The organism is Liquorilactobacillus hordei DSM 19519, assembly GCF_019443985.1.
Taxonomy (GTDB): domain Bacteria; phylum Bacillota; class Bacilli; order Lactobacillales; family Lactobacillaceae; genus Liquorilactobacillus; species Liquorilactobacillus hordei.
Map to the genome: position 1 here is coordinate 1 of NZ_CP049302.1, position 55379 is coordinate 55379.

Sequence of the window (55379 nt, forward strand, 5' to 3'; positions counted from 1 at the left end):
TCTCGTTAAACGAGAAGTGTTTACTTAGGCTATCTAAGTGACCTCGATTAGCTACTTTTTCCTGCATATTTTTATAGCTAGCTTTGGACTTACGATAGTTCTTAACTTGTTGATTAAATGCCTTTCTTTCATGCCGTTTGCTATTGATTCCCTCGTGTTGCATTGGTGTGTCAGCTATTCCCTGTTCCACAAATGATTTTTCACTGATCCGATCAGGAATGTTTTTTTGCTCTAAAGCCTGATTTACACTTGCCGCCCAATTGTGCCGCCATTCAGTTATTTTTTCTTTTTTATCCCAATCAACCAACCAAATTTTTCGGTTTCTCACATTCCCTGCAGGGGTCTTAGTTTTATTACCATGACTATCTAAAATGTATTCTGTTTTTGTTTTCTGTCCCCAAGTACCATCGGGGTTAAATGGGCGATTGGTTAACATCACGTGTGCGTGTGGATTATCTGGGTGATCACGATGAATCGCTACATCGGCTACCATGCCTTGATCAACAAAGTTTTCTTGCACGTATTTAGTTAATAATGTTTTTTGTTCATCTACACTTAACTCAATTGGTAAAGCCACGTTAAACTCTTTTGCATACCGTGAGTTTGATTTACGGTCTTTCTTTTCAACTTCATTCCACAACTGCTCTCGATCACTCGCCCATTCAGGTGAATTTTTTGGCGTCAAAATAAAGCTTTCTGGCATGATCGATCGGGCATAAAAATAGTGGCGACCTTCCTTATCATCAAATAGCTTTTCACCACTTCGATAAGCAGCACTGGCAATGGCACTTCGTCCTTTACCGGCACTAATATTACTAAAACTCATATGAAAGATTGCCATATCAGTCACCTTCTCACTTTGGTTCTATGGGTTTAACTTTGTTGTCGCCATCGGCGACTTCTAATACAGGTTTTAATGGGTTTAGCACAACGTCATTTTTGATGACGTGTAAGTGCGCATTGACCTCGTTTAACTCGAACAATGATTCCTTAATATCTATTATTATTTTACTATTTTTTTAGTGGGTATTCAACTAACCAGTTGTCATTAATTATTTTTAGTGATAATATTTAAGTGACTTTACTAAGCGATTTAGGAGGAAACTGTTATGTCATTAACCAAATTTCAAAAACAACAACAACAATTTGAAGAACTTAACCGAAAAATAAAGGCTGAAAAAGTTAAGATTGAACAGAACTTAGGTAAGCAAATTATTAAGCAAGCTAATTTAGACTATGCTAATTTATCTAATGCTGAAATAAAAGCCCTCGCTCAAAAAGTTTCTAACTTTCTAAAAAATAATCAAGCCTAAATTGGTGGTGTTTCAAATGACTAATCAATATGAAAAGTTGGTCAACCAGCAAGCACGTTTAAAGAAAAAAATAGAACAAGAGAATTTCAAACTTCGCCAATCAGAATATTATGAAAATGCTAAAAAAAGAAAAGAACGAACTAGATTATTAATTCAAAAAGGAGCACTCTTAGATAAATACTTTGAAATCGACAATCTTAATACTGATGAAACAGAACAATTTTTGAAAATTTTTTCTGACTATGTGAAAAACAAAAAGCCTGATAAGTTCAAAAAAGACAATCCTACAAACTAGGGCTGTATTTTTTGTTCTCTTTGTTTTTTTGTAAGCCTATTTCTGGATTCTTTTTAGCAAACTCTTTAAGTTGATTTTGAGTTCTATTACTGATTTCTTTTCTAATTAAATCTATTTCTTTTTGTTGCTTAGTATTTGCCTGATTCAGCTTAGTATACTCTTCATTCAATTGGGTATCATTTAATTTCTTTATTCGTTGTTCTTTAGAAACGGCTTCGTGGTCTTTTGAAGTAAATTGAACTCTTTCTTTTGAAATGCTTTTATCCTCTCGGACGTTTGATAAAAATTTAGCATACGTTCTCGTTCATTAGTTAATTTGTTTTTTGCATATTCAACTAGTCCTGGTACATCTTTGTTAACTTCATATTGGATATATTCATCACGATTTTTTCTTTCAATAACCAATATCGGTTCTTTTTTTAGAACCAAGCCATAATCAATCAACATCCTTCCTGTTCTACCATTACCGTCACTAAATGGGTGTATTCTTTCAAATTCAATATGTTTTTCCATTAAAGTAGTCAAAGTATCATCAAGGCTTTTATCAGTTTGAAATGCTTGATTAAGTTGATCACACCAGGCTTGTATTTTGTTAGATACCTCAAAGGGTTCTGCCGTTTTAAACTCCGCACCCTGAATATAGTTCGGCAGACTCTTATACTGTCCGCCGTCTGGTAGTATGTGATCGGTTAATAATCTGTGAAAATTACGCACTATTAACGGCAAAAAGGGTCTTTTGTCTGTTGCTTCTTTAAAAAGATAGTCAAAAGCTTGTCGGTGATTTTCTACCTCAAAAACCTCTTTTAAAGAATGCCCTTTTTCACTTGGAAGTTGGCCATACGCTAAAATTAATCTAGTATCATTTAAGGTTAGTGTATTTCCCTCAATTCCTGTCGAATGATACGCAAAACGAATTAGCACATCTTTTAAGTATTCTTCACTTTATGGACTATACATAATCTTCTACTCCCTTTTATTCTTGCCTTAAAGACCATTCAGCAAATTTTAGATTCGTCACATCCTTTTAATAGAATCAAATAAGAACGTCGCTACGCTATATTTTTTAGATTGTATAGTTACGCTGGCCAGCTTTGAAATTATTGAGTAACGAATCTTGAACCTCTTTGAGAACATTTGAATCTTTGATTGGTAAGACAACTTGTTGCATAGTCTTTTCTCCTTTTCTTGAAATATTAAAGCAGTTATGTTATTATTTTTGTAAGGAAAAAGTAAGGAGATGATATTGTGAGTGCAGGCAATGTAACTAAGGTTAGCTCGAAGATCACAAGTAAAAATCAGATTACAATTCCTAAAACAGTACGTGAACTGTTAAAAGTTCGTTCTACTGACACAATTGAATGGCAGATTGAACCAAATGGTAAAGTAATGATTGTTCGTAGTAAACCGGATCTATGGCAACTTGTTGATGAACAAGAAAAAAAGTTTGGAAATCTCAGTACAACAGAAGTTGATTGGGGTAAAGACGTAGAAAGTGAAGACTTTGATTAATGAAATTAAAACAAGGCGCTATTTTGTGGATTAATTTAGATCCGGCTAAAGGCACTGAAACTAAGAAAAAGCGACCGTGTTTAATTGTGAGCAACGATCACTATAATCGCTATTTTAATACGATCCTTGTTGTACCAATAAGTACATCTGATAAATATCGTACCCTGGAAAAGTATGTTAAATCACCGTTATTTATCGGGGTAGACAAGGAAGAAATTCACGGCACAGCATTATTGCAACATGTTCGTGCCATCGATCCAACAAAACGATCAGATGGCGAAGTTGTGGCCACTTTATCTCAGCAAGAAATTAGTTCAATTAGTACAAAGATCCAACAATTTTTCTGAAAAATAGACGTTATTTGTTAATGAAAGAAAAATAATAACACCCTATATATACATTATAGATATAGGGGTGCTATTTTAACAATGTTTTTAAGGGGTTATTTATTACTTATAGACCCTCTTAAACTGCTTATTGGAAATTTATCTATCGCTCAACGCCCAAGTTACGTTAAATCCAAGATTTTCTAGGTTACGTTTAACGGTTTGCAAATAATGGAATAGTGTCCTTTTTATTATTTGCTTTCATAATTAAGAAAATAATTTCCCTTCCCTTCTCAGTTGAACTAGTCGGTGCTAAATCCTTCTCTGTTAGTAAATTATTTATGGAATCAATAAAATCTGGTTCAATTTACGGTCGACGTAAAATAGACGTTGAATCAGTTTTTGGTGGATTGAAGGCTTGTTTAGGTTTTAGAAGATTTTCAGTTAGGGGGCTTGAAAAGGTAAAAAGGGAGGCTGGAATTGCCTTGATGGCAATGAATATTAGAAAATTGGTGGCGAAGAACACCAATTATAATTATTTTATAACACAAAAGAAGAGATTAGTGAAAATCAAAGAACGATTTTCACTAATCTCTTTTGTTTTGAAGGACTTATGGCACGGCCCCTCTTCATAACGTGTAACCCTAAATAAAAATGCTCCTATGATGATATTTTACCAAACTAGCAAAACTAGTCCGGAATCTCATCATAAGAGCATGTATACTTGTGTATAGTAAGTTTGCTGAACTGCAACAAATACAGGAGGAACAAATGTTTTTAGCAATGAGAGAGATTAAAAAAGAAAAACTACGGTACGGCTTGATTCTAACAGTCGTCGTCTTAATCAGTTATTTGATTTTCATTTTAAGTGCCCTGGCGCTCGGGCTGGCAACAGCTAACACCGCTGCGGTGGACAGCTGGCAGTCTAAGTCCTTTGTAATGACCAAAGACGCTAATGGCAATGCCGGACAGTCATTACTGACAACGAAACAGGTGGATCAGTTAAGCGACGACAAAACCGCAACACTTGGCATTACACCAGTTAATATGAAAATTGGCGGAAAACGTGAATCCGCACAATTCGTTGGGATGAATAACGACGAGTACATCGCTAAAAACCTACAATTAACCAAGGGGCACTTGCCAAAGGCAGCTAACGAAGTCGTCCTCGCTGACTCAGTTGATAAGGATATTAAGGGACTAAAGTCACTCAATAATTTTTTTGGAATTAAAGTATAGGACGCTTGACTAAGTCCAGCCAATAACCCCCAAAAAACAGCCATAGGTGCTAAAGATAATGTATTTAAATGTCCTTTGGTTACCAACAAAATTGTACCGATCATTGCAATAATAATTGAAATACAGTCTATTCTACGGGGAAACTTTAATTGTCTTAATGCAATAAAAATTATAATGAACAGTGGACCAGTGAATTGTAAAATAGTAGCAGTTGCAGCATTCCCATACTTAATTGCCATAAAATATGTGAACTGTGATGGAAGCATTCCCAAAAATGAAAAGGCTAACAGTAACATAACACTATTTTTATTTTGCCAAATATTTAATATAGGCTCCTTTTTAATAAATAATACAAACGCCAATAGTAAAAAACCTGATGTTAATAATCTTATACCTACCAACCACTGTGGAGATAGACTATAATTATTAAATAAAAATTGAGCTACCGTCCCTGCAGCGCCCCAAAAAAATGCACCAATGATTGCTAACCAAATGCCTACTGTTCTATTTTTCACTATTTATTCTCCAATTAATATTATTACGTTTAATTCAATTTCCACTTGATTTTATTTATTTTGTTTTTTTTGGTCGTGATACGTTTTTGACTAACTAATTTCATGGATATTTCTTCGCAATTAATTGGCTTAGTATCAAATAATCAATATCAGTATCTTTATATCCCAACCTATTTAGCTGTTCTTTTTTAACTCTGGGTTGTTTCAAATCTGGGTTAATCTTTTTCTTTGTTTTTTCGCACATCTAAACCTTGAATAGCATTATCATACGTCCACTGTTTAATTTTTGTCATATCATTGGTACGATAATAATCAGCAATTAACTCATTCCATTTATCCCACTTATCCAAAGGAACGTTAATCAAACCAGCACCACCATCAATCATAATTTTATTAGCACTTAAAGTAGCTGTTCTTTTGTTACCATCCCAAAAGATTTGTTGGCGCATATTATGATACATGACTGTCAGAGCCTTATCAGTAGTTGTTATCTGTGAATCAATCAATATTTTTTGTAAAAAAACTTGTTCCTGTTGTTCATCAATTAATGGTGGTTCAAAAAATTCTTCACCACCTAAATTAACCCCACCTTGACCCTGTCGTAAATCACCAGGAACTAAGGCATCTTCCGCCGCCACAATTTTGTTAATCTGCTTTTCCATTGCTAACGTTAAAGGTTCATCTTGGACAGTCACATACTGCCAACCACGCTTTAAATTAACAATAGTTAAAACATCTTCTACTGGCACCCCTGCAACACTCATACCATCCATAATAGTTTGTGTTTGCGGTAAAGTGGTATTAACCCCCTCAAAACGAGCATTCGTATGCACTAACTTTGTAAAATTCGAGCGTGCAAAACGTCGGTTCTCTTCAGAAGTAAAACAATACTTATCGATATACTTTTGTATTTCATTCATCTTCTAACCCCCTTTCTACGTTATAATTTCCATATAAAAAAAATGAAAAATAAACTTACTATCTTTATACAACGTATTGAATTTTTATTCTGTTGAAATTTAAAAGTTTACATAATCCCGATTAGAAAAAGTAACTATATCCCTATTACCAACCTCTATCTAACAATTTAATTCATTCTATTTTTTCACAAACTAAACATAAATTGGTATACCTCTAAACTACTTAATTTAACAACCTTTTGACTTTGTGAATTTCATTATATATTTGTTCAAATTTTTTCAATATATTCAACAATATTCATTGACAACTGGAATGTAGACTGCTTTACTTTTGAGATGGTAGTTCTGAACGAAAGCAAAATTTTTCCCTTGTTTTTGAAAGAGAAAAATTTAATCTACTTTACTTTCTCGAAGTATAGTCGTCACTCATTTAACAATCAATTTCTAGCATTTCTGCTAATCATGTAACTTTCAACTGCGTATCTATCTACTAAAAAACGCCCTAGCAGACGTCATAATCATTATTTTTATTTGTTCGATCATGACAGTTACATGATTCTGTATTTCTACCGTTTTACCACCAACCTTTTAATAGTAGTTTCTAGCCTACAAGCAAGGTCAAGCTTGCCCTTAAAACTGGATTGTTCAATCTTAAGAGCACTCAATTTTTTTTGTGAAGTAGTCGCTGAGTTCACGACTTGTCTACTTGAATTACTTTCAACTGTAAGCAGCTGTCACATATCGAAATATGAAACCTACAATATACTAGCATTACCTACTTAGCTTGTCTCCTAAGTCTTTGAAATCACACACATTTACAATATCGGTAAAATATTGTATAATACAACTACATAATATTGAATTTGGTTGCTGTCTGATACGCCAATATCAGGTGGCTTTTCTTTTTATGAAGGTTATCTCTTTTGAGATAGCCTTTTTTCTATGCTTAAAATATACACCCTTACAGCCTTTTTGTAAAGCTAAAATGCAAAAAATCTCCTTTTTACAAAAAGTGTACTAATCTCTTATTCTCCTAATCTCTTATTCTCCTAATCTCTTTTTCTCTTAAGAGACTATTCTCCTTTTCTCCTAATCTCCTTTTCTCCTTTTTTTATTAAAAAAGCCTATCTAAGAACAATTACAAGCCGAAAAGTCTCCTTTTCTCCTAATCTCCTTTTCTCTTAGTGTATTATTCTCCTAGTCTCTTATTCTCTTTTTCTCCTAAGAGACTATTCTCCTTTTCTCCTTTAGACAAAAATATCAAAAGGAGATTTATTACATTTTATTTTACATTCCCTTATAATTGAGTTATATTTATTTTTGGAGGTGGCATAATGACATATACGATCATAAATGCCCAGCAAAAGGGCGGAGTAGGAAAAACAACTGATACTGTAATGGAAGCTATAGTAGCTGCTACTATATTTAATAAAAAAGTTCTAGTTATAGATACTGATCTACAAGGAAATGCAACTCAATTCTTGTCAAAAACATTTGGAAATCCTGAAATACCGAATACATTAATGGCTTGTTTAGAAAAAGAAGATTTATCTCTAGGCATTGTTAATTTATCACCTAAAATTGATATGATTGGTTGCGATTATGATATGCGTAACTATACAGAGTTTTTAGACAAAAAATTTAAATCATTAGCTGACAAAACATTTTATCTGAAAAAGCTTTTAGACAAAATAAAAGATTCTTACGACTTCATTTTTATTGATGTTCCACCATCAACGGATATTAAAGTTGATAATGCAATGGTTTGTGCTGATTACGTTATCGTTATTCAAGAGACCCAACAATTCTCTTTTGATGGTTCAAAACGCTTAATACTTACATATTTACAAACACTAGTTAATGATTTTGGAGATTTAATCAATGTACAAGTTGCTGGTGTGTTACCAGTCTTATTGCAGGCACGTAGGCCTCTACAGCAAAAAATAGTTGATGAAACTATTGAATATTTTGGACGTGATAATGTATTTAATAATATTATTAATAACCATGCCAGATTAGAATGGTATACAGCTCAAGGGGTTCAATTTGAAGATTATCATGATAAGCGAATATTTTCACTGTATGCTGATATATTTAATGAACTTCTAAAACGTATTGAATCGTTTGAAAGCACTGGAGATGTTGAAGGTTTCCATTATGAACATGAATTCATTAATGGGAATAGACTAACTGAAAAGGGAAAGAAGTTGAAATTAGATGGCTTTACTGAAAAGGGATAATAATGTACAACCGAATATCAAAAACACTGCTGATGTTAGTAGAGACTTGTCAATAAAAAAAGAATATAAAGCTACTGAACGAAAAACAATTAAAGTTGATCCACCAGTTTATGATTTAATCAAAAGTATGTCCATTGTTACAAACACAAAAATGTATGATTTAGTTAAACAAATGTGTGAGGTTTATCTGGACAATAATGTATCGCAACGCCAAAAAGAAACAATATTACTAATGATCAAAGAAAACGAGAAATAACCTTTATATGGTAGATTGTAAAATTAATCCGAACGCTGTTCGGACAAAAAAGATCAGCTTCCTTTAAAATGGTGTTTACCACAAACCCATCTTTTAGGAGCTGATCTTTTGTCTAGTATAACCTATTCTGAACGAATTAAATATGCTGATATCGTCATTACACACAAAACACCCCTAGATCATGAAGTGATTAGCAAAACATCACGATTGAAGTATATCGGAATCATGGGAACCGGTTATGATGTCGTTGATATTGAGAGCGCACACCAGAACAAGGTTGTGGTGACTAACATTCCCACATATGCAAGTGACGCAGTGGCAAAATTTACTTTCTCGTTATTATTAGAAGTGACTAGCCAAGTTGGATTGCATAATCAGCTTGTTCATGAAAACCGATGGGCACAGGCTCCTGATTTTACTTTTTGGGAAAAACCGTTATTAGAATTAAAAGGGAAAACTTTAGGACTAATCGGTTATGGCCATATTGCGCAAAAAGTTGCTAAAATAGGACACGCTTTTTCTATGAAAGTTATTTTCTATAATCATCGTCCTAAAAAGGTTCCTGAATCATGGATTCAGCAGGTTTCATTTGATGAACTATTAAGGCAATCTGATGTGCTTAGTCTGCATGTGATCCAAACACCAGAAACAATTGATTTAATTAATAATGATACGATTGTCAAAATGAAAACTGGGGTTATTATATTGAATACGGCCCGAGGTAAATTGGCTAATGAAGCGGACATCAAGAATGCCTTGAATGAAGGCAAAATTTATGCCTACGCCACTGATGTTGTTAAAGGGGAGCCCATTGCTAGTGATAACCCATTATTACAGGCCAAAAATTGTTATATTACCCCACATATTGCTTGGGCACCATATGAGACAAGAGAACGGTTGTTGCATATGACTGTTGATAATATAAAAGCATATTTATCAGGAGATCTGAAAAACGTTATCAATTAATGGCAAAGGTCTGTGAATTCTTTTGCCTACATTGAAGTAAAACTGTCTAAAATAAAGCAATTAGAAAAAACAGAGCCAGCAAATAAAGTGTTAAGAAAAATACGGAGAGCTAGAAATTTATAGCTTCTCCGTATTTTTAAAGGACACATTGCGAATTTCTTGTAGTGGGATAAACCGATCAGCGTCAATCACAAAAGAAAGCATCCCCACATCCATTGCATCAAATAACCACGCTAGTCCCGTAACCGTTACTAGTTTTCTTGTTGAGTTCATCCAAAGTCCTCCTAATAAATTTTTCAAAATGTCAAGACACCCCCTGGTACATGCTTATTGTTTTACCTTTTTAGAGGTGTCTTGTCAATGTAAATTTTCAGATAAAATAAAGGAACCGAAACAAAATGTGATTTTGAAGTGCCATAAAAAAGTTAGACAAATTTGAATTGAGTTATGCAATGACGGTCTGATTCCTGTATTCAACAGGCGTTAGGCCATTTTTGTTCATGGAAATCCGTTCATTGTTATACCAATCAGTGTATTCTGCTACAACTTTGACTAATTCATCAATGTTGTTAATGCGAATACGATTCAGACATTCTCGTTTCATTAGGTTAAAGAAACTTTCAATTGGCGCGTTGTCATGACAATTACCTTTACGTGACATACTTTGGGTAATGTTCATTCTGTTTAAGGCTTTACGATAAGCTTTTTGCTGATATTGCCAGCCTTGATCAGAATGTAAGATTGCTGCTGATCCGGGCGTAATCCATGATTCTAATTCATCTAATGTATCTTGTATCAAGGCCATATTGGGTGATGTACTAGCTTTGGCGACAAGGATTTCACCACTTGCTTCATCAGTGACACATGATAAATAACCCCATTTACCATCAACTAGCCTAATTTGTGTTATATCGGTATGGAACACGGTTAATGGTGTGGTTTGATTGAAATTTTGTTTAATAATATTAGGTGCAATGCGTCCAACTTGCCCTTTGTATGACGAATACTGGGAAGTGTGCTTCGAATACACACCAACTTTAAGCCCTAAAAGACTCATAAGACTTCTAATTGTTTCGCGGCATAACGTATAACCAGCTTTTAACGCCATCGCATATACTCGTCGATATCCATACGTCTCATGGCTTTCGTGGTAAACATGTTCAATGAACAATTTTATATTTTTATACTTGTCAGGTCTCTTCATCCGTTTTCGTTGATCGTAGTAAGTAGCTCGTGGTAATTTGAATTGTTCTAATAATATTTGTAGTTTGTATTGCGACCTTAGGGAGTCCACGATAACTGTTTTTTCGCGACTTGTTAATGCTTGCATTGATTGTGCCTCATGGCCGCTAATGCTTTTAAAATATCACGTTCCATTTCAGTTTCCTGAAGTTGTGCTTTGAGTTTGAGAATTTCCTCTTTATACTTTTCCTCGGCCGACGGGTTAAGTTTCTTGTTTGTTGATTTAGTCATACTTGCAGGCCTCCATCGAGGCCTTTTACGTAAACCAGCAGCACCCATTTTTTGGAATGTATTCACCCATGAATTTACCCGGCTGAATGTAATACCAAAATGGGCAGCGACTGCCATTTGGCTGACCTCATGTGTTTTTACATAGTTTACCACAAAAAGCTTGAAATCTTGTGAGTAAACTTTTTTGGTATGTTGCGCTTTGAGAGATGACAACCCATGCACGCTTGCTTGCAGAACCCATTTTCGAATAGTTATCATACTTGGGATATTGTATTTACGCATTAAATCAGGGTAAGAAACGTCTCCATTCCAGTACTCTTGAACCAATTTAACTTTGAATTCAAATGTATATTTAGTCATAAAAAAGCGCTCCATAATAATTAGATTTTTGTCTAACTATTATGGGGCACTTCATTTTTGATACGGTTCCTTTGTTTATATCTTTAACATGCAAATTGCAAATTAGTACGTTTTTGCTTTTTTATGGTAAGCAAATCTTTCTCTCCAACTTAACCGTTTTCTTTCTTATCTGGTAAAGCTAACCATTTTGAAGTGTCAGACCGCTTTTAGCATCAAACAGATAAATATTAGAATTACGAATATAAAGATCTAATTTTTTGTGGCTATCATCATTAGGAATTCTTTTAGGCGTTTGAGTCACAATATTAACACCATCTTTAGTTTTTAGATAGACAAGCGTATGGCCGCCCATGTATTCAGCCAGATTTTTACTTGCAGAAAGTACAAAAAATCCCTCTTTTTGTGCAGAATTTTCAGGAGCTGTATCATTATCTCCTGACTTTTTTACCTGCGTTACTTTCTCAGGCCGAAAGCCAAGTACAATCTCTCTTTTATCCGTTGGCAAAACTTCTTTTTTCACGAATTCACTAAGGTCATAATTTACACCACCTGAATTAAAAATTCCCTTGTTCGAAAGAGTACCCTTTAAAATATTCATGCTGGGAGAACCGATAAAACGAGCAACGAAGAGGTTACGCGGGTTATCATAAAGTTCTTCAGGTTTACCATACTGCTGTACCACTCCGTCTCGCATGATCAAGATTTTATCCGCCATTGCCATCGCCTCAGCTTGATCATGCGTTACATAAATCGTTACAGTTCCAAGCTGCTTATGTAGCTCGATAATATCCTGCCTCGTTGAAACACGTAACTTCGCATCTAAATTAGAAAGCGGCTCGTCCATTAAAAAGACTTCAGGTGCGCGCACCATTGCACGCCCTAAAGCAACTCTTTGTCGCTGCCCACCAGAAAGCTGCGCGGGTTTACGAGCCAAATAGTCTGTGAGATTAAGCTTTTGTGCTGCTTCCTTGACCCGTGAATCAATTTCACTTTTAGAAAATTTACTAAGTTTTAAGTTGAACGCCATGTTATTGTAAACAGTCATATGTGGATATAATGCATAATCTTGAAAAACCATTGCAATGCTGCGCTTTTGCGGTGGAATATTATCGAAGCGCTTTCCATCTACATTAATTTTTCCCTTTGTAACTTCTTCCAAACCTGAAAAGCAACGCAATAGTGTAGACTTACCACAACCTGATGGTCCAATAATTGCAACAAATTCCTTGTCATCAATCTCAAGATTGATATCCTTTAGGGTATCATTTTCCGCATTATCATAACGCTTATAAAGGTGTTCGATTTGAATCTTACTCATAAAAAACGCCTCCTCGAGTTTATTCTTTGCTTTTGTTTCTGCAGTGATTCATAATAAAAACATAAAATTTAGGTAAGAAAGAATGGTGCTCTTGACAAACAATTGACAATGAATCGGGGCGGAAGACATGAAAAAAAGATTTTTTAAAATCGCTAAGCTAACTTTTATGTTGAGTTTATCATTAATTGTCTTAACATGTTGTAGTTTTAGCTCGCAAAAGGAAAAAAATTCAAAAATTACACTTAACTTTTTTAATCAAAAGCCTGAAATAACCGCACAATATCAAAAATTAGCGCGGATGTATCATGCTAAACATCCCAACGTCAATATCCAAATTACTACTTCAGGTCAAGGCGGTGGGGCCGCTGCTTTACAAGCGAAGTTTGCCTCTGGGGAAGCTCCAGATATTATTATGCTTGGCGGGCTACCTGAAATAGATCGGTATAAGGATCATTTGATTAATCTGAAAGATCTTAAGGCAAGTAAAAACATAGTACCAAATCTTGTTAGCGGTGGAATTTCAAATAAACGTATGGTTGGAATTCCAGTCGATCTTGAGGCTTATGGCTGGTCGTATAACAAAGCTGTGTTCGCTAAGGCTGGGATTGATACCTCAAAGATCAATAACTATTCTGAATTTTTGAAAGCGGTTGAAAAACTCAATTCAGAAAAAAAGAAGATTGGAATCGATGCCGTTTTCGGCTTTAACGGAGCTGATACCAATTCAATTGCTTCTGTTTCAGCACAATTTACTTCTCTGCCGTACAACAATAATCTTGTCAAAGCTTTCAAAAGCAAAACTTTCCCTTGGAAATACGAGAGGCAAATGAAAAATTATTATGATCTCGTAAAAAAATATAATGTACAACCGATTCTTTCAGTTAAATATGATCCTTCTGTCCAAGACCTTTTTTTCAATGGTAAAGTTGCTATGATACCTCAAGGAAATTGGATTATTCCGACGCTTGATGGTCTGGAAAAGGGATACGTGCAAAAAAATCTTGGCATGTTACCGTTCTTTGTTAAAAATGATGGTACTGACCGTCTTTTGACCGGTTCCTCATGGTATTTAGGAATCACTAAAGATCATCCCAAGCGGCAAAAAGCTGCTAAAGATTTTATTAACTGGATGTATACTTCAAAAGAAGCTGAGAACGTAATCATTAACGAAATGCGTTTCGTTCCTGCAACTAAAAACTTTGATGTTTCGAGGCTGCCTGATGATCTTTCTAAACAAATTTATCGGATCGGCACTTCCAAAAACGCACAATCTCCTGTTCACAAACAGTACCCGAATGGCTTTACTAACCAAGCACTTGGGCCATATATACAGCGCTATTTTGTAAATGGGATCTCTTGGAAAGAATTGAAAAAGGAAACATCGGCTAAATATCGACAGCTCAGGGAAATCCAAAGTGGGGAGTGATAAAAATGCTTATCAAAAAACATCAATATCTGGCTTTTGTTTTACCAGCAGTTTTCTTTATACTATTGATTATTGTCGTACCATTTCTGATAGGAATTTATTATTCCTTTACCGATTCCAATGGTTTACGCTCTTCTTTTATTGGTTGGAAAAACTTTGAAGTCCTTTTTCAAGACTCCACCTTTCTGCAGAGTTTTTGGCTAACAGTTAAATTTTCTTTTGTTTCAGTAATTCTAATTAACTTAGTCGGTTTGGCTTTTGCGTTAATCGTCACCAGTCACAACAACAGACTCACAAAATCACTCAGAACCATCTTCTTCATGCCAAATCTGATCGGCGGAATACTACTTGGTTTTATCTGGCAATTCATTTTTACTTCTGCTTTTCAGGCAATTGCCGCTGCTTTTCATCTTGACTTTTTCAAAGGTTGGTTGAGCAACCCTTCAACAGGCTTTTGGGGGATAGTAATTCTGTTTGTTTGGCAGATGAGCGGTTATATTATGTTAATCTATATTTCTTTCTTGAATGCAATTCCTAAGAATACCATTCAAGCAGCTGTTCTAGACGGTGCAAAAGCAACCCAGATTTTCTTTTTCATCAAGCTGCCACAATTGGCGCCAGCCTTTACAATCAGTCTATTTCTAACACTTGCCAACTCGTTTAAACTCTATGAGCAAAACTTAGCACTTACAAATGGTGGCCCATACCGCTCCACAGAGATGATTTCGATGTATATTTATAATACTGCTTTTGTAAACTTCCAGCAGGGATACGCTCAGGCAGCCGGAATTATCCTTTTCCTTTGTGTAACCATTGTTTCCTTTATTCAATTAGCACTTTCAAGAAAGCGGGAGGGATAGAAGATGAAAAAATCAACTAAAATCTTACTTGGCTTTCTTTTTGGAATCATTGCCCTATTCTGGTTCTACCCCTTTATCATTGTTATTATCAATGCTTTAAAGGGAAAAAGGGGAATTTTTCAAAACCCGTTATGGTTTACACGGGACTTTACGTTTTCAAATTTCAAAACTGCTTACCAGGCGCTTGATTTTACAAGCAGTTTCTTTAACTCTTTAGTTATCACAGTAGCCAGTGTCATTGTAATCACATTGGTTTCGGCAGCTGCTGCCTATGCTCTTTCTCGTGTTAAAGGGCCTTTCAGTTCAATTCTCTACTATCTTTGTGCTGGCACTATGCTGATCCCTTTTCAGTCAATTATGATCCCGCTTCTTTCACTTTTTGGCAAAGTTAATTTCCTTAACAGAACGAGTCTGGTCATTATGAACACCGGGTTATCAGTAAGCCTCTCAATTATTCTTTTTTATGGGGCTTTTCAAGGAGTCTCAAAAACTCTTGACGAAGCTGCTGCTTTAGATGGAGCCTATCCTTTTAAAACCTTTGTTTATATTATCTTTCCAGCGGTCAGCCCAATGACAGGTACAGTTGTTATCTTGAATGCAATGAAAATATGGAATGACTACCTGTTACCATCACTAGTCGTTAATAAAGATGGCATGTACACGATTCCACTTAAGATGTATTCTTTCTTCGGTGAAACAAACAGCCAATGGCAATTAGCCTTAGCCGGACTTGTTTTATCAATGGTTCCGATTATTATTCTGTTCCTCCTATTGCAAAAGCAAGTCATGACAAGTGTGACAGAAGGAGCTATCAAGTAAAGATTGGATTTAATCTAAATAAAAATAGTACAAGAGACCAGGTCAATCTGACCTGGTCTCTTGTACTATTTTTGTAATGTTCATATTATTCAGCAGTTGGATCCTCTGGACTTAATTACTCATAATTAAACTCAGACTATGTGCATAATTTACCATTAATACCTTCCTGTTAACCTTTGCGCTTGTTATTTATAATCAACATCTTACGATCAAATCAGTAAAAATAATTTGTATTTGCGGACTTGTCTCGACTAAAAATTCTGGGCGCCTTTGAAGAACCAACACTTGCTGAGAATCAATTGATTTTAATGCTTCAATAACCCCATTTTTAACGGCTGCAGTAACTTTTAAGCATTCGCCCACATTTTTTGCTGCTTGATGATATCGACTATTAACAATTAGACAATAAATTTTTTCTTTCTAAAAGGCTGCAATTTTTTCGGATGACAATCCAGTAATAATTTCTTCTACTAGTTTGACTGTATCAGCAAAATCTTGGTAAGCTACCATTCCATAATTAGTATGTTCATACCTGACTGGAATTCCGATACAGATTGTTGGAATCTCCTCGTAAGTAAGGATTTCACTGCCATCTATTCCCCCGCCAGTTCTTACCGCTCGCGTATATGAAATTTGAGCCTTCTTCGCAGTTTTTGCAGCAAATTGCTGGAAGCTTGGATTAGCAATAAAAGATGGAGTTAGTATAAATCATGGACAACTTTTGATAGAATATCTTTATCAAGATTGGAGATATCCTATATGGCCAAAAAATATGATATTGATTTTAAAAAGATGATTGTATCTCTTTATCAAAATGGGGAAAAGGTAAAAGATCTTACCAGCGAATATGGTATTTCAGATAAAAATATTTATGCTTGGATTAAGCGTTATGCTGAAGATAAACAAACTGGCATCAGCCAAGATGAATATCTTAAATTGAAAAAGAATTATCAAAAAATTCAAGAGGAGGATGAAATCTTAAAAAAGTCTTAACCATATTCGCAAAAAAATAGATTCAAACTCATTCATTATTACAGCTCATAAGACAGCTCAAGGTCACAATATAAGTGATGTTTGTCATGTTCTTAAAATTCCACGGTCCACTTTTTACAAAAATTCTAATAATCATGTATCAATTCAGAAAAAGCGTCGTAAACGTTTTAGAAAGCTGATTAAAGAAATTTATTTTGCTTCAGGATGTCGTTACGGATCACCTAAAATTGCTAAGAAGCTCCAACATTGTGGTGAAAAAGTTTCTGAAAAATTCATTGGTAATTTAATGCATGAATTAGGATTGTATTCCATTATTCGGAAAAAATATACTTGGCATCCAAAACAACAAAAAATTGAAGAACGAGAAAATATTATTGATCGTGACTTTTCAACAAAGACAATTAATCAAAAGTGGGCAACAGACATAACTTATATACCTTGCGCGATGGTTGGCTGTATCTTTCATCAATTCTTGACTTGCATACGAAAAAAATTATTTCATGGGACCGTGGTTTAAACATGACCAATGAACTAGTTCTAAAAACTATCAACCGTGCGGTTGATAAATATAAACCAAGCAATTTAATTATCCATACAGATTTAGGATCTCAATATACCAGCGATGATTACAATCAACGTTTAACTGAACTACATATCTGCCACTCATACAGCCGTAAGGGTTGTCCGTATGATAATGCGCCAATGGAATCCTTTCGCGCTTCCCTCAAAAAGGAATGTGTTTATCCAGTGCCGGTCTTTGAAGATTATGAAACTGCCGCTGCCGTCCTTTTTGAATATGTGCATGCTTTCTACAATAGGAAGAGAATTCATAGTTCACTGGGCTACCAGACCCCCTTACAAGTTGAAATTGCAACACTTACGAGCCAAATGGCCGCCTGATTTAATGCTTTCCAGGGTTCAAATAAGTTATTAATCACGATTAGTGATTTATTTGAGCTGTGGAAGGTAAACGCGGTTCTGAATGTCTCTTAAAATCTGTCTCAAATATTGACTTCAATCCATAAAAAGAGAAGTGCGCCTAAAGATACGAATTTACTGAGAATATATTAGCGAAATAGTTTTATTGTAAATTTCTTGAAAAGAGCGTGCACGGTTAATAAAGGCTCTAAAATATTGGGTGTTGATGAACTTCCATCAACACCCAATTTTCATGTACAATAAAAGGACAAGTTCCCAAATGCACCACCACATACCAACCAAAGTAAAAGTAAAGGCAAGTGAGAAAACATGTCCCAAGACTATTCTATCGAAAATATACTTCAAATCCAAGACCCAAATATTAAATGTATCAGTATTGACAATTCTGATCCCAAGAAACAAGTCATTCATGCCAAATTAACTTATTCGATAAAGCGCTGTCCACTTTGTGGCCAATCCCAAGTAGTCCGTTTTGGAACTAATTTGATCAACGTCAGGATGCCACCTATCAAAGAACGACCAGTTATCTTAAAACTGCTTAAACAACGTTATCTGTGCAAAAGAGGGCAACATACTTTTAGTGCTGAAACGTCGCTAGTTAAACCACACTGTCAAATCTCAGAAGATACCAAACAGATGATTATTCTACAGCTTACTAAAGATCGTAGTATTACTGATATTGCAGAGGAATTAAATGTTTCACCAGTGGCAGTTAATCGAGTACTTGATTCATTAGCGATTCAGACTAAGACCGCCTTGCTTACCTTACCAACTACGTTGTGTTTTGATGAATTTCGCTCCACTGGTCATCAGATGAGTTTTATTGCCATTGATGGTGATACACATCGGCTAGTTTCTGTTTTACCTAATCGCCTTAATCGAAGTATCCAAAATCACTTTGAAAGTAACTATTCCTTAGCTGAACGTAGGAAAGTTAAACAAGTAGTTATTGATTTCAATGCACAGTATCAATCCGTAATTCACATAATTTTTCCAGAAGCAAAAGTTATCGCCGATAACTTTCATCTAGTTCAAATGGGACTCCAAGCACTGAACCAGACACGCGTACAGTTAATGCATCGATTCACTCAAAATTCACGAGAATATCGAGTTCTCAAACATCACTGGCGTTTATTTTTAAAAACTTATTCTGGCTTAAATCAACGTAAACCACAATGGTTTGCGCATTTAAAGAACTGGTTCACCCAAGAACAATTAGTCTGGCAAGGTCTTGAGTTAGATTCAACCTACCAACACACTTACTTCGTTGCGCATTCCCTAGTTGATGCCTTAAGAAAGCGTGATTATTTAAAGTTCATTAAAACACTAAATCGAGCTGACAAAGTCAGCCCACAGCTTGAAACCACAATAAAGACCTATCGCAAATATCTACCATTAATTAAAAACATGATGGCAAGCAACTATTCAAATGGCCCAATAGAAGGTGTTAATCGCAAAATCAAACAAATTAAACGCACGGCATACGGCTATAGAAACTGGTCACATTTTTACACCCGGATTAGAATTGAATTTACGATTCGAATAAAAAAAAGAAAACCAATTCGAAAATGAATTGATTTTCTTTTAAAAATTTCCCATCAACAGCGGTTGACAAAGAGCCTTAATAAAAAAGCAAAAACTGTGTTGGAGCACTGCAGTTTTTGCTGAACTTTCGACTAGAGCGAAGAAAGTGGGACATCATGAGCCCGTTGATTATTCAGCGGCGATTAACGTATAAATATGTTGAATTCTTTTAATGTAACGCGAAATATCAAATTTTAAGGCCGTCTTTTTAACGGTGCTGTGGTCATAACGTCCGCGCAGATAATAGAGCTGTCTGCAGGCTGTACCAAAGGCCTGTTGGTCATTCATGGGAGTTAAGATCCCGTTATCTTTGTTGATAATATCAGCCGGTCCAGTGGGACAATCGGTTGAAATAATTGGTAAACCGTATGAGGCAGCCTCAATTATGACCATCGGGAACCCTTCGTACTTTGAACAAAGTAAGAGGCAATCAGCTTCAGTGATGAAATCCCATGGGTTAGGGACCCAACCGCGCCAATTAATGTGAGGTGCAATCTGAAGTTGTTTTGCGAGTGCTTTAGCTGCTGGTAGATCTTGACCTTTTCCAAAAATATCGAGCTTCCATGGGATATCTAAGTGAGCCATTGTCTCAAGGAGCATGCGAACATTTTTTTGGTCGTCTAACAATATTCTACCGATGAAGACTGCATGAAAGGGCTTCTGAGCAGCAGGAGTTTGAATAGTTTTTTTATTGACCGTTCGGATTGGATTATAAATTAAGAAGATTTTATGCGCTGGAACTCCCAGTGCCAGCAGTTGTTTTTGGATCCCGGTGCTGATCGCTAAATGGTATTCAGAAAAAGCGAGTTCTCTGCGTGCAAAAATATTTGACTCTGAGATTGACGTGTGTCCCCACGAGACTATTTTATAAGTCAAACTATATTTTTGCTTGAGCTCATACGCTAATTCGCATGCTTTCCCTTCAAGGCTGAGGACAATGTCTGGGTTACTGGCAAGTAAATTGGTTGTGACAAAGTCTCTTTGTATCTGGCGATTTTTTGAATGACAGATTTTGAGTTCATAACCAGAATCACGTGTGATCCATTGCAGCCATTCAGGGTTACCACTTTCGGGAATCAAGACTTGATAATTGTTTTCGAGATCTTCGTTTACAAGATGTGAAATCACCCTTTCAGTTCCCCCATGGCCTTCGAGGTACTGTGTTATTAATGTTATTTTCACGGTAATTCATCCTTTCGTTTTATGAAACCAACTGAAACTTGAAAGTTCATATTTGGGCAGACACTGTATGGTATCAGCCTTATTTTTACAAAAAATAAAACACAAGCTGCTCCTGTGAAGTATACTTGAGTCGACAAAAACTTAGATACAAAGGAGAACTTGTGCTATGAATACTATACAACATGCTCAGGATTATATCATTTTAAAAAATAAAATTTCTGTTTTTAATCAACTCATTGGCTTGTCTAAAATTTCTCGGAAGCTTAACTATCACCGCCGTTCCAAGCTTTCTTTGTTGTCTATTTTGTCGTGGTTCATGGTATCTATTTTTCAACAACGCTCACTGTATCGTGCAGCAGAAACAAAACAGTTTACCACCCATACGGTACGCAATGTCTTGAATGATGCCCGGATCAACTGGCAACGATTGACCTGTCTCTTGGCTGGCGGGATCATCGATTACTTGCGCCGCATCAAAACTTTAGACGGTCGTCGGAAGCTTGCCTTTGTCTTGGATGATACATTGATCAAGCGCTCGTTTTCAAAGAAAACAGAATTATTAGCGAAAACGTACGATCATGATCGCGGCAAATATCTTACCTTACTTTGGCAATCACTGATGGAAATACGCTTTTACCGGTTAACTATGCCTTGATGTCTTCTGAAAATCAACGTAACCGAATTGGTTCCCTAGCTCGTTTCACTGACTTGCGCACTTTAGCTGGTCAGCGCCGAGCTCAAGCTCAGCGTAAGATGAACTTAGTTGGTATAGAACTTTTAAAGCAGGCGATGGATAATCAGATTACAGCTGACTATGTCCTATTTGATACTTGGTTTAGTTCACCCAAAATGTTCAAAACGGTCATTGATTTAGGAATGGTTGGCATTGGTATGATCAAAAATACAGTGAAAGTTCACTATCGTTATCGAAATAAATTGATGTCTGATAAAGCCATTTATCAGTTGCTTAGACGAAGCCAACGGCGTCAACATGACAAGTATCAATACAGTTTTATTGTTGAAGCTCATGCCGGTGATTATACCTTTCCACTGCGTTTAGTATTTGTTACCAAGCGTGGCCATACCAATAAATTTTTAGTTTTAGCGTCAACTAATCCCGGTCTGACACCAGATAAAATTATCCAGATGTATGGCTGTCGCTGGCAAATTGAAGGTTTCTTCAAAGTAGCCAAGCAATACTTACGCCTTGATCGTAGTCAAATTCAAAGTTATGATGGCTTTTGTGCGCATTTTGCACTGGTCATGATGGCCTATGATATCCTGGCTTGGCAACAACGAGAGTCAGTTGATTACCATTCGATGGGTGATTTATTCTTTGAACTTAACCGTGATTTGACTGATATTACGCTAATTGAAGCTCTAACACAATTATTAGTTAATCTGGTTAGTTATGTCAGTGGAAAAATATTCATTGAGAAGAAGATAAATGAATTTTTAAACGAGTTTTTTGACCAATTACCAGGAAGCTTTTCCAAGTTACTGACAGCATGAACTTTTAGCTAATTTTGAAGCAACAAACTGAATAGGTTCAAGACATTAAGTGATTTTTGAACTTTCAAGTTTCAGTAATTATAATTACAAAAAGGTAAAATTTGGAAAACTTACTTTATTTTCCCTTTTTAATGGTCTTAATGACTTGGTATAAACTTATTAAGAGTTGGAATAAAGTTAATAGGTTTAACACTTTGTTTCTCGAAATTTTTTGCTTATTTATACTCATTCTTTAGCACCCTCTATACTTTGGATAAAATTAGAATTCTCGCGTAGATATAAGAAAGAAATTTAATTAAATTAGCCCCCCCGTAACATTGATAGATGTAGCTGTTATATAACTAGCCTCATCTGAAGCCAGAAAAACATATGCTCCGGCTACTTCAGAGGGTTGCCCAGCTCTACCTAGGGGAGTATCCTTACCAAACGTAGGTATATTTTCTGCTAATTGTCCTCCTGCCACTTGCAACGGTGTCCAAATAGGACCTGGAGCAACACTATTGACACGAATGCCTCGCTGAGCTAATTGTTTTGCTAACCCAAACGTTGTATTTTTAATTGCAGCCTTAGTCCCTGCATAATCAATTAAATATGCTGAAGGATCTTCTGCTTGAATAGAGTTAGTTGTTATGATGCTACTGCCGTTTGGCATATATTCCAATGCCTCCCTGACTAACCAAATTAAACTGAAAACATTTGTAGTATAGGTATCTATCATCTGACCTGTAGATATAGTAGTGATATCTTTATTAGCTTGTTGCTTACCGGCTACTAATACTAAAGTATCTATCTTACCTAACGATAGTACAGTTTGCTTCACTAATTCTTTGTTAAATGCTTCGTCTTTCAAATCTCCGGGAACTAGTTCTACTTTACGACCCAAAGATTCAATAATTCGTCTAACATCTTGTGCATCACTTTCCTCTTCTGGAAGATAATTTAATACAAGATCAGCGCCTTCATTCGCATATGCTATAGCTACAGCCCTACCAATGCCTGAATCAGCACCAGTTATTAAGACTTTCTTTCCCCTAAGTCGATTACATCCGGCATAAGTTGTGGATCCGTCATCTGGTTGTGGCGACATTTTACTTTGTAAACCTGGCTCAGGCTGATGCTGTTTAGGAAATTTAAAATCATCATCATGTTGCATTTTAGTCATTATTAACTCTCCTCCATGATCGAATACGTGCATTCACCTGTTACTTGAATGTGGACTATTAATTCAAAAGATTCTATCAACTAGATATATAGGTATAGGTTAGTAATTAAATTTGCAATCTACCATATTTATATCTGTAAAAACAGTTTTTAACTGCTAGGTCATAATGCATAGATAAATCAAAGCAAGCACCTATGTAAAAAAGTGCCTGCTTTGATTAATTATCAAAAAAATTCCAATCTATATTTATAAAGGGTTATCTCCCCAATTTAAATATTGATTAACTGATCTTCAATTGCTCAATTATTTACGTTCTAAGAAGCCTAATACAGATAAATTTGGCTAATTATCCATGTAATTTTCGTTGCAATGTATCACCAATGCCATCTACTTTCTTAGAAGCCAAGACGGTGCCACCGATGAGGACACCACCTACAATGAGCGTAGAAGCGATCATAAACTTAAATACACTTTTCAAGATGTCCATAAAATTCCCCTTACTTTTTACTGGTTCGACCAACAACTAATGAAACAATCAGAACTAAAATAATTGCCCCGATGATCGATGGTATCAAAGCCATGCCAGCTAACGAAGGGCCCCAAGTGCCAAGGAGCCCTTGGCCAATCCACGCACCGATTAAACCAGCTACAATGTTTGCAATCCAGCCCATAGCAGCACCACGGTTAGTGATTGCGCCAGCAATGGCACCAATGATTGCCCCGACGATTAATGACCAAATAAGTCCCATATTTACTCACTCCCTTAGTTAACACGACTAGATTGATTGTCAGACGTTACTTTATCAACGCGGTCACCTAATGTTTCCTTCGATTTCTTTGCGCCCTTACTGACGGCTTCCTTCGTTTTGTCTGTGGCATCGCTCAGGCGATCTTGCAGAGAAGTCGAATCTTTTTCATACTGCTCCTTTGTCTTGATATCAACAACATTCACATTTACCTCAATTACTTCTAATTCGGTCATATTCTTTACTTCCCGAACGATAACATTTTTGATCTTGTCATACAGTTTAGAAATATCAATGCCGTATTCAGCAACAATGTCGAGATCCACTGCAACCTGCTTTTTTCCAACCTCTACATCAATTCCTGATGTGACATCTGAAGTATTAACTAGTTTTTCAGCAACATTTGCGAAAAAGCCGCCATCTACGGTTAATAAGCCATCTACTTCAGAAAGTGCGATACCAATGATCTTTTGAATAACCTTATCATCAAATGTTAAATTGCCTTTAACACCAGACTTTTCGTTAGTTGTTGTTTTCTCACTTGGCGTTCCATTCTGCATAATTTTTCCTCCTTATAATTCAAACAGTTATTTAAAAACATTTGTTAAGATACCAGTTTTTTGAATATAATAACCCGCGGTAATCCCGATAGCCATAAAAATCAAAACAAAAAGCGTCTTGAAAAATCCAAAAGTGATGATAAGGACCGCTAAGAGCAATCCCATAATTCCACCAATTAGTGGCCAAAAATAGGCTTTAATGAGTTCGGTCACGATATCACCTCCTAGACAACTCGAGATTTATGCACATTAGCGTCCAACTCATTAAAATCAACGAGTCTGATTTTAATTTTTTTCTGTTCAGAAATTCCAAGACAAATACGCAAATCTTTTTTTAATTGATTAAGAAAATTTGCAGTCTGTTGCTTGGCATTGACTGAATTTAGTAGATCACCCGATATTTTAAGTGTGATCCCTTTTCGTGATAACTTAGATGATACCTTGGGGTTGCCAATAAAGGGTTCATGTTGAAGTGCTGAAAGCGCAAAATGTTCAATAGCTTTCTTACTGACGGTCACTTGACCATCAGACTTTTGATGAAGATATAATGATTGTGACCGTGGCCAAAAAAGTGTGATAAGCAAAAAAATAATTAACAGTACCGCCAGAATTACTCCACTCCAAAAGAGGTATATCGGTTCGTACTGCTCCAACCAACCAAGCTTTAATGACATGGGTGTACTAGTACCAATGGCCGTTGACCAATTTTTAAAGACAAGAACTATGGATAAAGGAAATGCAAGGATAATAACAACTACTATTAATGCCTTAAATACAAATCGCAAATCATCACCACCTTTACCATAGTTATAGCACAACAGGTAGTGATGATGGAATTATATGCTCTTATAAGGAACCAATTAAGATTTTTGTTTGACTAAACCAATCTAGCCAATAGGGTGTACCCTAGTGGCCTTTTTTGATCCATTATCAATGGCTTTTTAAATTAGGGCCTAGTACTTTTGGAATGGAAATACTTTCCAACACCAAAAATTCTAGACCCGTTTAACTGGCAAGTTAAATATGGGTGGTTTATTTTGAGATTAGACGGCATTTTTTACCTTGACGACACAACGCAGTATAATAACTGTTATACAGCCATTTAGGAACAAGGAGGTGGATGGTGATGGCTTACTGGTTATATCAACTAGAATTGGTTTTACGGCTATTTGTGGCGGCAATCTGCGGCGGCCTTGTCGGCTATGAACGAAAGGTCCGCCTAAAGACCGCTGGGATGCGGACTCATATGTTGGTTGCGGTAGGAGCCGCTCTTTTCATGATCATCTCCAAATATGGGTTCTTTGATGTCCTCAATCATGCAAATTCTGTCAGCCTGGATCCATCCCGAGTTGCCTCACAGGTTGTCAGTGGCATCGGGTTCATCGGCGCCGGAGCCATCATGACCGTTAATCACAAGATCGACGGCTTAACAACTGCAGCTGGCTTATGGGCGACTGCCGCGATTGGTCTGGCAGTTGGCGCGGATATGTACGTAATCGGTATTGCCGGGACGCTCTGCATCCTAATCACTCAAACAATTGTTAGGCGAATCAAGGCGCTTAAACGTTACCCGAATCGTTCGATGATCCGCCTACAAGTTACGCTTAATGGCAAACTAAGTGACATGGACGCCTTACCAGAAAGACTAAAAATCATTGGCAGCAGTCACGTCCACATGCGAATTCTGGCATACAAACCGGATTCATTTTCCCTTGAAATGCAAATTAGATTAGTCCGCCGAACTGACCCTGATGATTTTATTTTGAAAATGAGTCATTTGGTCGATGTGAAAAAGATTGATGTGCTGGATTAACAATGATAAACAAAAAAATGATTATGAATTGGTAGATACGACCTATTTAAAAATATGTCGTATTGCTTCCTGGCATCGTATCAGTTTGTTCCCTAACAAATTCCTTTATTGAGCAAGCCAAAACTTTATTACAGCAAAAAGCCAACCAGCTGGCACAATGTGATCCACCGTGTTGCTGTTCGGTCGTCCACAGTACTGGCAGACATAGTGGTCACGGTCCAATACCAATTGGCGCAATGATTGCCATTGCTTGCCACGATAGAATTGATACTGTTCTCGCTTGTCATACGTGCGATACCTAGTGACTGTGTTGTACTTGTGCCTCGCCATTTGGTCGCCTGACCGCGCCCACTTCTGCCGGGATGCTAGATACTCCGCCTCGTGCGCATAGTGTTTAGCGCAGTAATGATCCGGTAGTTCCACCATCTGATGGCATCCTTGTTGACGACACCTACGCACTCTAGTCATGTGAGTTACCAGATAAAAGTATCTCCGCCGTGAGAATTATCATTAACCATTTCATATTTTTTCCTTTCAAGCGTATCTTTTGATGAGCTAAATACATATTTGTTATTCTAATGATGTACACATACTACATTTTCAACGAAGGGAGATTCATTTATGACTCAAGAGGAAAAGTTTGAGAGCAAAAAGGATCAATTAGCTGGTAAGGCTAAGGAGGTCGGTGGAAAAGTGACCGGTGACAAAGAATTGGAAGCTGAAGGAAAATCTCAGGGTGTGCTTGGTAAAGCTAAGGAAAAACTTGGCGATGCAAAAGATACGGTAAAAGGTGCTACAGAAAGTGTAAAAGAAAAGTTGTCCGATAATAAAGATTAATAGTTAATGTAACGTAGATGGAGTTTGTGTGGGCGCTCCGTCTTTTTTGTACACTTTTTTATGCAAACTAAAAGCGCCATGCTGTTTAGCACGACGCTCCCGTTCCCATTTTCTGTCAATTCCAGCAATCACGTCACGCTCATACTGGCAACTGACCAATCCGTAATCTGTGCGCTTAGCTCTTGATACCACTAGCAACCATCGGCTTTATTCTGGCTTTAATGGTACAAAATTCAAGAAATGCTGCATCATAAAAATAAAAAGCCACAGCCAATTTTATATCGGTTGTGGCTCTTAGTTATTTAGTATCAATCGTTGAATATATATTTGAATTTATCTTCTCAATAAATAATTTAGCGCTATTTTATTTTTCCAACAACAGGTATTTATCATAGCGAGCTGGATGTTTTAATTTTAAATATACCCTAGTGGCCTTTTTTATTTCTGTGCTATACTAGGAATCACAAATGTTCATTAGAACTGTCCAAAAGGAGAACTAAAAATGGCTAAAATCGGTTATGCGCGTGTGAGTTCCAAAGAGCAACATTTAGATCGACAGCTAGCGGCCTTAAAAGACGTTGATAAATTATTTACGGATAAATTAAGTGGAGCTAACACTAATCGGCCAGAACTGCAAAAAATGGTAGATTGCAAATTTAATCCGAATTTTTGGACAAATTTGTCAGCATAACCTGATACGGTGTTTGCCAGTCGAGTATTTTAAGCGGTCGCTGGTTAATTTGGAGTAACGTCGTCGTTAAATCTTGAGCACTAATGCGCTCAAAACGAGTCCCTTTAGGATAAAAATAACGTAAATTCCGATTAAAGCGTTCATTACTACCACGTTCAGCTGGCGTATAAGCATAGCAGTAATAGGTCTTAATACCATATTGTGATTCAAGTGATACTAGCCCACTAAACTCAGTGCCACGGTCCACAGTAAAGCTGTGCACCGGACCATTAAAAGTGGTTAGGAACTTAGTTAGGGCTTCATTAACAGTCGCTGTCGTCTGATCTTTTAACCGGTATGCCCAAAGGAACCGTGATTTGCGATCGATTAAAGTTAATAAAACTGCCTTACTATGCCCACGAGGACCAACGACTGTATCTAGTTCAAAATCGCCAATGCGATTACGTTGATTAATCATCATGGGACGCTGTTCAATTGATCGCCCCAAAGATTGATTATATTTGGATCGTTGGTCAACGTTACGCCGTTGGCGTACGCCATGTTCAGGTAGATCATTCAAGGAGAAACCAATTCTCCCCTGATTTAGCCAATTATAAATTGATTTAGTCGCTAGTTTAAATTCGTGAGCAATCATTCCTGGTGACCAGCTTAGACGTAAATGGTTGAGAATTTTTTGCTTTAACTCATCGCTCAGCTTAGTTTTCCGACCACATCGTGATCGCTTGTATTCGGCATCTGTTTGTGCTAATTCAGCCTGATAAGGTTGACATCGAGATAATTCATAAGAAATTGTTGACGGTGATCGGTTCAGCCGAACGCCCATTTGGATATTGGACAGCCCTAGTTCACAAAAGGTTTCGATTTTAATTCGTTCGGAATGGGTTATACTAGACAAAAGATCAGCTCCTAAAAGATGGGTTTGTGGTAAACACTATTTTAAAGGAAGCTGGAGACAAGATTGTCTAGATAATGTGTGAGATAAAATTTTTGGCAGGTTATAATACATAAGATAAAATGTTTTTAAAACTGATAACGTATTTATTTCACAACAATTACGCATTTATTTTTGAGAAAAATATAAAGCAGGAGGATTACAATGCTGAAAACTTATTCTTTAACAAAAGATACATTATTAGTTTCGTCAGAATCAAATATCAAAAATTCTTCTGTTGTTTATGTTTATGGTGACGAACGAGAATATATCGAATCTTTTGAACATAAATATGACTTTAAAATAGGCAATATACTAACGTTTGATGATCAAGTTGCATATGACACGATGATAGATCGGAACGATGAAAAAAGTTTGCTCGTAAGTTTTCTGTTTCCCGAGATACATGAAGGTGGGCATCTAGATAATCTGACGACATCTGTTGTTTTCTTGGTATTTAAAAATAAGTTGATAATTTTTACAAACCAAAAATTAAATTCCATTTCCGAACTCTTATCCAATATGGTTTTACGTGATGTCAATAATTTCACGGAGGAAGCACTTTTAAAGATCATGCAAAAAGATTTCTATGTGATGCTTAACGATCTTCGTGGAATCAAGAAAAAAATTGATGATTTAGACTCAAAAATATCAACGTCCGGTCCACTCAGACCAACGTTTGGTGATTTATTGACTCTTCAAAAATACATGATAGCTTTGTCATCAACTTATAAAGCTAACCATAAAGCGCTTGATTTCATTAAAAAAAATTTCACAACTATTAACGATATTGATTTTAGTACAAAAAAAATAATTGATGATTTATACGATACAAGTGATACAATGGATAGAATCATTTTAGGTTACAGCCAATATTTGGACAATTTGGAAAATATGATAAACAATATGACTTCGTATCAGCTAAACATGATTATGAAAACTCTAACAGAGATATCAATCGTTTTGACTATTCCAGCGATTATTTTTGGTTTTTGGGGAATCAATGTTGATGTCCCGTTTGAAAAATCTTCTTATGGTGTTTTTGCTGTGCTGATTATCTCTGTTATACTAAGCCTAATTTGCTGGTTTTGGATGCGACGCAAAAAATATTTGTAAAGTATTCGTGATACCCTAATATGATTTAAAGCAGAATTGCTTTGTTGACTTTTTAAAAGGCTGATTCCTTTCAATAATTTAATAGCTTTTGTCAGGAATTGCAATCTACCAATTACCCAAAACAACAATCTCCAATGGATATTTCAATTACAACTATGAGGAAAAATCTAAATATGTTTCAAACAGCTGTAAATCATCACTTTCCAATGGACCTATCGAAGGAATCAATCGTAAAATCAAAGCACTTAAACGGATCTGTTACGGATTCAAAAATACGGACCTTTTTTATGCCAGAATTCTCTTAATTGTAAAATAAAAACTAGTGATCATCGCCACTAGTTTTCTTATATTTAATGGCATCAAGGCAATTTCAGCTGCCTTACGAACTTTTTTGATTCCTCTAACCGAGAATCGTGTGAAACGCAAACAAGCTTTCAGTTGTCCAAATACTGACTCGACATCGATTTCTCATCACGCGTAAATCATTGCAGTAGTTGGTTCTGAAAGCAGTTTTCGTTCTTTTGCTTTGAAGTATTCCCAATCTTCATTAATATTAATCTTGCGTACTCGACCACAGTCCTTTTGAAAAGAGTTAAATTATTTCATGCAATGCTTGCTTATCATTAGAAACTAAGTCAGATAACTTAAAGTATTGTTCAATGATTTGTATTTTTGAATCCATATACTTACCTAATATTAATCTCAATAAAGTTACCCTTACGCAAATACTAAAATCCTTTAGTGATCCTATTCGTTTAGAGATCGTCACTAAGTTGTTTAAAGAAAGCATTGATAATTGGCACCATTGATTTTGAAAATAGCCTTTTGAGCGCTTGGTCATGCAGTGAATTGCCTGTATAATTAGACTAGGCAAGAAGTTTTCTACGTAAAGTCAAGTATATTAGGACTCCAAAGTTTTAATTTATGACATATTTGGCATTATTGCTTTAATTGAGGCGTTTTATTCCTAAATTAGGAGCATCACAAAAGGCTTCAAAGAAATTACTTCTTTGAAGTTAACTTAGGCTATACTCCAGCTGAACGTGGTAGTAATGAACGCTTTAATCGGAATTTACGTTATTTTTATCCTAAAGGGACTCGTTTTGAGCACATTAGTGCTCAAGATTTAACGACGACGTTACTCCAAATTAACCAGCGACCGCTTAAAATACTCGACTGGCAAACACCGTATCAGGTTATGCTGACAAATTTGTCCAAAAATTCGGATTAAATTTGCAATCTACCTTTTAAAAATAAGAAGGAATCTAAAAAAGCGGTAACTACAAAGTTAAAAGGTTTGACTTTGTAGTTACCGCTTGAAAACAATTTTAATCCGTTTCAAAAACAACCGCTTGATAAGGATGCAAAATTAAATTAGCAGCATCTTGAACTAAGTTGGTTTGACTGTTAAGTAGAAGTGAGCCGGTAGGAAGGGAGACTTTTTGACTTTCGGCAGACAAATTAACGAAAACACTAATTATTTGTTCTCCCAGTTGGCGTTGATAGGCGATGACGTCATCAGGAACCGGGAGTTCAATTAATTTGCCATCGATTAAGGTTGACCGATAGTGCGGATTATGCCGTAATTTTCCCATTGCTCGATAGAAGTTCAGTACAGATGTAGGATCTAAATTTTCATCTGTTACGTTAATTTTTTGGCGATCATTTCCCATGCTTAACCAAGGCTGAGTCCTTGAGAAACCACCAAAGCTGGTATTATCCCATTGCATTGGTGTCCGAGCATTATCACGAGAACGATCATTTAAAAGCTCTAGTGCTTGTTGTGGCTGGAAGCCAGCTTTGAGAGCCATTTGATAATTGTTAATTGATGAAACATCGTTAAATTCAGAAATTTTAGTTCGCTGAAAGTTCTTCATGCCAATTTCTTGACCTTGGTAGATGAATGGAACTCCTGGTAAGAAATAGTACATGGCCGCTAAAGCTTTGGCAGCTTGAGGAGTTTGTTCAGCTTTGTTGCGAATTAGTTTTGATAGAACGCGAGGTTGGTCATGGTTTTCTAAGACATTGGCCGTCCAGCCACCAGCTTGCTTAATTGATTTTTGGGCCGAAAAGATGGTGTCTTTCAACTCTTTAATCGACCAGTCAGCCTTACCACGATACCATTCGTCAACATTGGCAATATCAATATTAAGGTAACTGAAATCAAAAATCATCGAGAAATAGCCATCAGGACCAATGAATTGTGGTAAATCACCTGCCGGAACACCATAGGCTTCACCTACTGTAACGGCATTATATTTATCAAAAGTAGCTGCCTTTAATTCATCAAGGAACTTATTTAAACCAGGTCGGTTTTGCCCCTTTTTAGTTACAGCAACTAGACCATCATCACCGTCTGGTGGTAGACTAGCCCAATCAAGATCCTTTTTCAGGTGAGTAATCGCATCAATTCGGTAACCAGCAATTCCTTTATCGAGCCACCAATTTATCATTTGATAAATTGCTTGTCGTAATTTAGGATTTTCCCAATTTAGTTCCGGTTGTTGCGGAGCAAATGTATGAAAATAATAAGTTCCGGGCTCATTGGGGACCTCTGTCCAAGTAGAACCGCCAAAAATACTGCGCCAATTATTCGGAACTTTTCCATCGGTAGTTTTTTTGAAGATATAATATTTACGATAAGGACTGCTTGGATCGGCCAATGCTTGTTTGAACCAAGTATGTTGATCTGAGGTATGGTTGACAACTAAATCCATAATCAATTTGATTCCTCTTTTTTTGGCTTCGACCAACAGTTGGTCAAAGTCAGCCATAGTACCAAATTGCGGATCAATTGCTTGATAATCGGAAATATCGTATCCCATGTCGACCATCGGTGATTGGTAAACAGGAGAAAGCCAAATCATGGTAACTCCCAGTGATTTTAGATAATCTAAATGCTGAATGACTCCTTGTAGATCACCAATTCCGTCATTGTTTGTATCCTGAAATGAACGTGGATAAACTTGATAGACAATCTCACCTTTCCACCAACGAGTATTTGTCATCTAAATCAGCTCCCTTTTTCTCTATCTTATATTTTTTCTTTAATTAATGAAACTGAAAGACTACCAATTAACATTAAAATTCCTGAGATTAAAATCATTGCAGGAAATTTACTTCCAACTGCTGGAAAAATTGCAAACGAAGCGACTGAAGCAACAATTTGTGGTAAGCAAATTGAACCATTGAATAGACCAAGGTAAGTTCCCATATGTGAATAACCGTCAAGTGCGTTGGTAACCATAATGAAGGGATAAGCCATCATGCCAGCCCATGAGATACCAATCAGGATAAATGAGAATAACAAGCCAAATTGTGAATGAATGAAGAAAAATGAAATAAAGCCGATTGCACCTAAAAATAATGATAGGGTGTAGCCAAGTTTATTTTTACCAGCCGGAATTTTTGATAAAACCAGTGACCAGATAACAGCAGCAACTGCATAAACGGCTGATAAGATTCCAAACCAATTAGCACCAGCTTGATAACCAGAACTGGTTGGATCAGCAGCATGATAGACTGTTGCCGCAACGCTGCCAGCACCATAAGTCCAAAGATACTGGAAAGCCATCCAGCAGAAAAATTGAGTTAAAGTAACACTCCAAAAAGTTTTCGGTGCTTCTTTTAATAATTGCAGCATACTTTTATTTTTTTCGTTAGCGTTGTCTTCATTTAAAGCTACGCCATGATATTTCTTGTAAGTATCATCATCATATTCATGAACTGAAAAAACTGAAATTAAAGAAAAAATAACCAGAATTACTGCTCCTACATAAAATGAAATTCGAACAGAATCAGGAACTTGACCTGCAGCTGCTGTATTAGCCACACCGATAGCTGTCAAAAGGTAAGGAAAAATTGTTGCTAAAACAGAACCAGTATTGGACAAAAAGCTTTGAATTGAATAAGCATATGATTTTTGCTTTTCGTTGACCATATCACCAACAACCATCTTAAATGGCTGCATAGCAACATTTGAACTCAAATCCATAAATAAAATAGCAATTGCGCCAAACCATAAGGCAGTTGAAGTTTTGAAGCCGAAACTGCCTGAATTTGGTAATAAAAACATTACAATAACTGAGACTAAAGCGCCAACTAGCAAGTAAGGCATTCGCCGTCCAAAGCGTTTACTCCATGTTCGATCAGATAAATAGCCAACGATTGGTTGGACAACCATTCCTGCTAATGGGGGTAAAATAAAGAAGAAGCCAAGCTTGGTTGGGTCTGCTCCAAGAGTTTGAAAAATTCTTCCCATTTGAGAACTTTGTAAAGAAAACGCCATTTGAACTCCGAGAAAACCAAAACTTAACATCCAAATGGTGGATAATGGTAAATTAGGTAAAGTAGTTTTATTTTTGTTTTCCATTGTAGATACTCCTAAAATAAATAGTTGAAATCGATTTCACAAATAAATTGTAGCACGCTAATTTTATTTCGAAAACGCTTAAAACTCTGTTAGCGCTAACAAGATTTTTCGGCTAACAGAGTATAGTAAAAATAATTTTGGAGGTGAGGTTCATGATAACATTAGCTGATGTTGCCAAAGAATCACATGTTTCAACGATGACGGTCTCAAGAGTGTTGCATCATCCCGATCAGGTTTCAGATGAAGTTAGACAAGCTGTTCAGCAGGCTATTAGTAAGTTAGGTTATAAGCCTAGTCGAGTTGGACAAGCCTTATCACAGCAGCGTCAATTTGCTATTCAATTTCTAATTTTAGAAGATATTCAACAAGTCGATCCATACTATGCCAAACTATTGTTATATATTGCAGATTATTTGCGTGAACAAGGTTATACATTGGAGATTAGTCATGATTTGACTGATTATTCTAGTCAAGTTGATGGAACCTTTGTCAGTGGTGCAAGACAACAAGACTTGCCATTATTAACCAAGTCATCTGATCCGATCGTATCTTATGGTCAGCTTGATCAAACGATTAAATATGTTGATATTGATAACTTCCAAGGCACCTATCAAATGACACACTATTTAGCAAAGTGTGGGTATCAAAACTTGCTTTATTTTGGACTTGATTTGAACGAGGCTTTTGCGATTTCGCGTGAGGAAGGGTATTTGCGAGCCATGACGGAATTAAATAAAATTCCAACTATTTTTCGGATCGATAATACTGAACAGGCAGCAGCCAACCTAATCGAGCAATTAATTATAACTGATAATAGTGCGATTGTTGCGGCCACTGATCAGATTGCAATTGGAGCTTTACAACAACTTTTACACTTGGGTATTAAAATTCCCGCTGACGTTGGAGTAACTGGCTTCGATGGCGTCTTTATTAATCAGATTTCATTACAACACTTAACCACGGTACAGCAACCGCTTAAAAAAATTGCCCAATCAATGGTTGAACTGCTGTTAGGAATGATTGAAAAACGCCCTGGAAAGTCAACTTTAATTCCCCCACAATTATCAATTGCACAAACAACTCGAGCATTAGAAGAGAAATGAATCTAATGCGGTATTGACAAGTTGTTTTCAAAATCCCACTATTATAACTGTTAACTAGTTAACTAATTTTTTGGAGGTGGGGGACGGTCACATGAATACAGGGGTGTTGTTTAATCAAATTTTTTTGATGTTTTGTTTAATGTTATTAGGCTTATTGGCCAACAAGATAAAATTTATTCATGAACAAACTGCTAATGATTTAACTAATATTTTATTATATTTAGTTTCACCTTGTTTAATTATCAAATCTTTTGAAATTCACTATTCAGCTCAGCGTTTAGATCAGTTATTATTGATTGCCAGTTCAATGCTGATTATCTATTCATTGCAGATTTTGTGCTCAAAGTTGATCTTTCATGCAGTTACGGATCCACGGTTGCAGCGAATTACAAAATTTGGCAGCATCTATTCAAATGCTGGTTTCATTGGAATTCCGCTAGTCAGTTCGTTGTTTGGTGATCGGGGTGTTTTTTATGTTTCTTAAGAAAAAGGAAAATATATGAGGTTTAGTGTCATGAATCCTTTTTTGGTCTTTTGGGAGATTGGATATTGAATGCCAAAAAAAGAAATCAACTATTAACCGTTTTAAAAACTTTGGGAGCATTAAATGTTTTAAAAAAGGATAATTCGTATGATATTTATATTGTGGAGAAAGCTTTTCTAAAAGTTATGTTGATTATAAATTTTCTCGGTAGTATTGGCGCTTATTTCGAATGCTGTCCTGTTACTAACGAAAAAGGTAATATTACTGTTTTTCATATTATCATCCATGATTATTCATCAATGTAATTAGCATAATCACACGTTAAATAAAAAAGTGAAGTGAACCCCTGCAATTGGACAATGATCTCAGGGGTTTTAATATGTCTAAATTTACTTATGAATTTCAAATGAAAATGATCATTACTTACTTTGCTAGTAAAAAATCTAACATCTTTGGCAAGTAAATATGGTGTTAGCAATCATTCTATAGTTTGGAATTGGTTTCACATACAGCAAAGGCACATCAATTTTTAAGATTTTTAGGTAAGTATAATTTGAATTAAGTCCTGCTTGAATTTGAATTTTAAAGCAGAATTGCTGTTACGGAAAGTTAATTCATGATGATTAATTGATTCAATGTTTGAATCTACTATCTCAGCGAAGCATTGATCAGAAATGATGTCATGGTAAACATAAGCTTTAATAAAGTAGGTTCGATTCTCAGAATAAAATGTTTGAGTTGAATCGGTTAAGTGCAGTTTTATATTTTTCATGCGATCATCCTTTAATTTAGAGCTGGGAGACATAACGGAGTGCCTTACCTAAAATCTGAATTGGATTTTCTTTACTAGAAACAATGGGCTGATATTCAGGATTATCGGGTAATAATAAAATCAGATCTTTTGAGTGTTTAATCCTTTTTAAAGTTGCTTCATTCTCGTTAGTTAGTAATACTGCTGCAATTTCACCATCTTCAACATCTGGTTGCTGCCGAATTAAAACTTTGGCTCCATCTGGAATAGTCGGAGTCATTGACCGGCCTTTAGCTTTTAAATAAAAAAGTTGCCCGGCCGGTAAATCATCTTTAGGTTCTTCAATATAACCATCAATATTTTCCTCTGCAGTAATCGGATCACCGCAAGCAATGACGCCTAAGACCGGAATTTTAACTGTTCCGGTGACCGGTTGCAGATTCTGTGGAACACCTAATAGTTCTTCTGGAGTTACTTTTAAGGCCTTTGCAAATTGATTTAAACGATTTAGTGGGAATTCTCGGGCCTTACTGAAATATTTAGAAATAGCTGATTTTGCCATTCCTGTTCGCCGAGCAAGTTCACTAATTGAGACACCTTGTTCCTGGGCTAATTTAATAATCAACTCAATTACTTCAGTATTGGTACGCATCTGATCACCACCTAAGCAATAATTTGATTTCATTATAGCATTGTTTTTTTTAGAGAACAATACTATAAATTTTTTGTAAGCATTTGACAATAGAGAACAGTGGCTGTACGCTAACATTGTTCTCAATAAAGAACAATACAGCAAAAAATCTTTAGGTGGTGAACTACATGAACAAAAAAACTGGTTGTTACGCGTTGTATCGTGGTGATGAGTTTGTTGATGTTGGTAATCTGAATGAATTGGCAAATAAGTATCATACATCAGTTAAAACGCTTCGTTTTAAAGCAACACCCACTTATGCAGCTAGAACTAGTTATTCGGATACAATCAGAGTTTATAAACTGATTGAAACTACTCCAGGAGGTGAAAAATGTGTTTAAAAAAGTTTTGTTAGAGTTACGGACTTTGTGGGAAACAAATCGTCACCAAATAAACTTTTGGGTGTCTTTACTGGCTTTTGTTGGTATTATTTTGTTGTTAATTGCTAAGTGGGTCTGGCGGGTTTCAATCTCGGTAGCAGACATTTCCGTAATGATTAGTGCGATTGGTTCATTGATTATTTTAATCGGGAATTTGTTGAATAATCAGATTCTGATTGCGACTGGTGATAAGTTACAGGATCCACAGTTTAAACAAGCCTTAAATGAAGCTAATCAAACGATTGAATTGTTGACTAAAGAGATCAACGATTTAAAGCAGCAGCAAACCACAGTTACACAACAGACCGCAGATAAGTAATTTTTTTTACAAATAACACGAACACATGTTTGATTAGATGCAATTTCGGGTTTAAGCTAATGACAACTTAAAAGAAAGGAAGTTTTTTAGATGGATCAAATGGTATTGGCAACACAGCAATGGTTAAACAAAACTTATGGAGGAGTTAGTGGTTTTCAAAAAGCTCCAGAGAATGGTCAAACTGGTTGGGCAACAATTTATAGTTTACGAGAAGGTTTACAACATGAGCTTAAATTAACGACATTGGGTGAGGGCTTTGGTGATAAAACTAAGGAGGCTTTAGCAAAAGTAATCGATAACATTAAAAAAGATTCTCCAAGCAATATTATAAAATTAATTAAGGGGGCTTTTTGGTGCAAAGGGATTAGTCCGAATAGTTTTACGGAAAGTTATGATGAAGATCTAGCAGCAGCAATTAAAACGCTACAGAGTGATGCAGGAATTACTGCCGATGGAATTTTGACAGTTAATTTAATGGCAGCTTTATTTGATATGAGTGCTTTTGTTTTAGTAGCTGATGGTGATTCTAGAATTCGTGAAATGCAGCAAGCATTGAATAAGAAATATAACGCTGATCTAGGAATTCTACCGTGTGATGGTATTTATCAACGTGAGACTAATACAGCATTAATTTATGCATTACAAAGAGTCGAAGGAATGGATGCGGCAACAGCTAATGGAAACTATGGTCCCGGAACAATTACCAGAACTCCAACTGTTTCCCAAGGGACAACAGGTGAAATTGTCCAAATCATTCAATATGGCCTGTATGTTAACGGCTTTTATGATGGTGCTTTTGATGGTAGTTTTAGTTCAAAGGTCAGTGATGCTATTATCGCTTTTCGAAAATTTATGCACTTGAATCCATATACTGGGACAGCAGATTTGACAGTTATTAAGGGACTGCTGACAAGTAATGGAAATACTGATCGGGATTCAACTGCTTTTGATACCGCAACACAACTAACGGCAGCCACAGTAGCTAAATTTAAAAATTCAGGTTTTGAAATTGTAGGTCGTTACCTTACTGGAACAGTTGGGACAGGTAGCAATGAACGTCCTAAGAATCTAACGGCTGGTGAAATTGCATTAATTACTGCAGGCGGTTTGAGTATTTTCCCAATCTATGAAGATGGTGGATATGAAGAAAAGTATTTCACTAAGAGTCAAGGAACGGTAGATGGTGGTATCGCCACAGCGGTAGCACGTAAGTTAGGTTTTCCTGAAGGAACAACAATTTATTTCGCGGTTGATGTTGACATTCAAGATGGGGACATTGATGGAACGGTTATCCCATATTTGAAAAATGTTTTAGCAGCAGTTGATGGATCTGGTTACACAGTGGGTATTTATGGAACTCGTAATGTTTGTTTACACGCTGAAAAAATTGGAATTAAATATAGCTTTGTTGCAAATATGTCGTATGGTTGGAGTGGAAACTTAGGCTTTAAAATGCCATCTAATTGGAGTTTTGATCAGTTTACGGAATACACAGCAGGCTCAACTGGGATTGATATTGATCAAGATGCTGCTTCTGGAAAAGATCAGGGGGTCAATAAATTTGACAAAGTTACCGATATATCTGCGAAAGAAGCCTTGAAATCATTATGGCCAAATTGTAAATATGATTTAGAAGAAGACTTTACACTATTTAATAGTAATTGGATGAAAATTACCGGTAAGATCACTGATTCGTTCCAGAAGACAGATGGCAGTACTGTTATTACTATAAAAAATGGCAAAGTTGATGGGGCAAGCATGAACGGCTTTCTAAATTCTTTAGGTGTCTCAACTAATACGATCAATGATCTTATTATTGAAAAAATTGATAATCTCAGTTTTACCAGTGAAATTGAAAATGGTCAATTTACTATTAAAGCAACAACCAATACTGATGGTTCTTATACTTTTGAAGTTGCTTGGACAGCTTTTGAAACTAAAGAAGGGATTCTTGATGAAGCACTGACTATTGCTTTGGAAATCAAGATTAATTTGCCTGATTTTCCGAGTTGGGAAACATTTGCTATCAGCTTTAAAAATATTGTTAAAGTTGTTTCTGTCGCGGCATTTGCTGGTGGATTGGGGATTATTATTATTGGAGCTATACCAGAAAGTATTTCCACCGCAGTTGTTGCGGCTGTTACCGCAATATTTGTCTCTTTAGTTAAGGATATTGCATAAAAAAACCATTAATAATTTTACTGACAACTTTTGACTGTAGGAGTAATATTATCCTATAGTCTTTTTTTAAGGGGTGTTATAAATTTTGGTAGTAATTAAACTTATTTTGGAATGTTTAACAATTGCTTTAATAGTAATAGGTACATTCCGATTTAAATCAGCTGGAGATTTATCCAAACAAATGCGAGAATTTCGTCAAAGAAAGAATATTGAATTAACACAAGAAAATTTGAATCAGCAAAAAGCTTATATAAAGTTACACTCGAATAATATCTACTGGCTTGGATTGAATATTACAGTTTTTGCACTGATAATCTTGTTGATGGTATTAGGGTATGCGCTACATGATGTTTTAGTTGAAAAAGACAGTGGAGATGCAATATTTCTTTTGGAAGGAGTAATGTCATTAATTGCGACCGCCTTTGTATTCCTAAATCAGAAAATATTTTCAGATGGACAATTGATTAGAAAAAATTATATTGCTAGACATCCTGAAAATGACTTAAAGTTGTTTGTTTATCCAAATGAACTCGCTATACAGTATCAAAAGAAAAATAAAAAGGGCGCATTCTTATTTTTTGTTGCTGGTGTGATAGCAATTGTTGCGAACATAATTTAGTTAGAAAAATTGGTAATGTAATTTCGAGCTAGTTTTCTTATTGATGTATGGTATCGGTATCTTTCAACCAGCCAATATTGCCTCCATTATGCAAATCGGTGATCAGAATGAGCAGGGAAGTCTCGGTTCATTACAAAGAATGGTACAAAACATTGCCATTGCCACTGGCACAAGGTGATTTAGGTAGTGGCATCAGGATTAATTGGGACATAACCTTGATATTAGTGCTCATTATTATTTTCTTAAGTGTGTTTTTCGATAAAGAATCAGTGCTTAGGTTCTTTAAATAAGAGTAATTTACCTATTTAAAGACAAATAAGATAATATACTATAATTTAGGAATTTGAATTTATTCTGGAATATCTTTGACTGTCCTTTTATTTTCCAGAATTGCTGATTCTGTGTATTCCAAATTTTCTTTGACAGTCTATGTTTAATGCCATATTCTTAATAACGTCGACACAACTCATGATGATTTGATAAAGTCTAATTTCATTCTGTAAACGCGGATTTTCTTTAATATGTTGGCGTTTGCAGCCATGACATTCACTTTGTGTCTTCACTAAAGCATAGTCATATCAGATTTTAATAAATAACAAATTATATGTATAAATTGATCACTCACCGTTCTTGCTGATTTTTTTCTTCTGCATGATATTTTTCAATTCGATATAAAGTTACAGGTGCAATACCCAACATTCTGGCAATCTGTCTCTTCGTGAGATCAGCATTGCCAGCTTTTTTTTGATCCAATAACTTACAAGCTTCTTTGTAAATATAACGTTTTTGTCTGTTAGGAGAATCTGGACCATATTCACGGACTTTACCTTTATATTTACCCTGTTTTTTAGCAATTTCAATACCTTGGCGTTGACGTTCACGAATTGTTTCGCGTTCTTCCTGGGCGATATATTTATAAAGCTCCACGATAATATTAGTAATCAGATTGCGCAGATTAGGGTCCTCAATGCCGGCAAAGCTTGGTAAATTTAGGACATTTAACGTAGCGCCTTGATGGCGTATTGCTTCTATAATACCGGTCAAATCTTTAGAATTACGACCTAAACGATCCAGGCTAACGACAATCACTTCATCATCATCACGCAAATAGTTCAGCATTTTTTGCAGCTGGGGGCGATCAGAGTCTTTACCAGAAATTTTTTCCTGGAAGATTTTGGTCACTCCGGCACTTTTTAGTTGTTCAAGTTGGCGTGCTAGATTTTGATCTCGGGTACTAACACGAGCATAACCAATTTTAGTCATTTTTCAGTATACCTCCGGGTCACTTATATGTAACTAATAATAATGCACTTCCTAGATAGTTACAATAGGGTACACTCCAAACGCACACTTATTAGTTTTTAACCATTTTACAGTCATGTTATAACATGTTATAATTTAAAGAAAAAAGAGGTGCATAAATATGCCTGAACTAACAATACGTAGAATTGGAAATTCCACTGGTAGCATTTTCCCTAAATATCTTGGCCTAAACGAAGGAGATAAAATAGAGTACAAACAAGAGGGTCAAAAATTGATTTTAGATCTTGAATCTATAAATATCAAACGCGATCGAGAAATGATTGAAAAAAGCTTTGAGGATTTTGAAAAAGGAAAATGGATTAATGAAGAAGCTATGAAACAAAAGTTTGGAAAATATGGTTGGGGCAAATAATGTATGAACTAAGATATTCAGAATCATTTCAAAAATCATTAGAAGCTACAATATCATATTGGCAACAAAAACTTGAACTATCAGATGATAAAATCAGCGAGTTTGTTTCTAGTATTTATAAAAGTACAGAAGCGTTGAAACGGTATCCATACCTAGCCGAAAATGTAGCAACAAAATATGGTTTTAATCAACCAACATACCGTGTAGTCATAGGTAAAAGTTACGCCTTCTTTTATAGAGTTAACCAGAAAAAAGTTGAGATAGGTTCACTATATAACACTAAACAGATGAAAGTTAGCTTTTAAGTTGAATTTTGAAAGAAAAATGCCATAACTGTTAGGTTATGACGTTTCTCTCTACTATTTATTCTCTCTTGTGACGTTTCGATAGATTTAGTCCTAAATTTGAACAATTATACTGGACACCTATCGTTCTTAGTATAACTCGAAACTAAAACGGCTATTAGGGCATACGCCAACGGCAAGAATGTCAACCGCACATAACTAGCATCAGTGACTTGAAAATCGATTTCAGCACCCAAATTAGTGCTATACATCACGTCTCGATCCGCAATTTGCTTGACCGCCCAACGCCCCTGAAAGTATGCCGGCATCAAGGGTTGATTGGCCTGCGTTATTTGATAATCCACGTTTTTCCCTCCTATACCTCTTGTTTACTCAAACTCGATCATCCTATTTATTCTTCCGTTAACTTGTCATGAAACATGGTTAAAACGTGTTATTTAGTTGGCTTACTGTTAGTTAGTATCGCAGTGATTGGGGCATTCATTATTGGTGAATTCAACGAATCCGCAATCGTTACTTTCCTCTTCTTGTTTGGCTCCTATCTCGAAAACAAGACCTTGCAGAAGACGCGGACCGCAATCAAAGGCTTGACTGACATGTCACCAACTACCGCAACTTTAGTTACTGATGATGGCACCGAAGAGGTCGACGTTGATGATGTGGACGAAGGTGACGTTGTCCTAGTTAAAACCGGGAGTCAGGTTCCCGTTGACGGGATTGTTGTTGAAGGTAACGGCTACCTTAACGAAGCCTCAATTACGGGTGAAGCACGCCAAATCAACAAGCAACTCAAGGACTCGGTTTACTCCGGAACAATGGTTGAAAATGGCTATCTGAAGATCAAAGCGACTCAGGTTGGCGACGACACGACTTTTGCAAAAATTATTGAATTGGTTGAAGAAGCTCAAGATACCAAGTCCAAAGCTGAAAAGTTCATCGACCGCTTTGCTCAATATTATACGCCTGCTGTCCTCGTTTTAGCAGTCCTAGTCTTCGCCTTCTCCCGTGACTTCCGCTTAGCAATCACTGTACTAGTTCTCGGTTGCCCAGGTGCCTTAGTTATCGGCGCCCCAGTGTCAAACGTTGCCGGAATTGGGAATGGCGCCAAGCGCGGTATCCTGATCAAGGGTGGTGAAGTCGTCGATACTTTTGCCAAAGTCGATACCCTGGTCTTCGATAAGACCGGTACTTTAACGGAAGGTAACACTGCCGTTACAACCATGCACACTTACACAAACAATGCGGATAATCAACTAGCTATCGCCGCCGCTATTGAGGGGGTTTCCGACCATCCGTTAGGCCAAGCAATCGCCAGTTATGCCGACCAGCAGTCAGCGGGGGGCGCTCCCGTCCTAGATGACACTGAAACCGTTAAGGGCCAAGGAATCTGCGCACAAGTCGGTAAGCAAGAAGTTGTCATTGGTAATCAAAAGATGTTGACAGCTCATAATATCAAACTAAATCCTACCCAACTCAAAGATCTCAATGATTTACAAGCTGTTGGTCAATCAACCGTTATCATGGCAGTCGACGGACAAGTTCAACTCATCTTCGGTATTGCCGATACGATTCGTCCAGGCGTGAAGGATTCCCTCGCCGCATTAAAAGTCCAAGGAATCAAAAAGCTCATTATGCTAACTGGAGACAATGAACTCACCGCTCAAGCCGTTGCTAACGAATTGAACCTAGATGAAGTTCACGCCAACCTCTTGCCAGAAGAAAAAGTCGAATACGTTAAGAAACTAAAAGCAGCCGGTAACACGGTCGCCTTTATTGGAGATGGCATCAACGACAGTCCTTCAATCGCTAACGCCGATATCGGAATCGCAATGGGTAGTGGGACTGATGTTGCCATCGACACATCCGATGTCGTCTTGATGCAATCAAGCTTCCCCGCATTAGTACACGCCCACGGTCTCGCCAAGAAAACTGTCTCGAACACTCGTGAAAACATCTTCATCGCCATTGCCACCGTGGCCTTCCTACTGATTGGGCTAATCTTCGGTTATATCTACATGGCCAGTGGGATGTTTGTCCATGAAGCTAGTATCTTAGCCGTTATCTTCAACGCTATGCGGTTAATCAATTTCCAAACCAGGTTCGACAAGCACCAACCAACTAAAACCATTCAAGCAGCCACAGCTTAATCAAGTCTCCCCAACTTGGTTACAGGCCTAGCCACCAATAGCGGCCCACCAACTAGTCTTCCCAGCTAGTCGGGGGGCCGTTTTAGGACTGGTCACATCTGGACAAATAACTTTCTTATAAATACCCAGGGGGTATATTGTTTAATGAATAATAATTACTAAGGAGTCATTCAAAATGATTAAAGAAATACATGACCAAGATTTTGCCAAAGAAACAGATACTGGTATCGCCGTTATTGATTTTCGCGCAGACTGGTGCCCACCATGTCGCATGATGGACCCAATTCTTAAGTCCCTTTCTGAAGACCCAGCTTACAAGGATCAGGTCAACTTCGTTTCATTGAACATTGACCATGACCAAGCTACGGCCAGTCAATTCCAAGTTCAAGGAATTCCAACCTTCCTGATTAAGAAAGATGGCCAAGTCGTCAGTCACATGGTCGGAGCACGTCCTAAGCCTGATTTTGAAGCCGAACTCAAAAAAGCACTTGCCTAATTACGAAAGGGGCATCATGAATCATGGCAACTACTGAAGAATATGTCACTAGCAAGCAGATCAAGACCCGGCTGAAACGCTCGGCTGGTCAACTGGACGGCGTTTTACGTATGATGGACGAAAATCGTCCTTGCGAAGATGTCTTGGTTCAACTTTCAGCAGTGAAATCAAGTATCGACAAGGCCATGAAACTCGTCATCGCCCGTAATATTAATAATTGTGTAGATGCGATGACCACGGCTGATGTTCAGAATCTTGAACACTCCTTGGATCTACTGCTAAAAACCAAATAACGCAAAAAAGACGGTGTCGTCAATCTCGCGGTAAAGCGAACCCCCTGATCTGGAGTAAATCCAAACTCAGGGGGTTTATTTTATTCCGAAGAAAACAATTTTTTGCTCCAGATTTATCAATTATTCGTCTCGTGAATTCTCACAAATCTACAAATGTGTTCACACTATATTTGCAGGCCTGTCCTATAAAATGAATGATTCTGATCTCTTATAAACATTTTCTTAGCCGGAGTATTCTGTGCAGAAAATCAAAAATATCTACGCTTTCCAAGCCACCATTAAACCCGGCGAAAGAAGCCATAACTGCTCAGAGTAACTATCAAAGTCACAGATTAAACTTTTCTGGGAAACAATATCATGAAAAAAATTCATTTAAATCTTCCTAATCATAATACGGAAATTTTTTGTCAAAATATCGCTGAATGCTTCGATAATGTTGTTTATTAAAGATTTCTGGTAAATCCCCTTGAGCAAAATATTGCAACTTGCTTGTCTCAGGGCTAGTCACATTCTCATGCCCACCAATTAACCGCACAACAAATTCGATAACAACGGCCTGTGCAACATCACCATTTGGATATTCTTGGATGTGATTAGTAGTGACTCCAAGTAAAGAATTGACTTCAACAGAGAGACCAGTTTCCTCTAGGTATTCTCTTTTACATGCTTCTGGGGCTGTCTCGCCAAATTCAATTGCACCACCACCACCTGGGAGACCCCATGCATCAAAATCTGTTCGTCTTTGTAAGAGAATCTCATGTTTATCATTTTCTAATATACCACCCGAAAATGCTAAAATAATCGGTTGGTGTCCAACACTTTTTCTCAAAGACCTTATATAATCAGTTCCCATTGAAGTTGCCTACTTTCTATTTGCAATCATCTTTTTGTGAATTCTGTTAGGTGTACTGGAATCTTGTGGAGTTTTGGTTATACCGTCTTTTTAGTACCAGTTGACGCAGTTAAACATCGTATCTGTCAGGCAACTTATCGAGTCAATCTTTCCAATCGCCCTTTTTCCAGTCATCATGGTTCCAATCATCGTCGCCATCACTGTGGGACTGCTCAGCATCCTTGGGCGCTCGTTTTGCTCGTTTCAACAGCACCGCCGTTGAAACCACCGTTACGAACCCAGTCGCAATAATAAAGACAAATGTCCACATCACAATATCGCTAATCGCCATCTCGGGGCTCTCCCATTAATTTAATTGTCGTTAGTATAGCGCAGGCCCGTTGTAATAGCAAAAACGCCCTGGATAGTTTGCCCACACAGTCGCTATCCAGAGCGTTTAATTTTTCAGCGACAACGACCTAATCGTTGTCATCCTCATCTTCTTCCTCCAAACCAGTTCGAGCATCGTTACCAAGATAAGCTTGTAATTCCCGAATATTGCAATTGTTACTGCCACGATAAGCAACTAACCAAGCCGCCAGTGCCGGCCGGGTTTCTTTTTCAGCAAGCTTGATAGCCCGGTCAACGAATAGGTTTTCCGTATCAAAATCCTTGATTGTTGCAGCCACGAGTTCATCAGCAGATTGATACTTGAAAGCCCCATTTTCTTCCAACATGGAATACTTGGTTAATTCAGCCGTTGTGGAAGATGGCTTCTGGTTTTCATCTAGGAGTAATTCGCCTAATTCAGCAAACTGACGGACATTCTGATCTAACAAACGTTGATATGCTGTCCGCAATGCCAATGATTGTGGTCCTTTAACGTACCACTTCACTTGGGTCAACTTAACATAAGCAACCATTAAGTTAGATAAAATGTGATTCGTCATTGCGCCCGCTGTTGGGACATGGTGATCAATGTCACTCTGTTTTAATTCCGCTGCGTATTGTTCGTCGATCGTCAGTTCACTCATCGTTTATTCCTCCTACTTAACCTTGACGTTTTCAACTTCGTAACCAAGTCCGGTAACAACTTGTGCCAAATCATCGGCATTCGTCACTTCAGGATCAAAGTTAGCCTTGACCTTGCTGGCATTGAATAGCACCTTAACATTCTCAACGCCGTCATGGTTAGCAACGGCCTTTTCGATCTTGGTCATGCATGATGGGCAAGTCAACGTTCCTAATTGCATAATAATTTTCATAATCAATTACCTCCGTGTCGTTCATTTGATGGTTCTATCATAACCGGATTTGATTGATCAGAACTTGACGGCCGTCAAGAAATTCAAAAAAGTTTTACGCTACAATATAGTTATTAAAACAGTAGGAAATTTAAAACGTCAAACCCTATCTACCAAGCAAAATCTGTTATAGTTAGGGTGAATTTATTCAGGAGGTGGGCCTTATGGCAGAACATGAATGTGTGCAGTTAGTCCCAATTTTTAGCGAACTCGGTAGTGAACAATTAGACACCATCGAATCGATCGTTCGTCACCACCACTATCCAGCCGGCAGCACTTTATTTGGTGCTGACGATCCACTGGATTCACTGATGATTGTTGCCAATGGGCAGGTTAAAGTCTATCAGCTAGCTGCCAATGGTCGCGAGCAGTTACTATACCTATTACAAACTGGTGATATCGATGGCGAAGCTGCCTTATTTAAAAATCAACGGCGAACCTCATTCGGTGAAGCCTTAGTAACGACGGATGTTTGCAGTATTCGCCGTTCAGACTTTCAAGACTTGATGCAAAAATATCCCAGTATCAGCATCAACGTCTTAAACGTCTTTGGCAAACGTCTCAGTCAACTGGAACGTCAAACAACCAGCACGGCCACTGAATCCGTCGAAGCCCGTTTAGCGAACTATATCACTGAAACAGCGGCAGCGCTCAAAACCGACACGTTTAAACTACCATTAAAGAAAAAGGACCTGGCGACGTTCCTCGGCACCACCCCTGAAAGCATCAGCCGTAAGCTCGCCTTATTCGAGCGTCAAGGCCTAATTACGCAAAAGCCTGGCAAGGTCATCGAAATTAACGATGCCGACCAGCTATTATTAACTGAATAATGACTACTAATTAAATTATCCTTAATCCCCCGGATGACTAGCGAAATCACTGTTAGTCATCCGGGGGCTTTTACGTCAACCATCACGCTGCCTCATAAGGTGATTTACAGGCACTAACAGCTCCTGCATGCCGATAATTCAGAAGTAATCTTGACCTTTACATTAACATTCACAACCCATCAGCTACTAATTCAGGACTATTAAGATGGTAGATTTATGCTGCCAATATTTTTCTTGTTATTGTGCAGTGTATCTGCATTAAATAAGTTAAGAGAGTTCGATAACTCTAGTGTTAGTGTAAAATTTTACTCGGTAGGACGTTCGGCCTTAACAAATTAAAAGAAGACCGTTAATCTTCTAATTGAGTCACTACAAACAATTAGGAAAGAAGAACGGTCTCCATGTCACAAATTGTAGCAGTTATTTTGAATAGTTTAAAGGGCGAATTGTCAAACTAAGTACAACGGTTTGTCAATTCGCCGTTTTACATTTAAATTACAAGTGCATACCCCCATCTTCATGCCGGTTTCGAGTTTGGTGTTGCCGTTGCTTTTTCGTCATTTCCCACTCAGTCTCTTTTAAGCCGCGTGCCTGTTTTTGTCGTTCGTAATCTTCATCACGAGCATATAGAACAGTCATGATCGCGTCACTAAAGGCCGTCTTTAAGTAATAGTCTGGACTAACTGGCTTGTAATTTAGCGGTTGATAATGCCCCATATTTGCTTTTCTGTACTGGTCGTCCTTGGCTTGTTGCTCTTTTAACTGCTTTTGGATTTTCTCGATTTGACTGTTCTTAATCGTCGGATCAGCTTTGCATTCGCCAAAAAAGAGTTGTTTAGTACCATCATGCTTTAAAACCCGTTGTAGGTGATGATTCTCTAACTGATCTAAGCTCAGCTGTCCCGATAAATAAGCTAGTCCTTGTTGATGTTCTTGGGGACTGAACACCTGTGGTGGATTTGCTTGCCACTGTTCAATTGTTTCAGCCTGACATGGCTTTAAAACAGGATCATAGTACATCACGGCTGTATAGGCTTGTTCCTGTTTAATCAATGGCAATCCATCTAAATCGCCTTTGGGAAAGGCCCTTTTCAATACTTCATGGTATTGCGTTTTAATGACTTGTTTAACGGCCATGATTGCCCGTAGGTCTTTGACTGCTCGAGTAATCTTTTGCTGCTCGGTTGGTGAATACTTTTCTAGTAGAGCTTGATCAACGTGTTCTAGACTTTCTAAGCTATCATCATGAATCATCAGCGTATATTTCAGTTCGATTTTGACTTCCTTTTCTTGTTGCATTAATAACTTCCAGCCAACGTATGGCCGTTTGGTAAAGGTCAATAATTGTCGGGTCAATAAATCATCACGAATATTCATTAAACGTTCGTTTAATTCACTGCCTTTGAAAATCGTTTGTTCACTATTAGTTTCTTTAATCAATTCCCGTCGTTCAGCCGCGGTTGTCTGTTCAAAATCAAGCTCTGGATAAAGTTTTTTAGTCGTGCGATCAACTACTTTATTTAAGAGCTCATCTGCTTTTTTTAGTGAACTTTCTTGTTGGTTAATTGTCAATAATTGCTTAGTGACATCTTCACCAACAGCGTGCTTAATTAAGGTACTGTTTTTCCAATTAAATAGCATGCGCCGCTTATCATCTAAACTTTCCAAACTAATATAAGTTTTCAGTTCGTGGCTTAACTCTTTGACCACTTTTTTCTCGTTAAACGAGAAGTGTTTACTTAGGCTATCTAAGTGACCTCGATTAGCTACTTTTTCCTGCATATTTTTATAGCTAGCTTTGGACTTACGATAGTTCTTAACTTGTTGATTAAATGCCTTTCTTTCATGCCGTTTGCTATTGATTCCCTCGTGTTGCATTGGTGTGTCAGCTATTCCCTGTTCCACAAATGATTTTTCACTGATCCGATCAGGAATGTTTTTTTGCTCTAAAGCCTGATTTACACTTGCCGCCCAATTGTGCCGCCATTCAGTTATTTTTTCTTTTTTATCCCAATCAACCAACCAAATTTTTCGGTTTCTCACATTCCCTGCAGGGGTCTTAGTTTTATTACCATGACTATCTAAAATGTATTCTGTTTTTGTTTTCTGTCCCCAAGTACCATCGGGGTTAAATGGGCGATTGGTTAACATCACGTGTGCGTGTGGATTATCTGGGTGATCACGATGAATCGCTACATCGGCTACCATGCCTTGATCAACAAAGTTTTCTTGCACGTATTTAGTTAATAATGTTTTTTGTTCATCTACACTTAACTCAATTGGTAAAGCCACGTTAAACTCTTTTGCATACCGTGAGTTTGATTTACGGTCTTTCTTTTCAACTTCATTCCACAACTGCTCTCGATCACTCGCCCATTCAGGTGAATTTTTTGGCGTCAAAATAAAGCTTTCTGGCATGATCGATCGGGCATAAAAATAGTGGCGACCTTCCTTATCATCAAATAGCTTTTCACCACTTCGATAAGCAGCACTGGCAATGGCACTTCGTCCTTTACCGGCACTAATATTACTAAAACTCATATGAAAGATTGCCATATCAGTCACCTTCTCACTTTGGTTCTATGGGTTTAACTTTGTTGTCGCCATCGGCGACTTCTAATACAGGTTTTAATGGGTTTAGCACAACGTCATTTTTGATGACGTGTAAGTGCGCATTGACCTCGTTTAACTCGAACAATGATTCCTTAATATCTATTATTATTTTACTATTTTTTTAGTGGGTATTCAACTAACCAGTTGTCATTAATTATTTTTAGTGATAATATTTAAGTGACTTTACTAAGCGATTTAGGAGGAAACTGTTATGTCATTAACCAAATTTCAAAAACAACAACAACAATTTGAAGAACTTAACCGAAAAATAAAGGCTGAAAAAGTTAAGATTGAACAGAACTTAGGTAAGCAAATTATTAAGCAAGCTAATTTAGACTATGCTAATTTATCTAATGCTGAAATAAAAGCCCTCGCTCAAAAAGTTTCTAACTTTCTAAAAAATAATCAAGCCTAAATTGGTGGTGTTTCAAATGACTAATCAATATGAAAAGTTGGTCAACCAGCAAGCACGTTTAAAGAAAAAAATAGAACAAGAGAATTTCAAACTTCGCCAATCAGAATATTATGAAAATGCTAAAAAAAGAAAAGAACGAACTAGATTATTAATTCAAAAAGGAGCACTCTTAGATAAATACTTTGAAATCGACAATCTTAATACTGATGAAACAGAACAATTTTTGAAAATTTTTTCTGACTATGTGAAAAACAAAAAGCCTGATAAGTTCAAAAAAGACAATCCTACAAACTAGGGCTGTATTTTTTGTTCTCTTTGTTTTTTTGTAAGCCTATTTCTGGATTCTTTTTAGCAAACTCTTTAAGTTGATTTTGAGTTCTATTACTGATTTCTTTTCTAATTAAATCTATTTCTTTTTGTTGCTTAGTATTTGCCTGATTCAGCTTAGTATACTCTTCATTCAATTGGGTATCATTTAATTTCTTTATTCGTTGTTCTTTAGAAACGGCTTCGTGGTCTTTTGAAGTAAATTGAACTCTTTCTTTTGAAATGCTTTTATCCTCTCGGACGTTTGATAAAAATTTAGCATACGTTCTCGTTCATTAGTTAATTTGTTTTTTGCATATTCAACTAGTCCTGGTACATCTTTGTTAACTTCATATTGGATATATTCATCACGATTTTTTCTTTCAATAACCAATATCGGTTCTTTTTTTAGAACCAAGCCATAATCAATCAACATCCTTCCTGTTCTACCATTACCGTCACTAAATGGGTGTATTCTTTCAAATTCAATATGTTTTTCCATTAAAGTAGTCAAAGTATCATCAAGGCTTTTATCAGTTTGAAATGCTTGATTAAGTTGATCACACCAGGCTTGTATTTTGTTAGATACCTCAAAGGGTTCTGCCGTTTTAAACTCCGCACCCTGAATATAGTTCGGCAGACTCTTATACTGTCCGCCGTCTGGTAGTATGTGATCGGTTAATAATCTGTGAAAATTACGCACTATTAACGGCAAAAAGGGTCTTTTGTCTGTTGCTTCTTTAAAAAGATAGTCAAAAGCTTGTCGGTGATTTTCTACCTCAAAAACCTCTTTTAAAGAATGCCCTTTTTCACTTGGAAGTTGGCCATACGCTAAAATTAATCTAGTATCATTTAAGGTTAGTGTATTTCCCTCAATTCCTGTCGAATGATACGCAAAACGAATTAGCACATCTTTTAAGTATTCTTCACTTTATGGACTATACATAATCTTCTACTCCCTTTTATTCTTGCCTTAAAGACCATTCAGCAAATTTTAGATTCGTCACATCCTTTTAATAGAATCAAATAAGAACGTCGCTACGCTATATTTTTTAGATTGTATAGTTACGCTGGCCAGCTTTGAAATTATTGAGTAACGAATCTTGAACCTCTTTGAGAACATTTGAATCTTTGATTGGTAAGACAACTTGTTGCATAGTCTTTTCTCCTTTTCTTGAAATATTAAAGCAGTTATGTTATTATTTTTGTAAGGAAAAAGTAAGGAGATGATATTGTGAGTGCAGGCAATGTAACTAAGGTTAGCTCGAAGATCACAAGTAAAAATCAGATTACAATTCCTAAAACAGTACGTGAACTGTTAAAAGTTCGTTCTACTGACACAATTGAATGGCAGATTGAACCAAATGGTAAAGTAATGATTGTTCGTAGTAAACCGGATCTATGGCAACTTGTTGATGAACAAGAAAAAAAGTTTGGAAATCTCAGTACAACAGAAGTTGATTGGGGTAAAGACGTAGAAAGTGAAGACTTTGATTAATGAAATTAAAACAAGGCGCTATTTTGTGGATTAATTTAGATCCGGCTAAAGGCACTGAAACTAAGAAAAAGCGACCGTGTTTAATTGTGAGCAACGATCACTATAATCGCTATTTTAATACGATCCTTGTTGTACCAATAAGTACATCTGATAAATATCGTACCCTGGAAAAGTATGTTAAATCACCGTTATTTATCGGGGTAGACAAGGAAGAAATTCACGGCACAGCATTATTGCAACATGTTCGTGCCATCGATCCAACAAAACGATCAGATGGCGAAGTTGTGGCCACTTTATCTCAGCAAGAAATTAGTTCAATTAGTACAAAGATCCAACAATTTTTCTGAAAAATAGACGTTATTTGTTAATGAAAGAAAAATAATAACACCCTATATATACATTATAGATATAGGGGTGCTATTTTAACAATGTTTTTAAGGGGTTATTTATTACTTATAGACCCTCTTAAACTGCTTATTGGAAATTTATCTATCGCTCAACGCCCAAGTTACGTTAAATCCAAGATTTTCTAGGTTACGTTTAACGGTTTGCAAATAATGGAATAGTGTCCTTTTTATTATTTGCTTTCATAATTAAGAAAATAATTTCCCTTCCCTTCTCAGTTGAACTAGTCGGTGCTAAATCCTTCTCTGTTAGTAAATTATTTATGGAATCAATAAAATCTGGTTCAATTTACGGTCGACGTAAAATAGACGTTGAATCAGTTTTTGGTGGATTGAAGGCTTGTTTAGGTTTTAGAAGATTTTCAGTTAGGGGGCTTGAAAAGGTAAAAAGGGAGGCTGGAATTGCCTTGATGGCAATGAATATTAGAAAATTGGTGGCGAAGAACACCAATTATAATTATTTTATAACACAAAAGAAGAGATTAGTGAAAATCAAAGAACGATTTTCACTAATCTCTTTTGTTTTGAAGGACTTATGGCACGGCCCTCTTCATAACGTGTAACCCTAAATAAAAATGCTCCTATGATGATATTTTACCAAACTAGCAAAACTAGTCCGGAATCTCATCATAAGAGCATGTATACTTGTGTATAGTAAGTTTGCTGAACTGCAACAAATACAGGAGGAACAAATGTTTTTAGCAATGAGAGAGATTAAAAAAGAAAAACTACGGTACGGCTTGATTCTAACAGTCGTCGTCTTAATCAGTTATTTGATTTTCATTTTAAGTGCCCTGGCGCTCGGGCTGGCAACAGCTAACACCGCTGCGGTGGACAGCTGGCAGTCTAAGTCCTTTGTAATGACCAAAGACGCTAATGGCAATGCCGGACAGTCATTACTGACAACGAAACAGGTGGATCAGTTAAGCGACGACAAAACCGCAACACTTGGCATTACACCAGTTAATATGAAAATTGGCGGAAAACGTGAATCCGCACAATTCGTTGGGATGAATAACGACGAGTACATCGCTAAAAACCTACAATTAACCAAGGGGCACTTGCCAAAGGCAGCTAACGAAGTCGTCCTCGCTGACTCAGTTGATAAGGATATTAAGGGACTAAAGTCACTCAATAATTTTTTTGGAATTAAAGTATAGGACGCTTGACTAAGTCCAGCCAATAACCCCCAAAAAACAGCCATAGGTGCTAAAGATAATGTATTTAAATGTCCTTTGGTTACCAACAAAATTGTACCGATCATTGCAATAATAATTGAAATACAGTCTATTCTACGGGGAAACTTTAATTGTCTTAATGCAATAAAAATTATAATGAACAGTGGACCAGTGAATTGTAAAATAGTAGCAGTTGCAGCATTCCCATACTTAATTGCCATAAAATATGTGAACTGTGATGGAAGCATTCCCAAAAATGAAAAGGCTAACAGTAACATAACA

At 36.7% G+C, this 55379-nt stretch carries 61 protein-coding genes and 15 pseudogenes; 43 read left to right on the forward strand and 33 right to left on the reverse strand.

Annotated elements, in window-relative coordinates; translation table 11 throughout:
* The coding region (gene mobQ, locus G6O70_RS00895) for a MobQ family relaxase (RefSeq protein ID WP_219934257.1) at positions 1 to 841 on the reverse strand (841 nt) is incomplete at its 3' end.
* Between the two features lie 268 nt (positions 842 to 1109).
* Between mobQ (G6O70_RS00895) and G6O70_RS00900 the strand changes: the two genes are divergently transcribed.
* Positions 1110 to 1313: a hypothetical protein gene (locus G6O70_RS00900; RefSeq protein WP_057869871.1), complete on the forward strand. Its 204-nt coding sequence runs from the start codon at positions 1110 to 1112 to the stop codon at positions 1311 to 1313.
* Between the two features lie 16 nt (positions 1314 to 1329).
* Entirely contained in the window at positions 1330 to 1608 is a 279-nt protein-coding gene (locus G6O70_RS00905) for a hypothetical protein (protein WP_057869870.1), read from the forward strand.
* On the opposite strand, the gene G6O70_RS00910 is transcribed toward G6O70_RS00905, so the two are convergent.
* Both G6O70_RS00910 and G6O70_RS00915 read right to left on the reverse strand, forming a co-directional pair.
* The gene (locus G6O70_RS00910; RefSeq protein WP_057869869.1) at positions 1598 to 1777 is read right to left on the reverse strand and encodes a hypothetical protein; all 180 of its coding nucleotides are present in this window, start codon (positions 1775 to 1777) and stop codon (positions 1598 to 1600) included. The two genes, G6O70_RS00905 and G6O70_RS00910, sit on opposite strands and share 11 nt — an antisense overlap.
* Before the next feature lie 20 nt (positions 1778 to 1797).
* Positions 1798 to 2529 (reverse strand): Fic family protein, encoded by a 732-nt coding sequence (locus G6O70_RS00915; protein ID WP_233419163.1) that lies wholly within the window; start codon positions 2527 to 2529, stop codon positions 1798 to 1800.
* 324 nt (positions 2530 to 2853) lie between these two features.
* Between G6O70_RS00915 and G6O70_RS00920 the strand changes: the two genes are divergently transcribed.
* The 4 genes and pseudogenes from G6O70_RS00920 to G6O70_RS00935 all read left to right on the forward strand — a co-directional run bounded on the left by G6O70_RS00920 (position 2854) and on the right by G6O70_RS00935 (position 4682).
* Positions 2854 to 3117 carry a type II toxin-antitoxin system PrlF family antitoxin gene (locus G6O70_RS00920; RefSeq protein ID WP_001748062.1) on the forward strand — a complete coding sequence of 88 codons (264 nt, stop codon included), beginning with the start codon at positions 2854 to 2856 and terminating at the stop codon, positions 3115 to 3117.
* Complete coding sequence (locus G6O70_RS00925) at positions 3117 to 3464, forward strand: type II toxin-antitoxin system PemK/MazF family toxin (protein WP_057869868.1); 348 nt, start codon at positions 3117 to 3119, stop codon at positions 3462 to 3464. Before G6O70_RS00920 ends, G6O70_RS00925 begins: the two co-directional genes overlap by 1 nt.
* Positions 3465 to 3808: 344 nt before the next feature.
* Positions 3809 to 4078: pseudogene (locus G6O70_RS12070) on the forward strand (transposase); the annotation flags it as partial.
* A gap of 91 nt (positions 4079 to 4169) precedes the next feature.
* Positions 4170 to 4682 (forward strand): hypothetical protein, encoded by a 513-nt coding sequence (locus G6O70_RS00935; protein WP_258236127.1) that lies wholly within the window; start codon positions 4170 to 4172, stop codon positions 4680 to 4682.
* Here the strand turns inward: G6O70_RS00935 and G6O70_RS12390 are convergent.
* Positions 4646 to 5197, reverse strand: a pseudogene (locus G6O70_RS12390) (EamA family transporter); the annotation flags it as partial. The gene G6O70_RS00935 and the pseudogene G6O70_RS12390 overlap by 37 nt on opposite strands.
* A 215-nt stretch (positions 5198 to 5412) precedes the next feature.
* The gene (locus tag G6O70_RS00940; RefSeq protein WP_057870420.1) at positions 5413 to 6117 is read right to left on the reverse strand and encodes a Fic family protein; all 705 of its coding nucleotides are present in this window, start codon (positions 6115 to 6117) and stop codon (positions 5413 to 5415) included.
* A 1334-nt stretch (positions 6118 to 7451) separates the two neighbouring features.
* Between G6O70_RS00940 and prgP the strand changes: the two genes are divergently transcribed.
* The 3 genes and pseudogenes from prgP to G6O70_RS00955 form a co-directional block, all read left to right on the forward strand.
* Positions 7452 to 8357 carry a ParA superfamily DNA segregation protein PrgP gene (gene prgP / locus G6O70_RS00945; RefSeq protein ID WP_057870419.1) on the forward strand — a complete coding sequence of 302 codons (906 nt, stop codon included), beginning with the start codon at positions 7452 to 7454 and terminating at the stop codon, positions 8355 to 8357.
* The gene (prgO, locus tag G6O70_RS00950; protein WP_057870418.1) at positions 8335 to 8613 is read left to right on the forward strand and encodes a DNA segregation protein PrgO; all 279 of its coding nucleotides are present in this window, start codon (positions 8335 to 8337) and stop codon (positions 8611 to 8613) included. The genes prgP and prgO overlap by 23 nt, the downstream gene beginning before the upstream one ends.
* A 129-nt stretch (positions 8614 to 8742) precedes the next feature.
* Positions 8743 to 9579: pseudogene (locus G6O70_RS00955) on the forward strand (D-2-hydroxyacid dehydrogenase); the annotation flags it as partial.
* A gap of 117 nt (positions 9580 to 9696) precedes the next feature.
* Here G6O70_RS00955 and G6O70_RS00960 read toward each other — a convergent pair.
* From G6O70_RS00960 to G6O70_RS00975, 4 genes and pseudogenes are all read right to left on the reverse strand, one after another.
* Positions 9697 to 9771 (reverse strand): annotated as a pseudogene (locus G6O70_RS00960) (DNA-directed RNA polymerase subunit beta); the annotation flags it as partial.
* Positions 9772 to 10024: 253 nt separating this feature from the next.
* Positions 10025 to 10909, reverse strand: a complete 885-nt coding sequence (locus tag G6O70_RS00965; protein ID WP_219934258.1) for an IS3 family transposase — start codon at positions 10907 to 10909, stop codon at positions 10025 to 10027.
* Complete coding sequence (locus tag G6O70_RS00970) at positions 10897 to 11412, reverse strand: helix-turn-helix domain-containing protein (RefSeq protein WP_258236128.1); 516 nt, start codon at positions 11410 to 11412, stop codon at positions 10897 to 10899. The genes G6O70_RS00965 and G6O70_RS00970 overlap by 13 nt, the downstream gene beginning before the upstream one ends.
* 178 nt (positions 11413 to 11590) lie before the next feature.
* On the reverse strand, positions 11591 to 12730 hold the full coding sequence (locus G6O70_RS00975; protein WP_011668826.1) for an ABC transporter ATP-binding protein: 1140 nt from the start codon (positions 12728 to 12730) through the stop codon (positions 11591 to 11593).
* 127 nt (positions 12731 to 12857) lie between these two features.
* Here G6O70_RS00975 and G6O70_RS00980 point away from each other — a divergent pair, with 127 nt between their 5' ends.
* From G6O70_RS00980 to G6O70_RS00990, 3 genes are read left to right on the forward strand one after another with little or no spacing between them, the layout of a single operon-like run.
* On the forward strand, positions 12858 to 14156 hold the full coding sequence (locus G6O70_RS00980) for an ABC transporter substrate-binding protein (RefSeq protein WP_057870411.1): 1299 nt from the start codon (positions 12858 to 12860) through the stop codon (positions 14154 to 14156).
* 5 nt (positions 14157 to 14161) lie between these two features.
* Positions 14162 to 15016: a carbohydrate ABC transporter permease gene (locus G6O70_RS00985; RefSeq protein WP_021355944.1), complete on the forward strand. Its 855-nt coding sequence runs from the start codon at positions 14162 to 14164 to the stop codon at positions 15014 to 15016.
* A 3-nt stretch (positions 15017 to 15019) separates the two neighbouring features.
* On the forward strand, positions 15020 to 15835 hold the full coding sequence (locus tag G6O70_RS00990) for a carbohydrate ABC transporter permease (RefSeq protein WP_011668823.1): 816 nt from the start codon (positions 15020 to 15022) through the stop codon (positions 15833 to 15835).
* Positions 15836 to 16030: 195 nt separating this feature from the next.
* Here G6O70_RS00990 and G6O70_RS00995 read toward each other — a convergent pair whose 3' ends face one another.
* Positions 16031 to 16246, reverse strand: a complete 216-nt coding sequence (locus G6O70_RS00995) for a gamma-glutamyl-gamma-aminobutyrate hydrolase family protein (protein ID WP_112303949.1) — start codon at positions 16244 to 16246, stop codon at positions 16031 to 16033.
* Between the two features lie 9 nt (positions 16247 to 16255).
* On the reverse strand, positions 16256 to 16540 hold the full coding sequence (locus G6O70_RS01000) for a hypothetical protein (protein WP_083481959.1): 285 nt from the start codon (positions 16538 to 16540) through the stop codon (positions 16256 to 16258).
* 54 nt (positions 16541 to 16594) lie between these two features.
* Here G6O70_RS01000 and G6O70_RS01005 point away from each other — a divergent pair, with 54 nt between their 5' ends.
* The 4 genes from G6O70_RS01005 to G6O70_RS01020 all read left to right on the forward strand — a co-directional run bounded on the left by G6O70_RS01005 (position 16595) and on the right by G6O70_RS01020 (position 19339).
* A complete protein-coding gene (locus tag G6O70_RS01005) occupies positions 16595 to 16828 on the forward strand; it encodes a transposase (protein ID WP_057870410.1) in 234 nt (77 codons plus the stop codon).
* Positions 16829 to 16970: 142 nt separating this feature from the next.
* Positions 16971 to 17345, forward strand: a complete 375-nt coding sequence (locus G6O70_RS12395; protein ID WP_373566373.1) for an IS3 family transposase — start codon at positions 16971 to 16973, stop codon at positions 17343 to 17345.
* Positions 17240 to 17728: an IS3 family transposase gene (locus G6O70_RS01015; RefSeq protein ID WP_083481957.1), complete on the forward strand. Its 489-nt coding sequence runs from the start codon at positions 17240 to 17242 to the stop codon at positions 17726 to 17728. The genes G6O70_RS12395 and G6O70_RS01015 overlap by 106 nt, the downstream gene beginning before the upstream one ends.
* Positions 17729 to 18076: 348 nt before the next feature.
* Positions 18077 to 19339: an ISL3 family transposase gene (locus tag G6O70_RS01020; protein ID WP_219934260.1), complete on the forward strand. Its 1263-nt coding sequence runs from the start codon at positions 18077 to 18079 to the stop codon at positions 19337 to 19339.
* 141 nt (positions 19340 to 19480) lie between these two features.
* Here the strand turns inward: G6O70_RS01020 and G6O70_RS01025 are convergent, their stop codons facing one another.
* A complete protein-coding gene (locus G6O70_RS01025) occupies positions 19481 to 20533 on the reverse strand; it encodes a glycosyltransferase (RefSeq protein ID WP_057870345.1) in 1053 nt (350 codons plus the stop codon).
* Positions 20534 to 20699: 166 nt separating this feature from the next.
* Here G6O70_RS01025 and G6O70_RS01030 point away from each other — a divergent pair.
* A pseudogene (locus G6O70_RS01030) lies at positions 20700 to 22045 on the forward strand (IS4 family transposase).
* A 295-nt stretch (positions 22046 to 22340) separates the two neighbouring features.
* On the opposite strand, the gene G6O70_RS01035 reads toward G6O70_RS01030, so the two are convergent.
* The 5 genes from G6O70_RS01035 to amaP form a co-directional block, all read right to left on the reverse strand.
* Positions 22341 to 23207, reverse strand: a complete 867-nt coding sequence (locus G6O70_RS01035) for an SDR family oxidoreductase (RefSeq protein WP_057870346.1) — start codon at positions 23205 to 23207, stop codon at positions 22341 to 22343.
* Positions 23208 to 23704: 497 nt separating this feature from the next.
* Positions 23705 to 23956, reverse strand: coding sequence for a GlsB/YeaQ/YmgE family stress response membrane protein (locus G6O70_RS01040; RefSeq protein WP_003680323.1), 252 nt, complete (start codon positions 23954 to 23956; stop codon positions 23705 to 23707).
* Between the two features lie 14 nt (positions 23957 to 23970).
* Positions 23971 to 24513 (reverse strand): Asp23/Gls24 family envelope stress response protein, encoded by a 543-nt coding sequence (locus G6O70_RS01045; RefSeq protein WP_057870347.1) that lies wholly within the window; start codon positions 24511 to 24513, stop codon positions 23971 to 23973.
* Positions 24514 to 24540: 27 nt separating this feature from the next.
* Entirely contained in the window at positions 24541 to 24726 is a 186-nt protein-coding gene (locus G6O70_RS01050) for a DUF2273 domain-containing protein (protein ID WP_003596522.1), read from the reverse strand.
* Positions 24727 to 24737: 11 nt separating this feature from the next.
* The gene (amaP, locus tag G6O70_RS01055; RefSeq protein ID WP_057870348.1) at positions 24738 to 25298 is read right to left on the reverse strand and encodes an alkaline shock response membrane anchor protein AmaP; all 561 of its coding nucleotides are present in this window, start codon (positions 25296 to 25298) and stop codon (positions 24738 to 24740) included.
* A 341-nt stretch (positions 25299 to 25639) separates the two neighbouring features.
* On the opposite strand from amaP, the gene G6O70_RS01060 reads away from it, so the two are divergent.
* Positions 25640 to 26326, forward strand: coding sequence for an MgtC/SapB family protein (locus G6O70_RS01060; protein WP_057870349.1), 687 nt, complete (start codon positions 25640 to 25642; stop codon positions 26324 to 26326).
* A 150-nt stretch (positions 26327 to 26476) separates the two neighbouring features.
* Here G6O70_RS01060 and G6O70_RS12075 read toward each other — a convergent pair.
* Positions 26477 to 26794, reverse strand: a pseudogene (locus G6O70_RS12075) (HNH endonuclease); the annotation flags it as partial.
* Between the two features lie 153 nt (positions 26795 to 26947).
* Here G6O70_RS12075 and G6O70_RS01070 point away from each other — a divergent pair.
* Complete coding sequence (locus G6O70_RS01070) at positions 26948 to 27163, forward strand: CsbD family protein (RefSeq protein ID WP_057870351.1); 216 nt, start codon at positions 26948 to 26950, stop codon at positions 27161 to 27163.
* Between the two features lie 502 nt (positions 27164 to 27665).
* A pseudogene (locus G6O70_RS01075) lies at positions 27666 to 27809 on the forward strand (recombinase family protein); the annotation flags it as partial.
* Between the two features lie 10 nt (positions 27810 to 27819).
* Here the strand turns inward: G6O70_RS01075 and G6O70_RS01080 are convergent.
* Entirely contained in the window at positions 27820 to 28749 is a 930-nt protein-coding gene (locus tag G6O70_RS01080; RefSeq protein ID WP_219934256.1) for an IS30-like element ISLpl1 family transposase, read from the reverse strand.
* Between the two features lie 201 nt (positions 28750 to 28950).
* On the opposite strand from G6O70_RS01080, the gene G6O70_RS01085 reads away from it, so the two are divergent.
* Together G6O70_RS01085 and G6O70_RS01090 are read left to right on the forward strand one after the other, a co-directional pair.
* A complete protein-coding gene (locus tag G6O70_RS01085) occupies positions 28951 to 29901 on the forward strand; it encodes a magnesium transporter CorA family protein (protein WP_057869892.1) in 951 nt (316 codons plus the stop codon).
* Positions 29902 to 29989: 88 nt separating this feature from the next.
* Positions 29990 to 30217, forward strand: coding sequence for a transposase (locus G6O70_RS01090; protein ID WP_083481932.1), 228 nt, complete (start codon positions 29990 to 29992; stop codon positions 30215 to 30217).
* On the opposite strand, the pseudogene G6O70_RS12400 reads toward G6O70_RS01090, so the two are convergent.
* A pseudogene (locus G6O70_RS12400) lies at positions 30217 to 30459 on the reverse strand (transposase); the annotation flags it as partial. The gene G6O70_RS01090 and the pseudogene G6O70_RS12400 overlap by 1 nt on opposite strands.
* A gap of 469 nt (positions 30460 to 30928) precedes the next feature.
* Here G6O70_RS12400 and G6O70_RS01100 point away from each other — a divergent pair.
* A pseudogene (locus tag G6O70_RS01100) lies at positions 30929 to 31132 on the forward strand (IS30 family transposase); the annotation flags it as partial.
* Positions 31133 to 31229: 97 nt separating this feature from the next.
* Here the strand turns inward: G6O70_RS01100 and G6O70_RS01105 are convergent.
* The gene (locus G6O70_RS01105) at positions 31230 to 32909 is read right to left on the reverse strand and encodes a glycoside hydrolase family 13 protein (protein WP_057869891.1); all 1680 of its coding nucleotides are present in this window, start codon (positions 32907 to 32909) and stop codon (positions 31230 to 31232) included.
* A 26-nt stretch (positions 32910 to 32935) separates the two neighbouring features.
* Positions 32936 to 34273, reverse strand: coding sequence for an SLC45 family MFS transporter (locus G6O70_RS01110; protein WP_057869890.1), 1338 nt, complete (start codon positions 34271 to 34273; stop codon positions 32936 to 32938).
* Positions 34274 to 34425: 152 nt separating this feature from the next.
* Here G6O70_RS01110 and G6O70_RS01115 point away from each other — a divergent pair, with 152 nt between their 5' ends.
* The 3 genes and pseudogenes from G6O70_RS01115 (at position 34426) to G6O70_RS01125 (ending at position 36165) form a co-directional block, all read left to right on the forward strand.
* Positions 34426 to 35376 carry a LacI family DNA-binding transcriptional regulator gene (locus G6O70_RS01115; RefSeq protein WP_057869889.1) on the forward strand — a complete coding sequence of 317 codons (951 nt, stop codon included), beginning with the start codon at positions 34426 to 34428 and terminating at the stop codon, positions 35374 to 35376.
* A 91-nt stretch (positions 35377 to 35467) separates the two neighbouring features.
* A pseudogene (locus G6O70_RS01120) lies at positions 35468 to 35851 on the forward strand (AEC family transporter); the annotation flags it as partial.
* 74 nt (positions 35852 to 35925) lie between these two features.
* Complete coding sequence (locus G6O70_RS01125) at positions 35926 to 36165, forward strand: hypothetical protein (RefSeq protein WP_057869887.1); 240 nt, start codon at positions 35926 to 35928, stop codon at positions 36163 to 36165.
* Between the two features lie 483 nt (positions 36166 to 36648).
* On the opposite strand, the gene G6O70_RS01130 is transcribed toward G6O70_RS01125, so the two are convergent.
* Positions 36649 to 37263, reverse strand: a complete 615-nt coding sequence (locus G6O70_RS01130) for a LexA family protein (RefSeq protein WP_057869885.1) — start codon at positions 37261 to 37263, stop codon at positions 36649 to 36651.
* Positions 37264 to 37430: 167 nt separating this feature from the next.
* Between G6O70_RS01130 and G6O70_RS01135 the strand changes: the two genes are divergently transcribed.
* The 5 genes and pseudogenes from G6O70_RS01135 to G6O70_RS12405 form a co-directional block, all read left to right on the forward strand.
* Positions 37431 to 37643, forward strand: coding sequence for a hypothetical protein (locus G6O70_RS01135; protein WP_057869884.1), 213 nt, complete (start codon positions 37431 to 37433; stop codon positions 37641 to 37643).
* The gene (locus G6O70_RS01140; protein WP_057869883.1) at positions 37636 to 38001 is read left to right on the forward strand and encodes a hypothetical protein; all 366 of its coding nucleotides are present in this window, start codon (positions 37636 to 37638) and stop codon (positions 37999 to 38001) included. The genes G6O70_RS01135 and G6O70_RS01140 overlap by 8 nt, the downstream gene beginning before the upstream one ends.
* 90 nt (positions 38002 to 38091) lie before the next feature.
* The gene (locus tag G6O70_RS01145) at positions 38092 to 40182 is read left to right on the forward strand and encodes a glycoside hydrolase domain-containing protein (RefSeq protein WP_057869882.1); all 2091 of its coding nucleotides are present in this window, start codon (positions 38092 to 38094) and stop codon (positions 40180 to 40182) included.
* An 85-nt stretch (positions 40183 to 40267) separates the two neighbouring features.
* Positions 40268 to 40801, forward strand: a complete 534-nt coding sequence (locus tag G6O70_RS01150; RefSeq protein ID WP_057869881.1) for a hypothetical protein — start codon at positions 40268 to 40270, stop codon at positions 40799 to 40801.
* A gap of 37 nt (positions 40802 to 40838) precedes the next feature.
* Positions 40839 to 40973: pseudogene (locus G6O70_RS12405) on the forward strand (MFS transporter); the annotation flags it as partial.
* Between the two features lie 449 nt (positions 40974 to 41422).
* On the opposite strand, the gene G6O70_RS01155 reads toward G6O70_RS12405, so the two are convergent.
* Positions 41423 to 42064, reverse strand: coding sequence for a recombinase family protein (locus tag G6O70_RS01155; RefSeq protein WP_057869880.1), 642 nt, complete (start codon positions 42062 to 42064; stop codon positions 41423 to 41425).
* A 160-nt stretch (positions 42065 to 42224) separates the two neighbouring features.
* On the opposite strand from G6O70_RS01155, the gene G6O70_RS01160 reads away from it, so the two are divergent.
* Together G6O70_RS01160 and G6O70_RS01165 are read left to right on the forward strand one after the other, a co-directional pair.
* Positions 42225 to 42476: an AbrB/MazE/SpoVT family DNA-binding domain-containing protein gene (locus tag G6O70_RS01160; RefSeq protein WP_057869879.1), complete on the forward strand. Its 252-nt coding sequence runs from the start codon at positions 42225 to 42227 to the stop codon at positions 42474 to 42476.
* Positions 42476 to 42781: a type II toxin-antitoxin system RelE/ParE family toxin gene (locus G6O70_RS01165; protein ID WP_057869878.1), complete on the forward strand. Its 306-nt coding sequence runs from the start codon at positions 42476 to 42478 to the stop codon at positions 42779 to 42781. Before G6O70_RS01160 ends, G6O70_RS01165 begins: the two co-directional genes overlap by 1 nt.
* Positions 42782 to 42939: 158 nt before the next feature.
* Here G6O70_RS01165 and G6O70_RS01170 read toward each other — a convergent pair.
* Positions 42940 to 43125 (reverse strand): annotated as a pseudogene (locus G6O70_RS01170) (SGNH/GDSL hydrolase family protein); the annotation flags it as partial.
* Positions 43126 to 43230: 105 nt separating this feature from the next.
* Between G6O70_RS01170 and G6O70_RS01175 the strand changes: the two are divergent.
* The 3 genes and pseudogenes from G6O70_RS01175 to G6O70_RS01185 form a co-directional block, all read left to right on the forward strand.
* A pseudogene (locus G6O70_RS01175) lies at positions 43231 to 44928 on the forward strand (heavy metal translocating P-type ATPase); the annotation flags it as partial.
* 175 nt (positions 44929 to 45103) lie between these two features.
* Positions 45104 to 45424 (forward strand): thioredoxin family protein, encoded by a 321-nt coding sequence (locus tag G6O70_RS01180; protein ID WP_003643543.1) that lies wholly within the window; start codon positions 45104 to 45106, stop codon positions 45422 to 45424.
* Between the two features lie 23 nt (positions 45425 to 45447).
* Positions 45448 to 45717 carry a metal-sensitive transcriptional regulator gene (locus G6O70_RS01185; RefSeq protein WP_003643024.1) on the forward strand — a complete coding sequence of 90 codons (270 nt, stop codon included), beginning with the start codon at positions 45448 to 45450 and terminating at the stop codon, positions 45715 to 45717.
* A 382-nt stretch (positions 45718 to 46099) separates the two neighbouring features.
* Here G6O70_RS01185 and G6O70_RS01190 read toward each other — a convergent pair whose 3' ends face one another.
* From G6O70_RS01190 to G6O70_RS01205, 4 genes are all read right to left on the reverse strand, one after another.
* Entirely contained in the window at positions 46100 to 46570 is a 471-nt protein-coding gene (locus G6O70_RS01190; protein WP_057869876.1) for an NUDIX hydrolase, read from the reverse strand.
* Between the two features lie 142 nt (positions 46571 to 46712).
* Positions 46713 to 46901: a hypothetical protein gene (locus G6O70_RS01195; protein WP_057869875.1), complete on the reverse strand. Its 189-nt coding sequence runs from the start codon at positions 46899 to 46901 to the stop codon at positions 46713 to 46715.
* A gap of 127 nt (positions 46902 to 47028) precedes the next feature.
* Positions 47029 to 47583, reverse strand: coding sequence for a Dps family protein (locus G6O70_RS01200; RefSeq protein ID WP_057869874.1), 555 nt, complete (start codon positions 47581 to 47583; stop codon positions 47029 to 47031).
* Positions 47584 to 47595: 12 nt separating this feature from the next.
* Positions 47596 to 47817 (reverse strand): heavy-metal-associated domain-containing protein, encoded by a 222-nt coding sequence (locus G6O70_RS01205; RefSeq protein WP_024272221.1) that lies wholly within the window; start codon positions 47815 to 47817, stop codon positions 47596 to 47598.
* 200 nt (positions 47818 to 48017) lie between these two features.
* Between G6O70_RS01205 and G6O70_RS01210 the strand changes: the two genes are divergently transcribed.
* Positions 48018 to 48683, forward strand: coding sequence for a Crp/Fnr family transcriptional regulator (locus G6O70_RS01210; RefSeq protein ID WP_057869873.1), 666 nt, complete (start codon positions 48018 to 48020; stop codon positions 48681 to 48683).
* A 495-nt stretch (positions 48684 to 49178) separates the two neighbouring features.
* Here the strand turns inward: G6O70_RS01210 and mobQ (G6O70_RS01215) are convergent, their stop codons facing one another.
* On the reverse strand, positions 49179 to 51239 hold the full coding sequence (mobQ, locus tag G6O70_RS01215; protein WP_057869872.1) for a MobQ family relaxase: 2061 nt from the start codon (positions 51237 to 51239) through the stop codon (positions 49179 to 49181).
* Positions 51240 to 51507: 268 nt separating this feature from the next.
* On the opposite strand from mobQ (G6O70_RS01215), the gene G6O70_RS01220 reads away from it, so the two are divergent.
* Both G6O70_RS01220 and G6O70_RS01225 read left to right on the forward strand, forming a co-directional pair.
* Positions 51508 to 51711, forward strand: coding sequence for a hypothetical protein (locus tag G6O70_RS01220; protein WP_057869871.1), 204 nt, complete (start codon positions 51508 to 51510; stop codon positions 51709 to 51711).
* 16 nt (positions 51712 to 51727) lie between these two features.
* Positions 51728 to 52006, forward strand: a complete 279-nt coding sequence (locus G6O70_RS01225; RefSeq protein ID WP_057869870.1) for a hypothetical protein — start codon at positions 51728 to 51730, stop codon at positions 52004 to 52006.
* On the opposite strand, the gene G6O70_RS01230 is transcribed toward G6O70_RS01225, so the two are convergent.
* Positions 51996 to 52175: a hypothetical protein gene (locus G6O70_RS01230; RefSeq protein ID WP_057869869.1), complete on the reverse strand. Its 180-nt coding sequence runs from the start codon at positions 52173 to 52175 to the stop codon at positions 51996 to 51998. The two genes, G6O70_RS01225 and G6O70_RS01230, sit on opposite strands and share 11 nt — an antisense overlap.
* Positions 52176 to 52195: 20 nt before the next feature.
* Positions 52196 to 52927, reverse strand: coding sequence for a Fic family protein (locus G6O70_RS01235; protein ID WP_233419163.1), 732 nt, complete (start codon positions 52925 to 52927; stop codon positions 52196 to 52198).
* Between the two features lie 324 nt (positions 52928 to 53251).
* Between G6O70_RS01235 and G6O70_RS01240 the strand changes: the two genes are divergently transcribed.
* From G6O70_RS01240 to G6O70_RS01255, 4 genes and pseudogenes are all read left to right on the forward strand, one after another.
* Entirely contained in the window at positions 53252 to 53515 is a 264-nt protein-coding gene (locus G6O70_RS01240) for a type II toxin-antitoxin system PrlF family antitoxin (protein ID WP_001748062.1), read from the forward strand.
* Positions 53515 to 53862 carry a type II toxin-antitoxin system PemK/MazF family toxin gene (locus tag G6O70_RS01245; RefSeq protein WP_057869868.1) on the forward strand — a complete coding sequence of 116 codons (348 nt, stop codon included), beginning with the start codon at positions 53515 to 53517 and terminating at the stop codon, positions 53860 to 53862. The genes G6O70_RS01240 and G6O70_RS01245 overlap by 1 nt, the downstream gene beginning before the upstream one ends.
* A 344-nt stretch (positions 53863 to 54206) precedes the next feature.
* Positions 54207 to 54482 (forward strand): annotated as a pseudogene (locus tag G6O70_RS12090) (transposase); the annotation flags it as partial.
* A gap of 84 nt (positions 54483 to 54566) precedes the next feature.
* Entirely contained in the window at positions 54567 to 55079 is a 513-nt protein-coding gene (locus G6O70_RS01255; protein WP_258236127.1) for a hypothetical protein, read from the forward strand.
* Here the strand turns inward: G6O70_RS01255 and G6O70_RS01260 are convergent.
* Positions 55043 to 55379 (reverse strand): annotated as a pseudogene (locus G6O70_RS01260) (EamA family transporter); the annotation flags it as partial. The gene G6O70_RS01255 and the pseudogene G6O70_RS01260 sit on opposite strands and share 37 nt — an antisense overlap.

Excerpts from the sequence above, each read along its gene's own strand:
- G6O70_RS00900 (WP_057869871.1), top strand. The coding sequence starts at position 1,110 with ATGTCATTAACCAAATTTCAAAAACAACAACAACAATTTGAAGAACTT.
- G6O70_RS00905 (WP_057869870.1), top strand. The coding sequence starts at position 1,330 with ATGACTAATCAATATGAAAAGTTGGTCAACCAGCAAGCACGTTTAAAG.
- G6O70_RS00925 (WP_057869868.1), top strand. The coding sequence starts at position 3,117 with ATGAAATTAAAACAAGGCGCTATTTTGTGGATTAATTTAGATCCGGCT.
- G6O70_RS00940 (WP_057870420.1), bottom strand. The coding sequence starts at position 6,117 with ATGAATGAAATACAAAAGTATATCGATAAGTATTGTTTTACTTCTGAA.
- prgP (WP_057870419.1), top strand. The coding sequence starts at position 7,452 with ATGACATATACGATCATAAATGCCCAGCAAAAGGGCGGAGTAGGAAAA.
- prgO (WP_057870418.1), top strand. The coding sequence starts at position 8,335 with ATGGCTTTACTGAAAAGGGATAATAATGTACAACCGAATATCAAAAAC.
- G6O70_RS00965 (WP_219934258.1), bottom strand. The coding sequence starts at position 10,909 with ATGCAAGCATTAACAAGTCGCGAAAAAACAGTTATCGTGGACTCCCTA.
- G6O70_RS00970 (WP_258236128.1), bottom strand. The coding sequence starts at position 11,412 with ATGACTAAATATACATTTGAATTCAAAGTTAAATTGGTTCAAGAGTAC.
- G6O70_RS00975 (WP_011668826.1), bottom strand. The coding sequence starts at position 12,730 with ATGAGTAAGATTCAAATCGAACACCTTTATAAGCGTTATGATAATGCG.
- G6O70_RS00980 (WP_057870411.1), top strand. The coding sequence starts at position 12,858 with ATGAAAAAAAGATTTTTTAAAATCGCTAAGCTAACTTTTATGTTGAGT.
- G6O70_RS00985 (WP_021355944.1), top strand. The coding sequence starts at position 14,162 with ATGCTTATCAAAAAACATCAATATCTGGCTTTTGTTTTACCAGCAGTT.
- G6O70_RS00990 (WP_011668823.1), top strand. The coding sequence starts at position 15,020 with ATGAAAAAATCAACTAAAATCTTACTTGGCTTTCTTTTTGGAATCATT.
- G6O70_RS01005 (WP_057870410.1), top strand. The coding sequence starts at position 16,595 with ATGGCCAAAAAATATGATATTGATTTTAAAAAGATGATTGTATCTCTT.
- G6O70_RS01020 (WP_219934260.1), top strand. The coding sequence starts at position 18,077 with ATGTCCCAAGACTATTCTATCGAAAATATACTTCAAATCCAAGACCCA.
- G6O70_RS01035 (WP_057870346.1), bottom strand. The coding sequence starts at position 23,207 with ATGACTAAAATGCAACATGATGATGATTTTAAATTTCCTAAACAGCAT.
- G6O70_RS01040 (WP_003680323.1), bottom strand. The coding sequence starts at position 23,956 with ATGGGACTTATTTGGTCATTAATCGTCGGGGCAATCATTGGTGCCATT.
- G6O70_RS01045 (WP_057870347.1), bottom strand. The coding sequence starts at position 24,513 with ATGCAGAATGGAACGCCAAGTGAGAAAACAACAACTAACGAAAAGTCT.
- G6O70_RS01060 (WP_057870349.1), top strand. The coding sequence starts at position 25,640 with ATGGCTTACTGGTTATATCAACTAGAATTGGTTTTACGGCTATTTGTG.
- G6O70_RS01070 (WP_057870351.1), top strand. The coding sequence starts at position 26,948 with ATGACTCAAGAGGAAAAGTTTGAGAGCAAAAAGGATCAATTAGCTGGT.
- G6O70_RS01085 (WP_057869892.1), top strand. The coding sequence starts at position 28,951 with ATGCTGAAAACTTATTCTTTAACAAAAGATACATTATTAGTTTCGTCA.
- G6O70_RS01105 (WP_057869891.1), bottom strand. The coding sequence starts at position 32,909 with ATGACAAATACTCGTTGGTGGAAAGGTGAGATTGTCTATCAAGTTTAT.
- G6O70_RS01110 (WP_057869890.1), bottom strand. The coding sequence starts at position 34,273 with ATGGAAAACAAAAATAAAACTACTTTACCTAATTTACCATTATCCACC.
- G6O70_RS01115 (WP_057869889.1), top strand. The coding sequence starts at position 34,426 with ATGATAACATTAGCTGATGTTGCCAAAGAATCACATGTTTCAACGATG.
- G6O70_RS01130 (WP_057869885.1), bottom strand. The coding sequence starts at position 37,263 with ATGCGTACCAATACTGAAGTAATTGAGTTGATTATTAAATTAGCCCAG.
- G6O70_RS01135 (WP_057869884.1), top strand. The coding sequence starts at position 37,431 with ATGAACAAAAAAACTGGTTGTTACGCGTTGTATCGTGGTGATGAGTTT.
- G6O70_RS01145 (WP_057869882.1), top strand. The coding sequence starts at position 38,092 with ATGGATCAAATGGTATTGGCAACACAGCAATGGTTAAACAAAACTTAT.
- G6O70_RS01155 (WP_057869880.1), bottom strand. The coding sequence starts at position 42,064 with ATGACTAAAATTGGTTATGCTCGTGTTAGTACCCGAGATCAAAATCTA.
- G6O70_RS01160 (WP_057869879.1), top strand. The coding sequence starts at position 42,225 with ATGCCTGAACTAACAATACGTAGAATTGGAAATTCCACTGGTAGCATT.
- G6O70_RS01165 (WP_057869878.1), top strand. The coding sequence starts at position 42,476 with ATGTATGAACTAAGATATTCAGAATCATTTCAAAAATCATTAGAAGCT.
- G6O70_RS01180 (WP_003643543.1), top strand. The coding sequence starts at position 45,104 with ATGATTAAAGAAATACATGACCAAGATTTTGCCAAAGAAACAGATACT.
- G6O70_RS01185 (WP_003643024.1), top strand. The coding sequence starts at position 45,448 with ATGGCAACTACTGAAGAATATGTCACTAGCAAGCAGATCAAGACCCGG.
- G6O70_RS01190 (WP_057869876.1), bottom strand. The coding sequence starts at position 46,570 with ATGGGAACTGATTATATAAGGTCTTTGAGAAAAAGTGTTGGACACCAA.
- G6O70_RS01195 (WP_057869875.1), bottom strand. The coding sequence starts at position 46,901 with ATGGCGATTAGCGATATTGTGATGTGGACATTTGTCTTTATTATTGCG.
- G6O70_RS01200 (WP_057869874.1), bottom strand. The coding sequence starts at position 47,583 with ATGAGTGAACTGACGATCGACGAACAATACGCAGCGGAATTAAAACAG.
- G6O70_RS01210 (WP_057869873.1), top strand. The coding sequence starts at position 48,018 with ATGGCAGAACATGAATGTGTGCAGTTAGTCCCAATTTTTAGCGAACTC.
- mobQ (WP_057869872.1), bottom strand. The coding sequence starts at position 51,239 with ATGGCAATCTTTCATATGAGTTTTAGTAATATTAGTGCCGGTAAAGGA.
- G6O70_RS01220 (WP_057869871.1), top strand. The coding sequence starts at position 51,508 with ATGTCATTAACCAAATTTCAAAAACAACAACAACAATTTGAAGAACTT.
- G6O70_RS01225 (WP_057869870.1), top strand. The coding sequence starts at position 51,728 with ATGACTAATCAATATGAAAAGTTGGTCAACCAGCAAGCACGTTTAAAG.
- G6O70_RS01245 (WP_057869868.1), top strand. The coding sequence starts at position 53,515 with ATGAAATTAAAACAAGGCGCTATTTTGTGGATTAATTTAGATCCGGCT.